The 54678-nt window shown below is 70.7% G+C and carries 59 protein-coding genes (2 of these 59 running past the window's edge); 32 read left to right on the top strand and 27 right to left on the bottom strand.

Annotated elements, in window-relative coordinates:
- Positions 1-399 carry the 3' end of a serine hydrolase domain-containing protein gene (locus AQJ84_RS18450; RefSeq protein WP_053192094.1) on the top strand. Its footprint begins 801 nt before the window's first position, so only the last 399 of its 1200 coding nucleotides appear in the window; its start codon lies beyond the left edge, outside the window; its stop codon occupies positions 397-399.
- Positions 400-407: 8 nt separating this feature from the next.
- On the opposite strand, the gene AQJ84_RS18455 is transcribed toward AQJ84_RS18450, so the two are convergent.
- From AQJ84_RS18455 to AQJ84_RS18500, 10 genes are all read right to left on the bottom strand, one after another.
- Complete coding sequence (locus AQJ84_RS18455) at positions 408-1136, bottom strand: hypothetical protein (RefSeq protein WP_030044508.1); 729 nt, start codon at positions 1134-1136, stop codon at positions 408-410.
- 85 nt (positions 1137-1221) lie between these two features.
- The gene (locus AQJ84_RS18460) at positions 1222-3288 is read right to left on the bottom strand and encodes a pectinesterase family protein (protein WP_030044507.1); all 2067 of its coding nucleotides are present in this window, start codon (positions 3286-3288) and stop codon (positions 1222-1224) included.
- Between the two features lie 161 nt (positions 3289-3449).
- Positions 3450-4313 carry a hypothetical protein gene (locus AQJ84_RS18465; protein ID WP_030044506.1) on the bottom strand — a complete coding sequence of 288 codons (864 nt, stop codon included), beginning with the start codon at positions 4311-4313 and terminating at the stop codon, positions 3450-3452.
- 158 nt (positions 4314-4471) lie between these two features.
- Entirely contained in the window at positions 4472-5404 is a 933-nt protein-coding gene (locus AQJ84_RS18470; RefSeq protein ID WP_030044505.1) for an aminoglycoside phosphotransferase family protein, read from the bottom strand.
- A gap of 18 nt (positions 5405-5422) precedes the next feature.
- Entirely contained in the window at positions 5423-6940 is a 1518-nt protein-coding gene (locus tag AQJ84_RS18475) for a sensor histidine kinase (RefSeq protein WP_051870230.1), read from the bottom strand.
- A complete protein-coding gene (locus AQJ84_RS18480; RefSeq protein ID WP_030044503.1) occupies positions 6937-7674 on the bottom strand; it encodes a response regulator transcription factor in 738 nt (245 codons plus the stop codon). The genes AQJ84_RS18475 and AQJ84_RS18480 overlap by 4 nt, the downstream gene beginning before the upstream one ends.
- Before the next feature lie 121 nt (positions 7675-7795).
- Positions 7796-7981 (bottom strand): hypothetical protein, encoded by a 186-nt coding sequence (locus AQJ84_RS18485; RefSeq protein ID WP_030044502.1) that lies wholly within the window; start codon positions 7979-7981, stop codon positions 7796-7798.
- 27 nt (positions 7982-8008) lie between these two features.
- Positions 8009-9175 carry a S1C family serine protease gene (locus AQJ84_RS18490; protein WP_030044501.1) on the bottom strand — a complete coding sequence of 389 codons (1167 nt, stop codon included), beginning with the start codon at positions 9173-9175 and terminating at the stop codon, positions 8009-8011.
- A gap of 143 nt (positions 9176-9318) precedes the next feature.
- Positions 9319-10341, bottom strand: a complete 1023-nt coding sequence (locus AQJ84_RS18495) for a LacI family DNA-binding transcriptional regulator (RefSeq protein ID WP_078632377.1) — start codon at positions 10339-10341, stop codon at positions 9319-9321.
- A gap of 84 nt (positions 10342-10425) precedes the next feature.
- The gene (locus AQJ84_RS18500; protein ID WP_030044499.1) at positions 10426-11205 is read right to left on the bottom strand and encodes a winged helix-turn-helix transcriptional regulator; all 780 of its coding nucleotides are present in this window, start codon (positions 11203-11205) and stop codon (positions 10426-10428) included.
- A 182-nt stretch (positions 11206-11387) separates the two neighbouring features.
- Here AQJ84_RS18500 and AQJ84_RS18505 point away from each other — a divergent pair, with 182 nt between their 5' ends.
- From AQJ84_RS18505 to AQJ84_RS18535, 8 genes are all read left to right on the top strand, one after another.
- Positions 11388-12281 (top strand): alpha/beta hydrolase, encoded by an 894-nt coding sequence (locus AQJ84_RS18505; RefSeq protein WP_030044498.1) that lies wholly within the window; start codon positions 11388-11390, stop codon positions 12279-12281.
- A 38-nt stretch (positions 12282-12319) separates the two neighbouring features.
- Positions 12320-12574, top strand: coding sequence for a MoaD/ThiS family protein (locus tag AQJ84_RS18510; RefSeq protein ID WP_030044497.1), 255 nt, complete (start codon positions 12320-12322; stop codon positions 12572-12574).
- Between the two features lie 2 nt (positions 12575-12576).
- Positions 12577-13803, top strand: a complete 1227-nt coding sequence (locus AQJ84_RS18515; protein ID WP_053192092.1) for a hypothetical protein — start codon at positions 12577-12579, stop codon at positions 13801-13803.
- Between the two features lie 141 nt (positions 13804-13944).
- A complete protein-coding gene (locus AQJ84_RS18520; protein WP_030044495.1) occupies positions 13945-14682 on the top strand; it encodes an LmeA family phospholipid-binding protein in 738 nt (245 codons plus the stop codon).
- Positions 14683-14904: 222 nt separating this feature from the next.
- Positions 14905-14985 carry a putative leader peptide gene (locus AQJ84_RS45105; protein ID WP_350310325.1) on the top strand — a complete coding sequence of 27 codons (81 nt, stop codon included), beginning with the start codon at positions 14905-14907 and terminating at the stop codon, positions 14983-14985.
- A 131-nt stretch (positions 14986-15116) separates the two neighbouring features.
- Positions 15117-15956 (top strand): sulfurtransferase, encoded by an 840-nt coding sequence (locus AQJ84_RS18525; protein ID WP_030044494.1) that lies wholly within the window; start codon positions 15117-15119, stop codon positions 15954-15956.
- A gap of 42 nt (positions 15957-15998) precedes the next feature.
- Positions 15999-16286 carry a DUF1416 domain-containing protein gene (locus AQJ84_RS18530; RefSeq protein WP_007382995.1) on the top strand — a complete coding sequence of 96 codons (288 nt, stop codon included), beginning with the start codon at positions 15999-16001 and terminating at the stop codon, positions 16284-16286.
- Between the two features lie 86 nt (positions 16287-16372).
- Positions 16373-16633: a DUF3099 domain-containing protein gene (locus AQJ84_RS18535; protein ID WP_030044493.1), complete on the top strand. Its 261-nt coding sequence runs from the start codon at positions 16373-16375 to the stop codon at positions 16631-16633.
- Positions 16634-16673: 40 nt separating this feature from the next.
- Here the strand turns inward: AQJ84_RS18535 and AQJ84_RS18540 are convergent, their stop codons facing one another.
- Positions 16674-17036, bottom strand: a complete 363-nt coding sequence (locus AQJ84_RS18540; protein ID WP_030044537.1) for a DsrE family protein — start codon at positions 17034-17036, stop codon at positions 16674-16676.
- Between the two features lie 188 nt (positions 17037-17224).
- Between AQJ84_RS18540 and AQJ84_RS18545 the strand changes: the two genes are divergently transcribed.
- From AQJ84_RS18545 to ygfZ, 6 genes are all read left to right on the top strand, one after another.
- The gene (locus AQJ84_RS18545) at positions 17225-17992 is read left to right on the top strand and encodes a hypothetical protein (RefSeq protein WP_198536346.1); all 768 of its coding nucleotides are present in this window, start codon (positions 17225-17227) and stop codon (positions 17990-17992) included.
- Complete coding sequence (locus AQJ84_RS18550; RefSeq protein WP_030044491.1) at positions 17989-18864, top strand: hypothetical protein; 876 nt, start codon at positions 17989-17991, stop codon at positions 18862-18864. Before AQJ84_RS18545 ends, AQJ84_RS18550 begins: the two co-directional genes overlap by 4 nt.
- Positions 18861-19784 (top strand): hypothetical protein, encoded by a 924-nt coding sequence (locus tag AQJ84_RS18555; RefSeq protein WP_053192090.1) that lies wholly within the window; start codon positions 18861-18863, stop codon positions 19782-19784. Before AQJ84_RS18550 ends, AQJ84_RS18555 begins: the two co-directional genes overlap by 4 nt.
- A gap of 245 nt (positions 19785-20029) precedes the next feature.
- Positions 20030-20605 carry an FABP family protein gene (locus AQJ84_RS18560; protein WP_030044488.1) on the top strand — a complete coding sequence of 192 codons (576 nt, stop codon included), beginning with the start codon at positions 20030-20032 and terminating at the stop codon, positions 20603-20605.
- Between the two features lie 44 nt (positions 20606-20649).
- Positions 20650-21087: a Fur family transcriptional regulator gene (locus tag AQJ84_RS18565; protein ID WP_030044487.1), complete on the top strand. Its 438-nt coding sequence runs from the start codon at positions 20650-20652 to the stop codon at positions 21085-21087.
- A 10-nt stretch (positions 21088-21097) separates the two neighbouring features.
- On the top strand, positions 21098-22063 hold the full coding sequence (gene ygfZ / locus AQJ84_RS18570) for a CAF17-like 4Fe-4S cluster assembly/insertion protein YgfZ (protein ID WP_030044486.1): 966 nt from the start codon (positions 21098-21100) through the stop codon (positions 22061-22063).
- 4 nt (positions 22064-22067) lie between these two features.
- Here the strand turns inward: ygfZ and dtd are convergent, their stop codons facing one another.
- Positions 22068-22493, bottom strand: coding sequence for a D-aminoacyl-tRNA deacylase (gene dtd, locus AQJ84_RS18575; protein ID WP_030044485.1), 426 nt, complete (start codon positions 22491-22493; stop codon positions 22068-22070).
- 157 nt (positions 22494-22650) lie between these two features.
- On the opposite strand from dtd, the gene AQJ84_RS18580 reads away from it, so the two are divergent.
- The 3 genes from AQJ84_RS18580 to AQJ84_RS18590 all read left to right on the top strand — a co-directional run bounded on the left by AQJ84_RS18580 (position 22651) and on the right by AQJ84_RS18590 (position 25632).
- Positions 22651-23244, top strand: coding sequence for an RsiG family protein (locus AQJ84_RS18580; protein WP_037804441.1), 594 nt, complete (start codon positions 22651-22653; stop codon positions 23242-23244).
- 71 nt (positions 23245-23315) lie between these two features.
- Positions 23316-24269 (top strand): asparaginase, encoded by a 954-nt coding sequence (locus tag AQJ84_RS18585; protein ID WP_053192088.1) that lies wholly within the window; start codon positions 23316-23318, stop codon positions 24267-24269.
- Between the two features lie 100 nt (positions 24270-24369).
- A complete protein-coding gene (locus AQJ84_RS18590) occupies positions 24370-25632 on the top strand; it encodes a GNAT family N-acetyltransferase (protein WP_030044481.1) in 1263 nt (420 codons plus the stop codon).
- 278 nt (positions 25633-25910) lie between these two features.
- Here AQJ84_RS18590 and AQJ84_RS18595 read toward each other — a convergent pair whose 3' ends face one another.
- Positions 25911-26096 carry a hypothetical protein gene (locus AQJ84_RS18595; RefSeq protein ID WP_030044480.1) on the bottom strand — a complete coding sequence of 62 codons (186 nt, stop codon included), beginning with the start codon at positions 26094-26096 and terminating at the stop codon, positions 25911-25913.
- Between the two features lie 188 nt (positions 26097-26284).
- Here AQJ84_RS18595 and AQJ84_RS18600 point away from each other — a divergent pair, with 188 nt between their 5' ends.
- On the top strand, positions 26285-27202 hold the full coding sequence (locus tag AQJ84_RS18600) for a winged helix-turn-helix domain-containing protein (protein WP_078632376.1): 918 nt from the start codon (positions 26285-26287) through the stop codon (positions 27200-27202).
- Between the two features lie 53 nt (positions 27203-27255).
- Here AQJ84_RS18600 and AQJ84_RS18605 read toward each other — a convergent pair whose 3' ends face one another.
- Positions 27256-27444 carry a hypothetical protein gene (locus AQJ84_RS18605; RefSeq protein WP_030044478.1) on the bottom strand — a complete coding sequence of 63 codons (189 nt, stop codon included), beginning with the start codon at positions 27442-27444 and terminating at the stop codon, positions 27256-27258.
- 211 nt (positions 27445-27655) lie between these two features.
- On the opposite strand from AQJ84_RS18605, the gene AQJ84_RS18610 reads away from it, so the two are divergent.
- From AQJ84_RS18610 to AQJ84_RS18640, 7 genes are all read left to right on the top strand, one after another.
- A complete protein-coding gene (locus AQJ84_RS18610; protein ID WP_053190344.1) occupies positions 27656-28531 on the top strand; it encodes a winged helix-turn-helix domain-containing protein in 876 nt (291 codons plus the stop codon).
- A 24-nt stretch (positions 28532-28555) separates the two neighbouring features.
- Positions 28556-29413, top strand: a complete 858-nt coding sequence (locus tag AQJ84_RS18615; protein ID WP_059198842.1) for a GntR family transcriptional regulator — start codon at positions 28556-28558, stop codon at positions 29411-29413.
- Entirely contained in the window at positions 29410-30156 is a 747-nt protein-coding gene (locus tag AQJ84_RS18620) for an HAD family hydrolase (protein ID WP_225877437.1), read from the top strand. The genes AQJ84_RS18615 and AQJ84_RS18620 overlap by 4 nt, the downstream gene beginning before the upstream one ends.
- Before the next feature lie 196 nt (positions 30157-30352).
- A complete protein-coding gene (locus AQJ84_RS18625; protein WP_225877436.1) occupies positions 30353-31678 on the top strand; it encodes a phosphotransferase family protein in 1326 nt (441 codons plus the stop codon).
- Positions 31679-31901: 223 nt separating this feature from the next.
- Entirely contained in the window at positions 31902-32519 is a 618-nt protein-coding gene (locus AQJ84_RS18630) for a TetR/AcrR family transcriptional regulator (RefSeq protein WP_030044473.1), read from the top strand.
- Positions 32520-32590: 71 nt separating this feature from the next.
- Positions 32591-34663, top strand: a complete 2073-nt coding sequence (locus tag AQJ84_RS18635) for a HelD family protein (protein WP_053190341.1) — start codon at positions 32591-32593, stop codon at positions 34661-34663.
- Between the two features lie 92 nt (positions 34664-34755).
- Positions 34756-35319 (top strand): HAD domain-containing protein, encoded by a 564-nt coding sequence (locus AQJ84_RS18640; RefSeq protein ID WP_053190345.1) that lies wholly within the window; start codon positions 34756-34758, stop codon positions 35317-35319.
- A 266-nt stretch (positions 35320-35585) separates the two neighbouring features.
- Here the strand turns inward: AQJ84_RS18640 and AQJ84_RS18645 are convergent, their stop codons facing one another.
- From AQJ84_RS18645 to AQJ84_RS43520, 7 genes are all read right to left on the bottom strand, one after another.
- Positions 35586-36371 carry an ABC transporter permease gene (locus AQJ84_RS18645; RefSeq protein WP_030044468.1) on the bottom strand — a complete coding sequence of 262 codons (786 nt, stop codon included), beginning with the start codon at positions 36369-36371 and terminating at the stop codon, positions 35586-35588.
- Positions 36368-37333 carry a daunorubicin resistance protein DrrA family ABC transporter ATP-binding protein gene (locus AQJ84_RS18650; protein WP_030044467.1) on the bottom strand — a complete coding sequence of 322 codons (966 nt, stop codon included), beginning with the start codon at positions 37331-37333 and terminating at the stop codon, positions 36368-36370. The genes AQJ84_RS18645 and AQJ84_RS18650 overlap by 4 nt, the downstream gene beginning before the upstream one ends.
- 40 nt (positions 37334-37373) lie before the next feature.
- Positions 37374-38048: a DUF4097 family beta strand repeat-containing protein gene (locus AQJ84_RS18655; protein WP_059198843.1), complete on the bottom strand. Its 675-nt coding sequence runs from the start codon at positions 38046-38048 to the stop codon at positions 37374-37376.
- 224 nt (positions 38049-38272) lie between these two features.
- Complete coding sequence (locus AQJ84_RS18660; protein WP_030043478.1) at positions 38273-39211, bottom strand: sigma-70 family RNA polymerase sigma factor; 939 nt, start codon at positions 39209-39211, stop codon at positions 38273-38275.
- A gap of 10 nt (positions 39212-39221) precedes the next feature.
- A complete protein-coding gene (locus tag AQJ84_RS18665; protein WP_030043479.1) occupies positions 39222-40412 on the bottom strand; it encodes an NAD(P)/FAD-dependent oxidoreductase in 1191 nt (396 codons plus the stop codon).
- A gap of 1010 nt (positions 40413-41422) precedes the next feature.
- Positions 41423-42289 (bottom strand): peptidoglycan-binding domain-containing protein, encoded by an 867-nt coding sequence (locus AQJ84_RS18670; RefSeq protein ID WP_128092346.1) that lies wholly within the window; start codon positions 42287-42289, stop codon positions 41423-41425.
- Positions 42290-43893: 1604 nt separating this feature from the next.
- On the bottom strand, positions 43894-44082 hold the full coding sequence (locus AQJ84_RS43520; RefSeq protein ID WP_169807747.1) for a hypothetical protein: 189 nt from the start codon (positions 44080-44082) through the stop codon (positions 43894-43896).
- Between the two features lie 339 nt (positions 44083-44421).
- Between AQJ84_RS43520 and AQJ84_RS18680 the strand changes: the two genes are divergently transcribed.
- The 3 genes from AQJ84_RS18680 (at position 44422) to AQJ84_RS18690 (ending at position 46233) form a co-directional block, all read left to right on the top strand.
- Entirely contained in the window at positions 44422-45018 is a 597-nt protein-coding gene (locus tag AQJ84_RS18680; RefSeq protein ID WP_030043482.1) for a helix-turn-helix domain-containing protein, read from the top strand.
- 76 nt (positions 45019-45094) lie between these two features.
- Positions 45095-45763, top strand: coding sequence for a hypothetical protein (locus AQJ84_RS18685; RefSeq protein ID WP_030043483.1), 669 nt, complete (start codon positions 45095-45097; stop codon positions 45761-45763).
- A 134-nt stretch (positions 45764-45897) separates the two neighbouring features.
- Positions 45898-46233: a DUF2516 family protein gene (locus AQJ84_RS18690; RefSeq protein ID WP_030043484.1), complete on the top strand. Its 336-nt coding sequence runs from the start codon at positions 45898-45900 to the stop codon at positions 46231-46233.
- A 20-nt stretch (positions 46234-46253) separates the two neighbouring features.
- On the opposite strand, the gene AQJ84_RS18695 is transcribed toward AQJ84_RS18690, so the two are convergent.
- The 3 genes from AQJ84_RS18695 to AQJ84_RS18705 all read right to left on the bottom strand — a co-directional run bounded on the left by AQJ84_RS18695 (position 46254) and on the right by AQJ84_RS18705 (position 50129).
- The gene (locus tag AQJ84_RS18695) at positions 46254-47750 is read right to left on the bottom strand and encodes a PP2C family protein-serine/threonine phosphatase (protein WP_037804006.1); all 1497 of its coding nucleotides are present in this window, start codon (positions 47748-47750) and stop codon (positions 46254-46256) included.
- Positions 47751-48030: 280 nt separating this feature from the next.
- A complete protein-coding gene (locus tag AQJ84_RS18700) occupies positions 48031-49110 on the bottom strand; it encodes a C40 family peptidase (RefSeq protein ID WP_030043486.1) in 1080 nt (359 codons plus the stop codon).
- Positions 49111-49316: 206 nt separating this feature from the next.
- Positions 49317-50129, bottom strand: a complete 813-nt coding sequence (locus AQJ84_RS18705) for a class I SAM-dependent methyltransferase (RefSeq protein WP_107082886.1) — start codon at positions 50127-50129, stop codon at positions 49317-49319.
- Between the two features lie 212 nt (positions 50130-50341).
- Between AQJ84_RS18705 and mshA the strand changes: the two genes are divergently transcribed.
- Complete coding sequence (gene mshA / locus AQJ84_RS18710) at positions 50342-51679, top strand: D-inositol-3-phosphate glycosyltransferase (RefSeq protein WP_053193869.1); 1338 nt, start codon at positions 50342-50344, stop codon at positions 51677-51679.
- Positions 51672-52172, top strand: a complete 501-nt coding sequence (locus AQJ84_RS18715; protein ID WP_053193872.1) for a type III secretion system chaperone family protein — start codon at positions 51672-51674, stop codon at positions 52170-52172. The genes mshA and AQJ84_RS18715 overlap by 8 nt, the downstream gene beginning before the upstream one ends.
- Positions 52173-52301: 129 nt before the next feature.
- Here AQJ84_RS18715 and AQJ84_RS18720 read toward each other — a convergent pair whose 3' ends face one another.
- Entirely contained in the window at positions 52302-52697 is a 396-nt protein-coding gene (locus AQJ84_RS18720) for a hypothetical protein (RefSeq protein WP_225877393.1), read from the bottom strand.
- A gap of 219 nt (positions 52698-52916) precedes the next feature.
- Complete coding sequence (locus AQJ84_RS18725; protein ID WP_030043492.1) at positions 52917-53723, bottom strand: helix-turn-helix transcriptional regulator; 807 nt, start codon at positions 53721-53723, stop codon at positions 52917-52919.
- Between the two features lie 49 nt (positions 53724-53772).
- Here AQJ84_RS18725 and AQJ84_RS18730 point away from each other — a divergent pair, with 49 nt between their 5' ends.
- Positions 53773-54198, top strand: a complete 426-nt coding sequence (locus tag AQJ84_RS18730; RefSeq protein WP_030043493.1) for a DUF2000 domain-containing protein — start codon at positions 53773-53775, stop codon at positions 54196-54198.
- A 2-nt stretch (positions 54199-54200) separates the two neighbouring features.
- On the opposite strand, the gene fxsT is transcribed toward AQJ84_RS18730, so the two are convergent.
- On the bottom strand, positions 54201-54678 hold the 3' end of the coding sequence (gene fxsT, locus AQJ84_RS18735; RefSeq protein WP_053193873.1) for an FxSxx-COOH system tetratricopeptide repeat protein. It continues 2042 nt past the right edge of the window; 478 of the gene's 2520 nt are visible here — the last part of the coding sequence; its start codon lies off the right edge, out of view; it ends in the stop codon at positions 54201-54203.

The following is a 54678-nucleotide window of genomic DNA, read 5'->3' on the forward strand; positions in this document are numbered from 1 at the left end:
GAGGACTCCACGGACTGGAACCCCAGCTGGGCCTGGACGGCCGGGGCCATGATTTCGAACCTGCACGACCTGCGCCGCTGGGCGAGGATCGTCGCCACCGGGACGCTGCTCAGCCCCGAGACCCAGCGGGAGCGGCTGAGGATGCTGCCGACGGGTTACCCCGGCACGGGCTACGGCCTCGGCATCTTCGAGAGCGGCGGCTGGATCGGACACAACGGCTCCATCCCCGGCTACGAGAGCGTGACCGTCTACCTGCCGTCGAAGAAGGCCACCCTGGTGATCCTGCTCAACACCGACGTCACCTACGAGGGTCAGGAGCCGTCCTCACTGGTCGCCCGCGCGGTCACCGAGATCGTGACCCCGGACAACGTCTACGACCGCCCGATCCCCCCGCAGTAGACCCCGGATCAGCTCTCCCGGAGGTGCCGTGGCACCTGGGACTCCCAGCGGAGGTTGAGGAGCGTGGCGAGGGCGGCGAAGGAGGCCAGCGGGACGCACAGGAGAAGAAGGAACGGGCGGGGTGTCCGGTCGGTGGCCAGCTGGACGACGAGTACCCCGAGCATGGCGAGGAAGACCAGCAGTGAGCCCACGTAGGCCCGCCACCAGGCCCTGCGCCGGCCGGCCCGCCGCCGGATCCGCGCCTCCACCTCGGGGCGCCGCTCCCAGTCTGTGCCCCGGTGCCGGGCGACGGCCGCACGCAGGTCCGCCACCTCGGCGCCGAGCGCCTCCAGCTGCAGGTCGTCGACGTGGGGAAGGAAGTGGCGGCGGCCCTCGGTGTCGTAGAGCCAGGCGAGCCGTTGGGGCTGCAGGAGACCGTGCCGGTGCGGGTTGTCCTCGACGCGGATGTCGTACACGTCGTGCCAGGCCCGGCGGCGCACGCCCACGGGCAGGCGGACGGTGACCCCCTCCGCCCCCGTGGACGTGCTGCCACGCCGCTGGTACAGCAGCCCCAGCACGACGAGCACCACCATGAGTACGGCCAGGGCGGGCTTGACCCACACCGGCAGACCGGAGGCCCGCGTCAGCTGGAACAGGCCGTTCAGCGAAATGATCCCGAGGAGCACGTACCAACTGCGCGGCACGGGCCTGCGCCGGCCGTACTCCCGCTCGATCCCGCCGCCGACGCCGTCAGCCATGACATCCTCCCGCAGTGCGCGGAACAGGCGCGCGACCGGGGAGATCGTACGGCCGGCCGCCCGATTCCCGGCAGGGGACCGGAGGTCAGGACGCCGACGGAGTCCAGTCGCCGAGCCAGTCCGCGACCTCCTGGCCGGCGGCCTGCGCGTCGGTCAGATGGGGCCGCTCGGTGCTCGCGGCCCCCGCTCCCGCGCCCTTGTTCATGTACTCGGCGAAGCGGTCGTTCTTCCAGGAGAAGCCGCTCATGTCGGTCCAGGGGGTGGTGCGGATCGCGGCGCTGAGGGTGGTGTTGCGGACCGTGGTCTGCGGGTCGAGGCTGGCGTCGCCGCCGGCGTGCCAGGGGCGGCCCAGGTAGAAGGTGCGGTCGGAGACGCTGCCGTTCACCGTGGAGTTGGCGATCAGGATGCCCTTGCGGTTCGCGGCCGTCGAGGGGGCCGTGACGTAGCCGGCCGAGGTGCCGTTCCAGCGCTTCTTGAGGGTGATGACCGACCCGTCGATGACGGCGGTGGCCCGGCCGAAGATGAAGTCGACGTTGCCGACGATGTAGGAATTCTTCATGTAGACCCGGCCGAGCCGGTCCTTGGCGGCCGTGTCCAGCAACAGCGTGTCCTGGTCGCCCTCGACGATGATCGAGTCCAGGAAGACCTTGTCGGAGGCGGTGCGCAGGGCGACGGCCTGGTGGCCGGAGATGGACTGGTTGGCGGCCTCGTCGAAGTTGTTGGAGATGGTCAGGTTGCGGGCCTGGAAGTCGTCGGCCTCGACGGCCACGGTGGCGCTGCCCCCGGTGCCGTAGGTGCCGGAGCCGTCCGGCTTCGGGGTCCCGGCCGCGTTGTTGTAGACGATCACCGTGTCCTTACGGCTGCCGCCGGTGCCCTGGATGGTGACGTGCGGCTTGTTGGAGGGGACCTTGACGAGTTCGCGGTACGTGCCCGGCTTGACCTGGATCACCACCCGCGCGGGGTTGTTCGCCGGTACGGCGTTCACCGCGGCCTGCACGGTCGAGTACTGGCCGCTGCCGTCCTTGGCCACGGTGAGCGTGGTCGCCGCCGCCGCCTTCGTGGTGGCCGTCGTACCGATCGAACCGCGCGGTCCCACACCCGACTTGAGCAGTGCGGGCACGTCCGCCGTCTTGTCGGGCGTGTAGGCGTAGTACGCCTTCGGGTCGAAGGCCGTGCCGCCGCTCTCGTTGCGCCCGGTCGTGGAGACGAACGTGTTGCCCTTCTGGACGATGCTCGCGGTGCTGTCCTTGATGACGGGGTTGTTCATGCCCTGGAAGTAGGAGTTCTCCAGGAGCATCCTGGTCGCGCCGCGCGAGTAGTTGCCGTACGAGGACTTGATGGTCGTCCCGGCGACGTCCTCCAGGAAGTTGTTGTAGAGGTGCGCGTGGGCCGCGTTGTCCGTGGAGGGGTTGCGCTGCTCGGTCTCGCGGATCCAGTTGTGGTGGATCGTGATGTCGGTGACGACGTTCTCGGTCCAGCCGATACCGAAGGCCTTGTTGTCGTTGCTCAGCTTGTTCCAGGAGACGGTCACGTAGGTGCTGTCCTTGCGGACGTCGATGAGCCCGTCGGCCATGTTCCGCAGGTCGTTGTGGTCGATCCAGACGTGGTGGGCACCGTCCATCTGCACGGCGTCGAAGTCGTGGTCCTTGTCGTTCCACACACCCTGGTACGCGTCCCGGATGGTCAGGTTCCGGATGATCACGTTGTGGACGCCGGAGCCGAGGAAGAAGCCGCCGCCGACGATGTGCCCCGATGTCCCGGACCCGACGATGGTCTTGTCGGACTTGACCTTGATCTCCTTGCCGACGGGGTCCATGTTGATGGTGGCGGCGACGACGATCACGTACGGCTCGGTGGCGGTCGCGTACTTCTCGAGATCCGCGAGCGTCTTCACGGTGACGGTCTTGCCGTCCCGTCCGCCGTAAGTGCCGTTCTGACCGAGGGCGTTGACGGAGGCGAAGCCGTCGGCGGTGGCGGTCGCCCAGGCGGGTGCGGCGGTGGCGGCGGAGGCCGTTCGCTGGGCGTCCTCGCCGAAGACGCCGAAGTCCGTGCCGTAGGCGAGAGTTCCGGCGGCGGTCAGCGCCAGGGGGACGCCGACCGCCAGCGCGGACTTCCTCCTGCGGTGGCGGGGCTTGCTGCGGGTTTCACTCACGATGGCTTCCGATCGGGTCAAGTGACGGGGGGCGAGTCACTTGCTCGTCGGAGCTGGTGGGGAAAAGGTTGCCGCGCGGTCCGGATCAGTGGGGCCTGGCCCCGGTCCGGATCAGTGGGCGTGGCCCCGGTCCGGATCAGGGGGGCCTGTCCCGGTCCGGATCAGGCGCAGGTCTTCGGGTCCAGCTTCTGCTCCCACTTGTCCTCACGGCCGTCGGGCTGTCCGTTGGGCAGGAGCTTGTCGGCGGTGCCGTCGATGTAGTAGCCGTAGGAGTAGACCGTCTTCCAGTCGGCGTCCCGGCCGCGCCAGGTGCTCACGGTGGCCTTGTCGCCGTTCCCCCTGTCCCAGCTGTAGTCCTCCACCTGGAAGACCGGGTTGACGCGCACCACACGCTGGTACGGCGTCCAGGTCACGGCGACCTGGGCGCACGGCGGGATCGTCTTCTCGCTGCGGCGCTCGAAGGACGAGGTCTTCTCCCAGCCCCACTCGTAGCCGAAGCTGCCGCCCGCGGTGCCCGAGAAGATGCTCTTGGCGACGGAGAGGCTGATCGAGGCGCCGACGCTCTTCTTGGCGAACGTCTTGGTGCTGTAGCTGCTGACGAACGTCTCCTTGTCGTCCTTCGAACCCCGGTTGCCGATCCAGGGGGAGACACGGACCGGCTCGCCCTTGGTGGACCAGGTCGAGGCCTGCGCGTAACCGCACCAGCCGCGGAAGACCTCCCACGGTCCGACGGGTATCCACAGCGGGGCCACGTCCCGCAGGTACTCGTCGTGGGTCTTGAACTCGCCGGTCTGGACGTTGTAGGCGCCGTAGACGCCGGTCAGGCTGGTCTCCTGGCCGCAGAGCCGCTCGATCATCAGGTCGGTGTCCCCGGGGTCCGTGCCCCGGATGTTCATCGCGCCGCCCGGGCCGTTGCCGGCGGCCTGCGCGGAGCCCGTGCCGGCCAGCAGACCGGTCAGGGCGAGGACGGTGGAGGCGGTGATCAGAGCGCTTTTCTTCAGCGTCGATTTGCGAATGAGTCGCATGGGGCTCACTCCAGATTGCTGTGCACGGGCACCAATAGGTACCTGTCTGACAGCCAGGAAGGTCTCAGAGTACTGACGGGTAGGGGCGAGGATGCGGTGAGGATGACAGGACATCGACAGCAAGCGGGGGCGTCTGTCGTTCTTTGTCCGTTTCCGCTTTACGTAAGCAACTGAGCCAATTCGTCGGCGAAGCGGACGAGCCAGTCCCGTTGCCGGCCTCCCCGGGCGACCCGGAACCCGTGCCGCCGGCCGTGGAACGCGGCCTGGACGGCGTGGAACTGGGCCCACCGCCGGACCCGTTCACGATCCACCTCCGCCGCCTCGGCGAAGACGTCCAGGGCGCGGTGCGCCGCCTTGGGCAGGTCGTCGGCCTCCAGCAGGGCGAGGGCACGGGACTTGAGCAGGGTGCCGCCGTCGTAGGCCGGGTCTCCGACGTATCCCTTGGGATCGACGGCCAGCCACGGCTCGCGGTCGGCGCGCAGGATGTTCCGGGCGTGCAGGTCGCCGTGGATGACGGTCTGCGGCTGGACGCGGCCCAGCTCGCGGATCGTCGCGAGGGCGGCGTCCAGCGTGCGGGCGGGCATGTCGTGGGTCAACTCCCGTGCGTCGGCGCGCAGGTCCCGCTCCCACGCGTCGGCCCGGTCCCGCAGCCGGGGCAGTGCGGGCGGGGCGGGCACGGCCAGGCGGCGGTTGAGCCGGCCGGCGACGGTGACGATCACGTCCTCGTTCCCGGTCTCGGCCTCCGCCAGGGTTTGCGGGTGGGCCCGCTCCAGGAGCATGGCGAACCGTTCGTCGTCCCGCTCGTACAGCAGGACGGCACCCCGCCCGCCCCACGCGGCGAACGCGTCAGGCTCGTGGACGTTGCCGGGATGCGGGAACGACACCTTCAGCACGGCGGCGGTCCCGGACGCGAGCCGCCGCACGGGCACGATCAGACCGACGCCCCCGTGCCCGGTCTCCCCGTCCGGCACGCACTGCCAGCGCTCCAGCAACTCCGCGACACGATCCGGCAGTTCGGCGATCCAGGCCGCTCCCGCCGATCCCTCGCGCTCGACGGTGGTGCGTACGAACGTCTCCGGTACCGCGATCATCCGGGCACCCTACGCGAGTCACTCGGCGGCGGGGAGCGCCGAACGCGGAGGGCCTGCCGGCGGCTTGGGGGCTTCCGGGGCTTCCGGGGCTTCCGGCGGAGGCGTCGGCGCCCCCGGCAGTCGTACGGTCGCCACCGTGCCGCCGCCCTCCGCGCGGGCCAGCGAGACCTCGCCGCCGGCCTGCTGGACGGTCCGGGCGACGATCGACAGGCCGAGACCCGAACCGGGCAGGGCGCGGGCGCTGGGGGAGCGCCAGAAACGGTCGAAGACGTGCGGGAGATCCTCGGCGGGGATGCCGGGACCGTGGTCGCGGACGGTCAGCACACCCTGGGCGAGCCGCACCTCGACGGAGCCGCCCTCGGGGCTGAACTTCACCGCGTTGTCGAGGATGTTGACCACCGCGCGCTCCAGCGCCGCCGGTTCCGCCCGCACGTACCAGGGCTGGACGTCGGCGGTGATGGTCAGCTCCGGGCCGCGCAGCCGTGCCCTGCGCAGGGCCGACTCGACGGTGTCCTCCAGCGCGACCACCTGGACCCGCTCACCCCGCTGCCCCTCCGAACGGGACAGCTCCTGGAGGTCGCCGATGAGGGCGGCCAGTTCCGTCATCTGTGCCTTGACCGAGGCGAGCAGGGCCCTGCGGTCCGCCTCCGGGATCGGGCGCCCGGTCTCCTCGCTGCGGGTCAGGAGCTCGATGTTGGTACGGAGGGAGGTGAGGGGGGTGCGCAGCTCGTGCCCGGCGTCGGCGATGAGCTGCTGCTGGAGTTCGCGGGAGCTGGCGAGGGAGGAGGTCATGGAGTTGAACGAGCGGGAGAGCCGGGCGACTTCGTCCTCGCTCGCGTCCTCGACGGGGATGCGGATGCTCAGGTCCTCGGTCCGGGCCACGTGCTCGACGGCCTCGGTGAGCTTGTCGACGGGGCGCAGACCGGTGCGGGCCACCATGAGACCGGCGGCCCCGGCACCGATGACGCCGATGCCGGAGACGAGGAGCAGGATGAGGGCGAGTTCGTTGAGGGTGGACTGGGTGCTCTTGAGCGGTACGGCGATGAGGAGGGCGCTGTCCTTGACGACGTACGTGCCGTCGCCGCCGTCGACCACGAGAGCGGTGGTCAGGATGCGCACGGCGTTGCCGTCGCTGTCGACCCCGTTGCGGAACTCTCCCTCCCCGAGCTGAGGCTTCTTGGCCACCTTCGTGTCGCTGTCGGTGACCTTCACCAGTGCTTGGGAGGTGCCGTAGAGGCAGGCCTTGCCGTTCGACTGGACCAGCTGGGAGTAGCCCTTGAAGCGCGGGCCGAAGGGGAAGGCCTCGGACGGCGTCTGGGCGCAGTTGTTGAGGGCGGCGGCCACCTGCCCCGCCGGCTGCGGGCGGGAGGCGCCCGACTCCAGGTCGGCGTTCAGCTCGCCGTACAGCTTCCCCTGCACGATGAACCAGCAGGTGACCGACACCGCCGCCACCGCGAACGCCACCGCCGCAGCGACCAGCATCGACAGTCGCGCCCGGATCGGCAGGGAGCGGAACCGGCGTGCCACCCTGTTCACTCCGCGCCGCCCTGCCTCAGTACGTACCCCACACCACGGACCGTGTGGACGAGCCGGGGCTCGCCGCCCGCCTCGGTCTTGCGGCGCAGGTACATGACGTAGACGTCGAGGGAGTTGGAGGAGGGCTCGAAGTCGAAGCCCCAGACCGCCTTGAGGATCTGCTCACGCGTGAGGACCTGGCGCGGGTGGGCGATGAACATCTCCAGCAGCGTGAACTCGGTACGGGTCAGCTCCACCGGCCGCCCGGCCCGGGTGACCTCCCGTGTCGCGAGGTCCATGCGCAGGTCGGCGAAGGTGAGGGCGTCGTCCGCCTCGACCGCGCCCGCCGAGGCCGCCGCCGCGTAGGAGCTGCGCCGCAGCAGCGCGCGGACCCGGGCGAACAGCTCGTCGAGTTCGAAGGGCTTGACCAGGTAGTCGTCCGCGCCCGCGTCCAGACCGGTCACCCGGTCGCCGACCGTGTCCCGGGCCGTCAGCATCAGGATCGGCGTGGTGTCGCCCGCCCCCCGGATGCGGCGCGCGGCGGTGAGGCCGTCCATGCGCGGCATCTGGATGTCCAGGACCAGCAGGTCGGGCTGGTACGCGGTCGCCTTCTCCAGGGCGTCCGCGCCGTCGACCGCGACCTCCGTGTCGTATCCCTCGAAGGCGAGGCTGCGCTGGAGGGCTTCGCGCACCGCCGGCTCGTCGTCGACGATCAGGATGCGGTGGGTGTCACGGTCGCCGTCGGCGGGGCTCATGGGCTTCGGATTCCTCGGGTGCGGTGGGACGACAAGGGGGCTGGGGGTGCTGAACGCTTTCAGCCTCGCATGTTTCCCGGCTGGCGCTGAAGGAGGAGCCGGTGAACAGCTCCGTGGGCGATCAGGCGCGTGCGCGGCGGCGGCGGCTGCGGGCGGCACCGGCGCGGCGGCCCGCGCCGTGCGCGACGGCGGCCACCTCGGGCGCCCGCGCGGTCACCGGCGCGTGCAGCTCGTACGCCACCTCGAGGGCCAGGACGAAGCCGGCCGGGTCGGTGTCGGCGGCGGTGTGCGAGACCTGCTTGATCATGACGTACTCCCTCTTGGTCGGGAAGGCTCAGTTGTCGGAGCCGCCGGCCCGCAGTGTGGCCAGGTCGGACTTGACGGTGTTGATCGGGATGGAGAAGCCGAGGCCCGCGCTGCCGGCCGTCGACGAGTCCGAACTGGCGGAGTACATCGCGGAGTTGATGCCGATGATGTTGCCGTTCATGTCGATCAGCGCGCCGCCGGAGTTGCCCGGGTTGAGGGACGCGTCCGTCTGGATCGCCTTGTACGTCGTCGTCGACGAACCCGTGTCGCCGTTGAACTGCTGGCCGCCGAACTCGAACGGCCACTGTCCGCCGCCGCCCTGGCTCTGGCTCTGGCCCTCGTCCGTGGCCACGGTCACGTCGCGGTTCAGGGCGGAGACGATGCCGCTGGTCACGGTGCCGGTCAGACCCTCGGGGGAGCCGATCGCCACGACCTCGTCGCCGACCTGCACGCCGTCGGAGTTGCCGAGGGTGGCCACGGTCAGGCCGGAGGCGTTCTCCAGCTTGATGAGCGCGAGGTCCTTCTTGCTGTCGGTGCCGACGACCTTCGCGGTGTAGGTCTTGCCGTCGCTGGTGCTCACCTTGATCGAGGAGGCGCCGGAGACGACGTGGTTGTTGGTGATGATCTCGCCGTCGCCGGTGATGATCACGCCGGAGCCGGTGGACTCACCGGCGTTGGAGGTGGCGTTGATCTCGACGATGCTCGGGCTGACCGCCTTGGCGACCCCGGCGACCGTGCCCTTGGCGGAGGACGGCACCACGCTGGTGCTGGTGCTGCTGGAGGCGACGGTGTCGCTGCCGGTCAGCTCCTGGATGCCGTAGGCGGTGCCGCCGCCTATGGCCGCGGCGACGATCGCCACGGCGGCCAGCAGGGCGAGCGGGCCGCGGGTGCGCTTCTTCGGGGCGGGCGCGGGGGGCGCGACCGCGGTCATGACCGCCGTACCGCCACCGCCACCGCCGCCGTCACCGCCGTAGGCCGGCTGGGTCTGCGGGGCCGCCTGGGCCTGCGGGGCCGGCTGGCCGGGCAGACCGGCCTGGCCCGGCCACACGGTGGTGCCCGGCTCGGGGGTGACCGGCTGCGTGGGCCGGTAGGCCGGCGGGGGCGGCCACTCGGGGTTCACGGGCGAGGAGCCGTGCTGCTGGTCGCCCTGGTACGGGTTCTCGTACTCGCCGCTGCGGCGGAAGCTCTCGGTCATGGAAAGCAGCTTGTCCGTCGACCATGAGAGTCGGCTGAGTGCTCCCTGAGAAGCCCGGCAGAACCTCGTTCGCCCGATATAAAGAAGCTTCTCGCAGCTCGGCGAGGTCTCTCAGAGAGCTTTCACAAAGGCCCTCGTGACGCTCACGCGCAGCCGCAGGACCGCCGTGCCACCAGCCGGGACTCGAAGACCTTCAGCCGTTCCCGCCGGGATCCCGCCACCCGGAGACCGTCGTCCAGGACCAGGTCCACGGCGGCGCGCGCCATCGCGGAACGGTCCGAGGCGACCGTGGTCAGCGGCGGGTCGGCCAGTGCCGCTTCCTTGATGTCGTCGAAGCCGGCCACCGCCAGCTCGCCGGGGACGTCGATGCGCAGCTCGCGCGCCGCGCGCAGCACACCGATGGCCTGGTCGTCGGTGGAGCAGAAGATCGCGGGCGGGCGGTGGGGTCCGGAGAGGAGGTCGAGGCCTATCCGGTAGGCGTCGTAGCGGTTGTACGGCGCTTCGAAGAGCCGGCCCTCCGTGGGGACGCCGGCCTCCTCCATCGCGCGCCGCCAGCCCTCGACGTGGTCGGAGACCGGGTCGCCGACCGAGGGGGTCTCGGCGGTGCCGCCCATACAGGCGACGTACGCGTAGCCGTGCTCCAGCAGGTGGGACACGGCGAGGTGGGCGCCGCCCAGGTCGTCCGTGACGACGGCGACGTCGTCGATGGCCTCGGGCCGCTCGTGCAGGAGGACCACACGGGCGTCCCAGGCCTCGATCTCCGCGGCGGCGTTGTCGTTCAGCGCGTGGCTGACGAGGATGAGCCCGGACACCCGCATGCCGAGGAAGGCACGCAGGTAGTGGACCTCGCGCTCGCCGATGTAGTCGGAGTTGCCGACCAGCACCATCTTTCCGCGCTCGGACGCGGCCTGTTCGACCGCGTGCGCCATCTCCCCGAAGAAGGGCTGGCGCGCGTCCGGCACGATCAGACCTATGAGGTCCGTGCGCCGGGACGCCATCGCCTGCGCGACCCGGTCGGGCCGGTAGCTCAGTTCCTTGATCGCGGCGAGGACACGCTCGCGCGTGGCCGGGGCAACCGGCCGGGGTCCGTTGTTGATGACATAGCTGACGACGGCAGTGGACGTCCCTGCCAGCCGCGCCACGTCATCCCTGGTTACCTTGGCCACGCGCGGAGTCTACGCGGATGGACCAGCTCTGGGCAGGGCGTCAAGCGGCTCTCTGTGCGGAGCGATGCCCGCCCCGAGCGCCCCCTAAGCCTCAGCGGGGATCTCCGCACCGTCCAGGGCGGCCGCCTCGTCCGCATCCTCCGGCTTTGACTGGGCCGCCTTGGCCTTCGCCTCGTCCGAGGTGCGGTCGCCCTTCTCCGGCGTAACGAATCGATAACCGACGTTTCGGACGGTCCCGATCAGCGACTCGTGCTCCGGTCCGAGCTTGGCGCGCAGCCGTCGTACGTGCACGTCGACCGTGCGGGTGCCGCCGAAGTAGTCGTAGCCCCAGACCTCCTGCAGCAGCTGGGCGCGTGTGAAGACACGGCCCGGGTGCTGGGCGAGGTACTTCAGGAGCTCGAACTCCTTGAAGGTGAGGTCGAGGACGCGGCCCTTGAGCTTGGCGGAGTACGTCGCCTCGTCGACCGACAGGTCGCCGTTGCGGATCTCCATGGGGGAGTCGTCGTTGACGATCTGCTGCCGGCCCATGGCCAGGCGAAGCCGGGCCTCGACCTCCGCCGGACCGGCAGTGTCGAGCAGCACGTCGTCGATTCCCCAGTCGGCGGTGACGGCCGCGAGGCCGCCCTCGGTCACCACGAGGATGAGCGGACAGCCCGGCCCGGTCGAGCGCAGCAGCTGGCACAGGCTGCGGACCTGCGGAAGGTCGCGGCGCCCGTCGATGAGGATGACGTCGGCACCGGGGGTGTCGACGAGAGCGGGGCCTTCGGCGGGGGCCACGCGTACGTTGTGCAGGAGCAGGCCGAGAGCGGGGAGCACCTCCGTCGACGGCTGGAGGGCATTGGTCAGGAGCAGCAGAGAACTCATACGTCTGGTTCCTCCTCGGTCCCTGCGAGGACGTTCGCAGCACTTCGGTACATCACCCTGCTCTGCGATTCCGGTCCGCCCCGTACACCTGCGGTTTCCCGCTTTGTATACAACGCTTACGAAAGCACAAAAGGACCCGGGGGCTACGCTGCCCGAGTCCTCTGCCCAGCAGAATAGCCCACATGAGCACCGGTGCGGCAGGTCATGTGGCGCGTTCCACCGTTCGTCCGAACTCCGAGACGAGCAGACGCACACCTTTGCGGACGTTTCTGCGCACGGCCGACGGGGTTTCCGTTGATTCCGTATACAACCCGGGAACGGTCGTATACGACTCCTCGAATCCATCGTTCCGTGACCTGGTGTTCGTGATCGCGCACGGATTCACCGGCGACGTGGACCGCCCGCACATCCGGCGGATCGCGGCGGCGTTCGCCCGGTACGGGGCCGTGGTCACCTTCTCCTTCCGCGGTCACGGCGCCTCCGGCGGGCACTCCACGGTCGGCGACAAGGAGGTGCTCGATCTCGCGGCGGCGGTGCAGTGGGCCCGTTCGTTCGGGCACGCGCGCGTGGTCACCGTCGGCTTCTCCATGGGCGGCTCGGTGGTCCTGCGGCACGCGGCGCTGTACGGCTCCGCCGAGGGGCGTGAGGGGAAGCGTGAGGGGAAGCGTGAGGGGCGCACCGGAGCGGGAACGGACGCGGTGGTCTCGGTGAGCGCTCCCGCCCGCTGGTACTACCGGGGCACCGCCCCCATGCGCAGGCTGCACTGGCTGGTGACGCGCCCCGAGGGCCGTCTGGTGGGCCGCTACGGGCTCCGCACCCGGATCCACCACCGGGAGTGGGACCCGGTGCCGCTGTCCCCGGTGGAGGCGGTGGCGCGGATCGCGCCCACCCCGCTGCTGATCGTGCACGGCGACCGGGACGGCTACTTCCCCCTCGACCACCCCCGCATGCTGGCCGGCGCCGCCGGTGACCACGGCGAACTCTGGCTGGAGCCCGGCATGGGGCACGCCGAGCACGCGGCCACCGACGAGCTGCTGGCCCGGATCGGGGACTGGGCGGTTTCCCGGGCGGGCTAGCCTGAGCGGTGTCCACCGCCGATCGATTGAGGAAGCAGATGCCAAAGGTCACGGTGCGCTACTGGGCCGCCGCGAAGGCCGCGGCCGGGATCGCCGAGGAGCCGTTCGACGCGGCCACGCTCGCCGAGGCGCTCGACGCCGTGCGCGGGCGACACCCCGGCGAACTCGTGCGGGTCCTGCAGCGATGCTCGTTCCTCGTCGACGGTGACCCCGTGGGGACCCGCGGACATGAGACGGTACGGCTGGCCGACGGCGGCACGGTCGAGGTGCTGCCGCCGTTCGCAGGAGGATGACGATGAGCAACCAGCCGTACGAAGGCGCCCCGTACCAGGGGTACGAGGGGTACGACCCGTACCAGCAGCAGGCACCGCAGCAGCAGTCGCAGCAGCAGTCGTGGCCCGGGCAGCAGGCCCACGAGGATCCGCAGGCCGCCCAGCAGTACACGCAGCAGTGGCAGGGGCAGACCTGGGAGACGCAGCTGCAGCAGCCGGTGTCGGCCGCCGAGACGGCCTATCTGCCGCAGCAGACGGCCGGGCAGCAGGCCGCGTACCTCGCTTACGGGGAGCAGCCGCAGCAGCATCAGCAGCCGCAGCAACCACCGCAGCCTCAGCCGCATGCGCCCCAGGCTCCTCAGGCCCAGGCTCCTCAGGCCCAGGCTCCTCAGGCCCAGCCTCCGCACGCCCACGCCCCGCAGCCGCACGCGTCCGCCCCCGAGGCGGCCGACGCCGCCACCTACGGTCCCGCCACCGTCGCCGGCAACGCCCGCATCACCGACGCCCAGCGGGCCCGCCTCGAGGGGCGTTCCCCGATCATCGAGCCGGGTATGCAGCCCGCGGCGCTCACCGCGCTGCTCGGTCTGCTCCTGTCCGGCACGGCGGCCGTCGGCACGTACGCCCTCCTGGTCCCGCTCGTCGTCCTCCAGGCCGTCACCGCGGCCGGCTGGTTCCGGCTCAACGGCATGTGGCCCGCCCGGCAGGGCATCGCGCTGGCGTTCCTCGGGGCGCTGGCCGCGGACGTCGTACTGCTCGTGGCCGGCCGGGAGAACGGTCCCGCCGCGATCCTCGGCACCCTGGGCGTCTGGGTCCTCCTCTCCCTCGTCCTCCAACTCCGTTCGCACGCCGAGCCGGACGAGCGGATGTACGGCCTGATGGCGACGGTCGCCTCGGCGGCCCTGGCGATCGTGGCGGCCGGTCACCTCGCCGCCGACCCGGACGCGGTCTCGGTCGGCGCCGCCGCGGTGGCGGTCGCCGTACTGGCCCGCGCGTTGCCCCTGCCCACCCCGGCCTCCGTGGTCGTCGCGCTGCTCGCCGCGGCGGGCGCGGGCATCGCGGTCGGCGGGATGACGGGTCTGGGCGCCGAGGGCGCGCTGCTCGGCGCGGGTGCGGCGGGCTGCGCGCTGATCGGCCACCGGGTGGCGAGCTACGACTACCCGTCGAGGTTCGTGCACTTCACGGCGGGGGTGGCCCTGCCGCTGTCGGCGGCCGCGCCGGCGGTGTACGTGCTGGGACGCGCGCTGGGCTGAGGCGTCGCGGGGCCGCGTGCCTGTCCTGTCACAGGTGATCGACAATTTGCCGAGCCCTGACCGACTCAGGGTTACCCTCACGCTCGGGCCAACCGGCCCGTCGACCGACCGTCAACTGACCGCCGTCGTGGGGGACACCGCATGCGCGCACTGCGAATACTTCTCATCCTCGTCGTGATCCTGGGCGGCCTGTTCGTGCTCGCCGACCGCCTCGCGGTCAACTTCGCCGAGGACGAGGCCGCGGGCAAGCTGCAGACCAACGAGGGCCTGGCCGCCGCCCCCGACGTCTCCATCAAGGGCTTCCCCTTCCTCACCCAGGTCGTCGGCGGCTCGCTCGACGACGTCGAGGTCGGCATCAAGGACTACGAGGCCGCGGCCGGGACCGACGGCAAGAAGATCCGCATCGACGACCTCAAGGCGAGCATGAAGGGCGTCGAGTTCTCCGGCGACTACAGCTCCGCCGTCGCGAACAGCGCCACCGGCACCGCGTCCATCACCTACGCCGAGCTGCTGAAGACGGCCAAGTCCGAGCCGACGCAGGTGGCCGCGGGCGTCACCGCCGAGGTCGTCGGCCTCTCCGACGGCGGCAACGGCAAGATCAAGGTCGAGGTCGAGGCGACGGTGCTCGGCACCAAGCTGCCCGAGCCGGTCTACGTGCTCAGCACGGTCACCGCCGAGGGCGACACCGTGAAGGTGCACGCCGACACCCTGCCCTCCTTCGGCGGGGTCGACCTCGTCGAGAACCGGGCCCGGACGGTCACCGACTTCGAGCAGAAGATCGACGGGCTGCCCGGCGGCATCAAGCTCGACCAGGTGCGGCCCGCGAAGAACGGTGTGGAGATCACGGTGAAGGGTTCGAACGTCCGGCTGGCCGGGTAGGACGACGGACGGCCTGCTCACCGCGGCGGACCGCGGCAGTCCGGGACTGTCCGAAAGACGAGACGCCGTCGTCCGTACCGCAGTTGTGACGACGGATACACCCGCCCGGGAACCGTGCCCCCACGGCCCGGGCGGACTTGTGTTCTCACATCGCGGACGATCGCGTCTCAAAATACGACACGGCGGTGACACGCCCCGCTGTCCGTCCCTACGATCGAGGTCATGAAGCGACAGGCGGATCTCACGAAGCGGCGGGCAGTAGACCTGTGCCGCGTCGCCGCCATGCTCTGTCGCACCTTCTGAGCGGAAGCCCCGACTTCCGCATCCCCGCCGCCCTGCCCTGGGCATCCGTGCGCGTACGCCGACACCGGCGCCTGCACGCGCACGCATCTCACCTGCACGCCCCGCCGTAACTGCCCCGGAGGAGAAAGAGCATGAGCCGCAGCGACGTCCTGGTCGACGCCGACTGGGTCGAGGCCAACCTCGACAGCCCGAGCATCGCCATCGTCGAGGTGGACGAGGACACGTCCGCCTACGAGAAGAACCACATCCGTAACGCGATCCGGATCGACTGGACCGACGACCTCCAGGACCCGGTCCGTCGTGACTTCGTCGACCAGGAGGGCTTCGAGAAGCTCCTGTCGGCGAAGGGCATCGCCAACGACACGCTGGTGATCCTCTACGGCGGCAACAACAACTGGTTCGCGTCGTACGCCTACTGGTACTTCAAGCTGTACGGCCACGAGAACGTCAAGCTTCTCGACGGCGGCCGCAAGAAGTGGGAGCTGGACGCCCGCGAGCTGGTCGAGGAGGTCCCGGAGCGGGCCGCCACCGACTACAAGGCCAAGCCGCAGAACAAGTCGATCCGCGCCTTCCGTGACGACGTCGTCGCCGCGATCGGCTCGCAGAACCTCGTCGACGTCCGTTCCCCCGACGAGTTCTCCGGCAAGCTGCTCGCCCCGGCCCACCTGCCGCAGGAGCAGTCGCAGCGTCCGGGCCACGTCCCGAGCGCCCGCAACATCCCGTGGTCGAAGAACGCCAACGACGACGGCACCTTCAAGTCGGACGAGGAGCTCAAGGAGCTCTACGCCGAGGAGCAGGTCGACCTCGCCAAGGACACCATCGCCTACTGCCGCATCGGTGAGCGTTCCGCGCTGACCTGGTTCGTCCTGCACGAGCTGCTCGGTGTCGAGAACGTCAAGAACTACGACGGCTCGTGGACCGAGTACGGCTCCCTCGTCGGCGTGCCGATCGAGCTCGGCGCCAACAAGTAACCCTCCCCGACCGACCTCTCAAGACCTCTTCAGGAGTACGACATGTGTGGAGCGAAGGCCGGCGGCCCCGACGCCTCGACGATCAAGCCCGGTGAGACCACCATCCAGGGTCAGGTGACCCGCGACGGCGAGCCGGTGGTCGGATACGTCCGCCTGCTCGACTCGACGGGCGAGTTCACCGCGGAGGTCCCCACCTCCGCCACCGGACAGTTCCGCTTCTACGCGGCCGAGGGCACCTGGACCGTCCGCGCCCTCGTCCCCGGCGGCACCGCCGACCGCACGGTCGTCGCCCAGCAGGGTGGCCTCGCGGAGGTCGCGATCGCCGTCTGACGACGGACAGGCACCGAAGGGCCGCACCTCCCGGGTTGGACACCTGGGGTGCGGCCCTTCGGCCTGTCCCGGCCTACGCTGGAGGCATGTACGCGCGGCGTCGGCACATCTACTTCGCCATGATGGGGACCTGCATCGGCCTCTTCGTCCTGGCCTGGTCGGTCGTGCGGCTCTGGTCGGTTCCGGTGGCCGTCGGCATGTGCGTGGTCGCCATGGTCATCCCCCCGTTCGCCGCGGTGATCGCCAACCGTCGCGGCCCCGACGACCGCTGGTGGGACGACCCGTCGGGCGACCCCAAGTCCGACGACTGGTGGGACGAACTGGACGGCAAGAGGCGGCGGCCGTAGACACCGAGGCCGGTGCGGGCCACGCACCGGCCGGGTCGTCTCAGTAGACGAGCGCCTGGGTCTCGTCGCCCAGGGCCTCCTGGACGAACACCTGGGCTCCCGCGATGCGGACGCCCTTGATGACGTCCTTCTCCGTGATGTCCCGGCGGGCCGCGCACTGGGTGCACAGGGTGACGCGGCCGGCGCTCAGGACGGAGTCGAGGAGGTCGGGGAGCGGGGCGGCATGGGGGAGGTCGAACTCGGCCGCCCGCCCCGGCAGCGCGAACCACGCGGACTCGCCGGTCAGCCACAGGGAGACGTCGACACCGCTGGCCACGGCCACCGCCGCCACCGTGAACGCCTGTGAGCACCGCTCGGGGGAATCCGCCCCCGCCGTCACCTTGATCACGAGCTTCTTCGCCATGACCGAATCGTAATCAACGGACCTACAACTCCGTGCCCTGACCAGGAGTCTCCTGTGAGCGCGCATACGGAATGCGCTTTCACGTTCTGTGGGGGGACGTCTTGGAAGTACCCGAAGGATCAGCCGACGCCCCAGTCGCCCCGGCAAGTCCTGTGAGTCCTGTGAGCCCGGTAAGTCCCGTGGCTCCCGTGGCTCCCGTGGCTCCGGTGGCTCCGGTGGGCGTCGACGCGGCTCCCGTGGGGTCCCGGACGCCCCGTCGCCGTGGCCGCACCGCCCTGCTCGTCGCCGGTGCCGCCGTTCTCGGGCTGGTGGCCGGTACCTGTGCCGGCTACCTCGTGCAGGTCGACCGCGAGCCGACGACACTGCCCTCGCTGTCCCAGCAGACCCTGCCGCAGGCGAAGGGCGAGGGGCCCGAGCCGCTGTCCGCCGCCCAGGACCGCCGCGTCAGGACCGACGGCGACCTGCGCAAGCTGCTGCTGAAGAAGCCGCGCGGCGCGAAGGACGCCGACTGGCTGGGCGGAAACGACGGCTGGCTGGACCTCGCCGCCTACGCCGACATGTACGAGGCGCCGGACGAGGTCTTCGGCAACCTCGTCGGCGACGAGTTCCGCCGCGGGGCGGTCACCGGCTGGGAGTCCGGTACCACCACCCTGGAGATCAGGCTGATCCAGTACCGCCAGGAAGAGGCCCCCGCGGCCGCCGACTCGGTGGACAACAGCCAGTACTGGGCCGACGACGAGGACGCCACCGAGAGCTGGACCGTCCCCGGCACCGGGAACGGCATGGCGTACGTCCACAACGAGCCCGAGCGCGAGGCCGGCTACCTGCCGCTGTACAGCGCGGAGGCCCACGCCTGGCGCGGCGACGTCGCCATGGAGATCTGGATCTACGACACCAAGCCGATCCCCAAGAAGAAGATCATGGACCTCGCCGAGCGGCAGATGGAGCGGCTGTGACCGAGAACCAGAACGAACCGGTCGGCCAGAGCGGCCAGGTCGGGCCGGTCGAGTTCGTCCAGCCCTCGGCGCCGCCCGCCGCGTTCGACGCCTACGGCGTCCCCGTCCCGCCGCCCGCCAGGAAGCCCTTCAGGCGCGGCCGGATCGCCGCCGTGGCCGGGTCCCTCGTGCTGGCCGGTGCCGTCGTCGCCGGGGTCGGCTACACCGTGGTGACCGTGAACGACGCCGACCGTGACGCCGGCGCGGCCGTGTGGAAGTTCCCGAAGACCACCGCCGAGGACGACAAGAGGGTCACCGCCAAGGGGCTCGCGGGCGTGCTCGTGCCGTACGGCACCGACGGCTGGACCCGTGGCCCCGACCTCGGCGAGTTCGGCTCCGACGCCCAGCTCAGCGGCGCCCAGGCGACCGCGCTGCGCAAGGAGTCGCTGGCCGACCTGCCCCGCACCCAGCGCAAGCGGCTGGAGAAGCAGATCGACCGGCAGCGCATCACCGGCATGGCGATGCGCAGCTACCTCAGCGGCGATGCCGACGCCCTCAGCGAGAACGAGGGCACCTACACCGTGAGCATCGTGCTGGCGCAGATGGAGAGCCGGGCGGCCGTACGGGACGCGGCCACGTACCAGAGCGAGTTCCTCGACGCCCTGGAGGTGTTCCGCGAGGGCCCCGAGATCAAGGGCCACAAGAACGCCAAGTGCTTCCTGCCGCCCGAGGACGAGGACACGGACCTGGACAGCATGTTCTGCTCCGCCTACCAGGGCGACGTCCTGGTCACCGCCACCGCGGACGGGGTCAAGCCCATCGACACCAAGGGGGTCGCGATGCTGCTGAGCGAGCAGCTCGACCGCATAGCCGAACCGGGGGAGTCGGTATGACCGAGCAGCCACAGACCACGGCCCCGACGCCGGCGACCGCGGCCTCGACGCCGGCGCCCGCGCCTCCGCCGCCCGCCGCGCCGCCCCAGCCGGCGCCCGCCGCGCCGCCCCAGCCGTACGCCTACGGTCCGCCCGTCCCGGCGCCCCCCGCCGCCCCCAGGGACCGTCGGGTCCTTCGCGCGCTCGGGCGCTGGACCGCGGCTGTCGTGGTCTTCGCGGTGGTCGGGGCGTCCGTGGCGTACGGCGTCACCCGGATGGAGCGGACGGACCTGCCGGGCCTCGCGACGGAGTCGGACGGCCGGTGGGACTACCCGCGGCTGACGAAGCCGCCGCTGCCGTCGGGCAGCCCGGAGCCCTTCGCCGAGGCGAACAAGGCCGGCGCGCACCACGCCGACCTGCGAGCCCTCGTCCTGCCGGCCCCCGCCGGAGCCACCGAGGACAAGGCGCTGCGCGGCCAGGACGGCTGGCTGGCGACGAAGGACTTCCTGGCGGCGTACGAGAAGGACGAGCGCGAGGAGTTCGGGCAGGAGCTCGTCGACAACGGCCTGCGGCACATCGCGGCCCGCGGCTGGACCACCGAGGACGGCACGCGGACGCGGATCTACCTGCTGCACTTCGGTACCGCGGCCGTCGTGGACGAGGTCTTCTCCACGGACATCGCCCCCTATGACAGCCCCGGCCGGGTGCTGCGCGGGGCCGGCGCCTCCGTCTTCGACGAGGACTTCCCGGAGGCCGCCCGGATCGACGACGTGCAGCGCTCGGTCTACGCGGAGGCGAAGCCGTACGGCGCCGAGCAGGTCCGGCAGGCGTACCTGGCCGCCGGTGACGTGCTCGCCGTGATCGTCCAGTCCCGCGCGGGCACGGCGAAGGCCGTGCCGTTCCGGCAGACGGTGACCCTGCAGAGCCAGCTGCTGGGGTGACGTCCGCGAGGGGCGGCGTACCTCACGAAGAGAGCCGGGACCCGGCCGCGTAAGCTGGGGCCCGGCTCTTGTGTACTGCCAGTGTGTACCGCAACCCCACGATCGTCCGAGGAGCACTCCGTGCTTGAGGTTTTCTTCGAAGCCCTGCTGGTCCTGGTCTGCGTCGGCGTGCTCGCCTTCGCCGGGCTGACCGTGAAGAAGCTGTACCAGGGCCAGCGCTGACCCACGTCTAGGAACTGCTGCTCATGATCGAGATCCCGTCCGACCTCCACAAGGACCTCGTCCCGCTCGTCTTCCTGCTCGGTAACTGGGCGGGCGCGGGCGTGCACGACTTCCCCGGCTCCGAGAAGTGCAACTTCGGGCAGGAGGTCTCCTTCACCCACGACGGCCGGGACTTCCTGGAGTACCACTCCCACACCTGGGTGCTGGACGGCGACGGCAACAAGGTCCGGCCGCTGGAGTCCGAGTCCGGCTACTGGAGGATCGACGCCGACCGCAAGGTCGAGGTCACCATGGTCCGCAACGACGGCGTCGTCGAGATCTGGTACGGCGAGCTGGCGGCCAAGACGCCCCAGATCGACCTGGTCACGGACGCCGTCGCGCGCACCGCCTCCTCCGGCCCCTACTCCGGCGGCAAGCGCCTGTACGGCTACGTCAACAGCGACCTCATGTGGGTCGGCGAGAAGCAGACCCCCGAGGTCGAGCTGCGCCCCTACATGTCGGCCCAGCTCAAGAAGGTCGTCACCCCCGAGGACGTCGAACGCTGGGCGAAGGCCCTCCCGGACGACATGCCGGACGACGGCATCGCGTTCTTCAAGTGAGGCGGCCGCCCCCTGTCGGCTGACGTGGTTCTAGACTCGTTGGTGTGGTGAGCACCGACTGGAAGAGCGACCTCAGGCAGCGCGGCTACCGGCTGACGCCTCAGCGGCAGCTTGTCCTCGAAGCTGTCGACACCCTCGAGCACGCGACCCCCGACGACATCCTCGCCGAAGTGCGGAAGACGGCGTCGGGGGTCAACATCTCCACCGTGTACCGGACCCTGGAGCTCCTGGAGGAGCTCGGGCTGGTCAGCCACGCCCACCTCGGGCACGGCGCGCCCACCTATCACCTGGCCGACCGGCACCACCACATCCACCTCGTCTGCCGTGACTGCACGAACGTGATCGAGGCGGACGTCTCGGTGGCCGCCGAGTTCACCGCGAAGCTCCGCAAGGAGTTCGGCTTCGACACGGACATGAAGCACTTCGCGATCTTCGGCCGGTGCAAGGACTGTTCCCTGAAGAGTTCAACTACCGAGTCGTAGGCTTAGGCATATGAAAAGCCCTCTGCTGTCCCTGTCCGGCGCCGTCCCCGCCGAAGGCGTGGACGAAGGCGTCGCCGCCCACTACGGCGACCTGTTCCGCGAACAGCGCGCCCTCGCCGACGGCACCGGTTTCGTCGACCTCTCGCACCGCGGGGTGGTCACCGTCACCGGCGAGGACCGGCTGAGCTGGCTGCACCTGCTGCTCACCCAGCACGTCAGCGACCTCCCCGCGGGGCAGGCCACCGAGGCTCTGATCCTCTCCGCGCACGGCCACATCGAGCACGCCCTGTACCTGGTGGACGACGGGGAGACGGTCTGGGCGCACGTCGAGCCGGGCACCCAGGACGCGCTGGTCGCGTACCTGGAGTCGATGAAGTTCTTCAACCGGGTCGAAGTCGCCGACCGGACGGCCGAGTTCGCGGTCGTGCACCTGCCCGCCGGTTCGATCGCCGAGGTGCCCGAGGGCGTCGCGATCCGTGAGACGCCGTACGGCCGTGATCTCTTCCTCCCGCGCGCCGACCTGGAGTCGTACGCCGGGAAGACGGGCCCCGCGGCCGGGATCCTCGCCTACGAGGCGCTGCGCGTCGAGCGCCACCGGCCCCGTCTCGGCTTCGAGACCGACCACCGCACGATCCCCCACGAGCTGGGCTGGATCGGCAGCGCGGTGCACCTGCAGAAGGGCTGCTACCGCGGGCAGGAGACGGTGGCCCGGGTGCAGAACCTCGGCAAGCCGCCGCGGCGGCTGGTCTTCCTCCACCTGGACGGCAGCGAGGTCCACCTGCCCCCGGCCGGCACGGACATCCGCCTCGCCGACGAGGGCCCCGACGGCCGCAAGATCGGCTTCATCACGACGTCGGTACGCCACCACGAGCTGGGCCCGGTCGCCCTCGCGCTGGTCAAGCGCAACGTGGCGGTGGACGCGCGACTGATCGCCGACACGACGGCCGCGGCCCAGGAAGTCGTCGTCGAGCCGTGACGCCCTAGATCTCGACCAGCACGGTGAACGGGCCGTCGTTCGTCAGCGACACCCGCATCTTCGCGCCGAACCGGCCCGTCTCCACCGTCGCGCCCAGCGAGCGCAGTTGGGCGACCACCTCGTCGACGAGCGGCTCGGCGACGTCGCCGGGGGCGGCCGCGTTCCAGGTGGGGCGGCGGCCCTTGCGGGCGTCGCCGTAGAGGGTGAACTGGCTGATGACGAGGAGCGGGGCGTCGATGTCGCTGCACGACCTCTCGTCGTCCAGCATCCGGATCGACCAGAGTTTGCGGGCGAGTTGGGCCGCCTTCTCCTTGGTGTCCTCGTGCGTCACGCCGACCAGGACGCACAGCCCCTCGCCGCTGATCTCGCCGACCGTCTCGCCGTCCACGACGACGCTCGCGCCGTCCACCCTCTGCACCACTGCACGCATACGACCATCATGCCGGGCGGCCGGACGTGCTCCGCACGGGCCTTCTTTTTTGCTCTTAACCGGCCATCTGGGGCCGATCGGGGGCACTCGGTCACATAGCGGCCACTGAGGGTGGCACGATGCTCCCACTAGCGGGTCGAGGGGACGGTAGAGGCACATGAGCACACCGAGTACCGAGGGGCGGCTGGGAACACAGCGGCCTCCCGTGCAGCGCACGGGCAGCCCGCCGCTGCCCGCTGACCCGTCCGAGCACGACCTGGCCGTGCTCAGCCTGCCCGAGCTCCGCGTCCTGCGCCGGGACGCGCAGCAGGACGAGGCCGACCTCAGCTACGTCCGGCGGCTGCTCCAGGGGCGTATCGACATCCTGCGGGCGGAACTCGCCCGGCGTTCTCCCACGGGGTCGGCCGCCGTCCCGGCCGTGGGGGAGGGCTCCGTGGTCGCGCGGCTCCCGGAGATCCTCACCGACGCCCCGGCCCGGCACCGCTCCTCCGCCCGCCATGTGACGCTGGGCACTCCGCACAGCGAGGAGTACCGGCTGCTGGCCGCCGAGATGCTCGCCGAGGTCGAGCTGTCGGACCTTCAGGCGCGCACCGACCTGGAGCTGAACACCGCGATGAGCCGGCTGGTGCGGTACGAGCAGCAGGTGTCCCGGCGCCGGCAGCGGCTGCAGCGCACGGCCGACGACAGCAGCGCGGAGATCGCCCGCAGGTACCGTGAAGGGGAAGCACAAGTCGACGACCTGCTCACCTGAGGCGGCGGCCGTACCGGCGATCCCGGGGCCCGCCGTCGGGCGGGTCCCCCCTCACCGGAAGGCCACCGCCGATGTCCGTCTCCTCGATACCGCCCGTCCTCGCCGAGGTCGTCCGCTCCGGGTTCGTCGAAGGGCGGCACCGGGGCAGTCTGGTCGTACTGGACGCGGACGGCGCGGTGGAGCTGGCGCTCGGCGACGTGACGTCCCCGGTCTTCCCGCGCTCCTCCAACAAGCCGATGCAGGCGGCGGGCGTCCTGCGGGCGGGCCTCGACCTGGCGGGCGAGCGGCTGGCACTGGCCGCGGCCAGCCACTCAGGGGAGTCCTTCCACCGTGACCTGGTCCAGAAGATGCTGGACGAGTACGGCCTGGACGCCTCCCGACTCCAGTGCCCGCCCGACCTTCCGCTGGACGCCGAGGAGCGCGAGACGTACCTCGCCGCGGGCGCCGTACGCGACCGGGTGACCATGAACTGCTCCGGCAAGCACACGGTGATGCTGGCGGTGTCCGCGCTGCGGGAGTGGCCGCTGGACTCCTACCTGGACCCCGGGCACCCCCTGCAGCGGATCATCCACGAGGTGGTCGAGGAGGCGGCGGGCGAGCCGGTCGCCGCCGTCGGTACGGACGGCTGCGGGGCGCCGCTGATGGCGATCGGCCTCACCGGCCTGGCCCGCGCCTACCGCACCTTCGTCCTGGCCGCCCCCGGCTCCGCCGAACGCCGGGTCGCCGACGCCATGCGCGCCCACCCCGAGTACGTCGCCGGCTCCCGCCGCCCCGACACCTGGCTGATGCGCGAGGTCCCCGGCGCCCTGTCCAAGATGGGCGCGGAGGCGGTCCAGGCTCTCGCCCTGCCGGACGGACGTTCCCTCGCCTTCAAGGTGGAGGACGGCGGGGGCCGGGCCCTGGGGCCGGTGCTCGCGCGGGCGCTGGAGCTGATGGGAGTGGACGCGCCGGTCGTGGGGCGGATCGGGCGGGCACCACTGGAGGGCGGGGGGCGGGTCGTGGGGGAGATCCGGGCGGCCTTCTGAGGGGCGGGCCAGGGCGAGCGGGCGGCGGAGGCGGGGATTTCCACGGCGGGGGCGGGGAATTCCCCGCGACACTGAGTCGCCGCCCGCCTACCGTGACCCCATGACCGACCCGAGCCGCCCCGACATCGACGTCCGCCCGATCACCGAGGCCGAGTTCCCCGACTGGATCCGCGCGGTGAACGCCGGCTTCCTGCGTGAGCCCGTCGTCACCGAGTCCGAACTGGAGGCGCGCCGCGTCCAGTTCGCGCTGGGCGGCCGTTACCTCGGCGCCTTCGACAACGGCCGCTGCGTGGCGACCTTCAAGTCCTTCGCCCAGGAGGTCACCGCCGTCGGCGGCGCGGCCGTCCCCGCCAACGCCGTCACCGGGGTCACCGTCACGTCCACCCACCGCCGCCGCGGCCTGCTCCGCCGCATGATGACGCGGGACCTCACGGCCGCGAGGGAACGCGGTGACGTCGTCGCCACCCTGATCGCCGCCGAGTACCAGATCTACGGCCGCTACGGCTTCGGCCCCGCCACCTGGATGACCGAGTGGACGGTCGACGTGCCGCGCACCGGCCTGGACCACCGCCGTTCCGGCGCCCCGGACGACGGCGGCCGTATCGACCTCGTGGACGGCGAGGAGGTCCGCAAGCTCGGACCCGAGCTCCATGAGCGGGTCCGCCGGGCCCAGCCCGGCGCGGTCAGCCGCGACGAGCTGTGGTGGCGTATCAACACCGGTGTGCTGCTCTTCGAGAAGTCGTGGACCGAGCCCTTCCACGCGGTGTACCGCTCGCCGGGCGGCCAGGTCGAGGGCATGGTCGCGTACACGGCCGACGACGACTGGCGGGGCAAGCAGCCGCACGACACGGTGTCCGTGAAGTGGCTGCTGGCGGAGACCCCGGCCGCGGAGCGTGCCCTGTGGCGCTATCTCTGCTCGGTCGACTGGGTCACACAGGTCAAGAGCGGCTGGCGGGCCCCCGACGACCTGCTCCCGTTCCTCCTGCCCAACCCCCGGGCCGCGACGGCCACCACGCAGGGCGACTGGCTGTGGGTGCGGATCCTGGACGTCGTACGGGCGCTCGAGGCGCGGACGTACGCGGGTGAGGGCTCGCTCGTGCTGGAGGTGGCCGACCGGGACGGGTTGGCCGGCGGGCGGTACCTGCTGGAGGCCTCGGCGCGGGGCGGGTCCTGTGCGCCGACGCGGCGGACCGCCGACCTCACGCTGGACGTCGCCGACCTGGCCACCCTGTGGCTGGGCGACGAGTCCGCGGTGCGGCTGGCGGCGCTGGGGCGGGTGCGGGAAGAACGAGCGGGCGCCGCCCGGTCGGCCGACGCCCTGCTGCGTACGTCCAGGCGGCCTTGGTGCCCGGACATGTTCTGAGACCTCCTTGCTGACGACGACAGTGCGGGTGGGTGGTGCTTGGTGCTTGGTGCTTGGTGCTTGGTGCTTGGTGTTGCCGGTGGTGCCTGCTGCCTGCTCTGTATCCGTGGTGAGCTGTTGAGTTGTGGCTGTGCGGTATCCGTAGCGAGCTCTTCAGTTGTGGCTGTGCGGTATCCGTAGCGAACTGTTGAGTTGTGGCTGTGCCGGGTGTTGCCGGTGTTCAGTTGTGGCTGTGCGAACCGACCAGGCTCCCGGCTCCCCTCCGGAAGGGAGCCCGGTCAGCCGGACTGGGCGAGCAGCATCACGAGGATGACCGCACCGATGCCACCGATCGCGACGTTCTTGGCCTTGATGCCGACGGTCAGGGCGACGAAGGCGACGATGCCCATCGCGCCCCACTTCCACTGGACGAGTGCTTCGAAGCCGACGGCGAGGGCGGCGATGACGAGGGCGATGAGTGGCATGGCGGTCCCCCTTGGGACGGTCCCTTTCGGGACGGTGGCCCCTGTCGGTCGCCTTGATGGCCAACCTTGCGGAAGCTTGACCATGTTGCTCAAGTTGGCGACCAACTTCACTGTACTTCTCTCCACTTGGAAGCGACTCATAACCACCTTCCCTTGAACTGCCCAAAGATGGCGGGAAGTTGTAGTGTTTGGTTGTGGACCCGAAACACCCGGCCGTCAATGGGCGGAAGAGGTCACAACGGCCACACACGACACATCACGAGGTGGCCGACGAGCTGCGTGCCCGGATCCGGTCCGGGGCACTGCGGCCGGGCCAGCGCATGCCCACGCAGGCCAGGCTGGCCGACGAGTTCGGGGTCGAGCGGGGGGTCGTACGGCAGGCGCTGCACATCCTGCAGTCAGAGCGCCTGCTGACCAACGTTTCCAAGGGAAGTCCGGCGACCGTGGCTCCCGACCTGGGGCTCGGCCCTGCGTCGACCGGTCCCGGGGCGCCGCCGCAGCCCACCACCGTGGCGCTCGCCCCGCGTATCGCGACCGCCTTCGCGGCCCCGCACGTCGAGATCGACGCCCTGTGCCTGACCGCGGTCTCCCTCACGCTCGCCATCGGCGAACCGCTGCGCCAGATCCACGCCGGACAGCTGAAACCGGCCAAGATCGACGTCCGTGTGCTGCTGCCGAGCCGGGACATCGACCTCGCCTTCCCGGTCCCGGTGCGGGGGCACGGCGAGGGCGCCCCGGTCCATGAACGCTGGCTGGCCCAGCGCAACGCCCAGGGTCAGGTGCTGAAGCACAACCTGCTGACCCTGCGTGCCACCCACGGCATCGACGTGCACGTGTCCTTCCGCGCCCTGCCCTTCACCCCGCCGGTGAAGCTGTACCTCCTCAACGGCTCGGAGGCGCTCTTCGCGTACTACACGCTGACGCGCCGCGCGGCGGAGTTCGACCACGAGCGGCTGGAGATGTACGACGCCGTGGGCACCCGGTCGATGCTGTTCGCCTTCGCCCAGGGCGGCGACCTGCGCGACACCACCTTCGTGGAGCAGTCCCACCTGTGGTTCAACGCACTGTGGGAGACGATCAGTTCGGAGCTGCTGCTCACGAGCTGACGTCTCCCACGGGAGTGGACGGGCACCGGTTTCCCTGCGAGGACACCGGTCGGTCACAGGGCGGGCCTCGCGACCAGCAGTGCGAGGATGACCGCCCCGGTGGAGCTCACGGCCGGGCTCTTGGCCTTGATGCCTATGGTGATCAGCAGCAGGCCGATGAAGCCGGCGGCGCCGTACTTCCACTGGATGGTCTGCTCGACGCCGACGACGAACACGGCTGCGATGAGGGCGAGGACGGGCACGGTGGGTTCCCCCTTCGGGCTTCCGGGCGGGCTTCCGGGCGGGACGGGCGGTGGGGGGTCGCGGATCGGTCGTGGGCCGGACAATCAGGAGGCAAAACTTCCGCCAACTCAACCAAGTTGGCAACCAACTCTGGTTATGTTGTCCCCACTTGGCAGCTATCCATAAACAACTTCCAAACAACTCCCCATAGATGGATCCGAGTTGTAGCGTTTGGTCGTGACCCAGGAGAACGTGGCAGTGAACGGCAGCAGAAAGCTCTCCGCCCAGGAGATCGCCGACGCTCTGCGTGAACGCATCCGCGCCGGGGAGCTCAAGGCGGGGGACCGGCTGCCCACCCAGGCCGAACTCGCCGAGCAGTTCGACGTGGAACGCGGCACCGTGCGCCAGGCACTGCGCGTCCTCCAGGAAGACGGGTTGCTCAGCAACGTCAGCAAGGGGAGCCCGCCGCGGATCGCCGAACCGGCCCACGCCACGGACGAACCCCAGCCCGCGATGGTGGCACTGGCGCCCCGGCTGGCCGAGGCCTTCTCCGCGCCCCAGGTGCGGATCGACGCGGTGTGCCTGACGGCGGAGACGCTGATGATGGGGCTCAGCGAACCCCTCCGGCTCGTCCACCAGGGCCGCGTACGCCCCGAGTCGATCGAGGTCCGCATCCTGCTGCCCTCCCGGGAGATCGACCTCGCCTTCCCCGTCCAGGTCGACGGCGGTGACGACAACCTGGTCCACCAACGCTGGCTGGAGCAGCGCAACGCCCAGGGTCAGGTCCTGCGGCACAACCTCCGCTCGCTGCGCTCCTCGCACGGCATCGACGTCTCCGTCACGTTCCGCGCCCTGCCCCTGACCCCGCCGGTGAAGCTGTACCTCCTGAACGGCGTGGAGGCGCTCATGGCGTACTACATGGTCACGCGCCGCGAAGAGTCCTCGGACAGCGGGACGATCGACATGTACGACGTCAAGGCCAGCGAGTCGCTCCTCTTCTCCTTCGAGAAGGGGAGCAGCCCGCGGGACAGCGAGTTCGTCGAGGAGTCCCAGAAATGGTTCGAGGCACTTTGGGAAACAATCACCACGGACCTGACCCTCACCTGATTGGTGTCCCGGGAGAACGTGGCAGTGAACGGCAGCAGAAAACCCTCGTACCAGGACATCGCCGACGTCCTGCGTGAACGCATCCGCGCCGGGGAGCTCAAGGCGGGAGACCGGCTGCCCACCCAGGCCGAACTCGCCGACGAGTTCGACGTGGAACGCGGCACCGTGCGCCAGGCACTGCGCGTCCTCCAGGAGGACGGACTGCTCACCAACGTGAGCAAGGGCAGCCCGCCCACGGTGGCCGTCCCGAAGGCGGAGCCGCGGCAGCCGCAGGCCGCCCGGGTGGTGCTGGCCTCCTATCTGGAGGAGGCGTTCCAGTCCACCCGGGTGCGGATCGACACCGTCGGCTTCACGGCCGAGACCCTGCTGTGGGCGCTGGTGGAGATGCGCACGCTCGTGGCCGCCGGGGGGACGCGGGCCGGTTCGGTGGAGGTGCGGTGTCTGCTGCCGGGCCTCGACGCCGACCTGTCCTATCCGGTGCCGGTGGACCGGCCGGACCTCACGGAGAAGATCCAGGCGGAGCTGAAGGGGCAGATCAGGACCCAGAAGACCAACATGGAGAGCCACCTCGGCAAGCTGCGGCGGGACCACGGTATCGACGCGACCGTGGAGTTCCGCTGGCTGCCGTTCGTCCCTCCCGTGAAGCACTACGTACTGAACGGCGCGCTGGTCCTGCAGGGCTACTACACGGTCGGCAGGTACCCCTACGAGCTGCCCGACGGCACCGAGATCGAGGTCGAGGACGTGCGGGGGCTCGACTCCCCGTTGTTCGAGTTCAGGGACGACAGAGGAGGTCAGGAGGCCGAGTTCGTGCGGGGGACGAAGAATTGGTTCGATGCCCTCTGGGAATCGAAGGCTCCTCGAACGACACTCAGCACGTGACTGCTGAGACTGGACGGACCGATCTGGTGACGCGAGAGGCCAAGGAGCTTCGGGAGCTGGTGGCGCGCACGCGGCACGTCCTCTTCGACTTCGACGGGCCGATCTGCCGTCTGTTCGCGGGGTATCCGGCCAAGGACATAGCCCGAGCCCAGGTGGAGTGGCTGGACAGCAGCGGGCGCGGCGCGGTCCTCACCGAGGAGGAACGTTTCAGTCCGGACCCGCACGGCACGCTGAGCGCGCTCGCCGAACGCCACCCCGGCACCGATCTGGTGGCAGAGCTCGAGGAACGCCTCACCTGGCACGAGCTGCGGGCGGCCAAGAAGGCGAGACCGACGCCGTACGCGGACCCGCTGATCCGGACCTGGGTGGCCGTCGGGGCGCGGCTGGCCATCGTCACCAACAACTCGGCGCGCACGGTCACCGCGTACCTGCGGGACAGGGGTGTCTTCTCCTGCTTCCACCCCCATGTCTACGGCCGTACGCAGGACCTGAGCGTGCTCAAGCCGCACCCGAAGACCCTGATCCTCGCCCTGACGGCGATGGGAGCGGCGCCCGAGGCCTCGCTGATGATCGGTGACACACCGTCCGACCACCTCGCCGCCCGTGCCGCCGGCGTCGACTTCCTCGGCTACGCGCGTAACGAGGCCTCGGAGCTGCGCATGCTGGAGGCGGGGGTGCCCAGGGAGAGCATCATCGGCTCGCTGGAGCCCTTGCTGCACGCCGTGCGGCTGGCGCGTTCCTGAGTCTCCGTCCGCTCAGGCCGACGTCACGGCGAGGGCGGGCGCGCGCAACCACCCGGCGCGCGCAACCACCCTGAAAGCGTGCCGCATGCGGCACGGACGGGCGTCGGCCGGTCACCTTCCGCAAGTTCAGCAGGAAGGGCGTCCACATAATGGCTAAACGTGAGACGCGTCACCACGGTCGCGCTATATTCCGCGAGTGCGACCCCTCCTGCCCCACCGGGCTCATGAAGCACTGGTGCGCTTCTTCGCCAAGCGCCGGCGCCGGGCCCGCGGCGAGGTGGTGGTCGGCCACCACAACCAGAACCACATCGTGCCGCTGGGCCAGCCGCTCGCGTATCTGCTGGGCATGGAGTCCGGGCGGGTGCGCGCCAAGTTCCGGGTGCCCTACGAGACCGTCGAGGTCGTGCCCCGGGTGTGGCGGGAGTCCGACGTGCTGCGGGTGGTGAGCGAGCGGCTGAGCGATGTCCCGCGCTGTCTGGCGGACTTCGGAGAATGGTCACTGCACGCGTACGTCCCGGGAACCTCGCTGGCCGAGCGGAATCCGGACGGCCCGGTCGGAGAGGACCGGATGACGGTGCTGGCCGGGTTCTTCGCCGCGCTGGCGGGCGTACCCCGGGACGCCCTTCCCGAACGACCGGCCGACTGGCCTGACAGCGACAACCAGGCGTTCCTGCACCGGCTGGCCCGGTTCGCGGACGAGGAGGTCAACCAGCGCAACCGGCCCCGCTTCGGAGGGCTCTTCAAGGGGGTGGGGATCCCCGACGACGCCGTGGAGCGCTTCCTGGCGTCGGCGCCGCGGCTCGTCGCCCGCCCCTTCGCCCTGCTGCACACGGACCTCCACCGGGCCAACATCGTGGTGACGCACGCACCGGACGGCGAGCGGCTGTCCGTACTCGACTGGGAACTCAGCCTGTACGGCGACCCGTTGCACGACCTGGCGACGCACGTCGTCCGCATGGGCTACGACGAGGCGGAGCAGAAGCTCATGACCGAGCTGTGGGCCGAGGCGATGCGGCGGGAGGGACACGCCTCCCTGACCGCGGGCCTGGAGTCCGATCTCCCCGCCTACGTGCGGTTCGAGCATGTCCAGTCGGTGTTCCCCGACGTGATGCGAGCGGCCCTCGCGCTGCCGGAGGAGCCCTCGTCGGAGGACCTCCGCCAGGCCGCCGGCCGGGTGCGCCGGGCGCTGGACCGGATGTGGGCGGCGCTGGAGCCGGGCCGCGAACCCGAGGGCGAGCCCGTCGAGGAAACCGTGGTCGTCCAGGCCCTGCGCCGCTGGCACGCGGAGGACAGCGCGCGGCGGCTCGCCGACCGGAGCGGAGACGGCGGCGGCTGGTGCCCGGACGCGGACCGGCCGAAAGGGATCGCCGGGACACCGCGTCGAGGGCGCGACCGGAGGTCGGACCGGGGCCCTGCTCCGACGTGGGCGGCGGACCTCGGCCGGGGGTCGGAGGCGGTCCGCGAGGGATGGTCGCGGGTGGGCGAGCCCCTGGTGGAGGGCTTGGAGCGGAACGCCTGTTGACGTCCACGGTCCGAGGGGAGTCCGGCCGTCACCGGAGGGGGCCGGGGGCGTTCGCTTCGACTTCGACGGACCTGTGGGCCGGCCTCTTTCCCGACGGCTCCGAGAAGCCTGTCGCCGGACGGGCGGTCCCCGGTGCCTCCCGGCCCTGACGGTGGGACCTGCCGCGCGTCCTCGGTTCCGAGGTGGCCCTGACGCGCCGGCGCCGCGGCTACGCTTCCCAGCCATGAGCACCGGGAACGCGGCGGGCCTGCGCGAGCGCAAGAGGCAGCGGATGTACCAGGTTCTGTCGGACGTGGCGATCGGGCTGTTCCTGGAGAAGGGGTTCGACGCGGTGTCGGTCGCCGAGGTGGCCCCCGCGGCGGAGGTCTCGAAGCCGACGCTCTTCCGGTACTTCCCAGCGAAGGAGGACCTCGTCCTGTATCGGATCGCCGATCACGAGGAGGAGGCCGCGCGGGTGGTGGAGGGGGCGGAGGTGGCGCCCCTGGTGGCGCTGCGGCGGCACTTCCTCGACGGGCTGGAGCGGGGCGACCCGGTCACCGGGCTCAGCGACCATCCGCAGGTGCTCGCCTTCCACGCCCTGCTCTACGGGACGCCCTCGCTGGCGGCGCGGGTGTACGCCTACCAGGAACGGTCGGAGGCCGCGCTGGCGCGGGCGCTCGGCGGTGGACTGGAGGCGCGGCTGGCCGCGGGGCAGATCGTGGCCGTACGGCGGATCCTCGCGCTGGAGAACTGGCGGCGGATCGCGGAGGGGGAGCGGGTGGCGGACGTGCGCCCGGACGCGGTGGCCGCGGCGGAGCGGGCGTTCGGGGTGCTGGAGGCCGGGCTGCCGCAGCTGGCGTGAGGGCCGCCGTTCCAGCATGAGTCTCGGTAAAAAATTTAACTCGGTTACGTTATTCCGGTACGCTCGCTGGAATGACGTCACCCGACCCTTCCCTCCGTGACTCCCTCCGTCTCGAACGCGCCCACCACGACCGCTGCCGTACCGCCCTCGCCGCCATGGTCGACGGGGCCGTCGAACACGTCGTCACCGGCGAGGACGTCTCCGCCTCCGGCGCCGACGCCGAAGTGCTCGGGTACCGGCTGCGCAGCCGGGCCGAGGAGATGCGGGAGCTGCCCGAAGGACCCCTGTTCTTCGGGCGGCTGGACTTCGAGGGCGGTGAGCACGAAGGCCAGAGCTATCGCATCGGGCGGCTGCGGATCAGCGAGCACCCCGCCGCCCCGCCCCTCGTCGTCGACTGGCGCGCCCCCGTCTCCCGGGTCTTCTACCAGGCGAGCGCCGGTGATCCGCAGGGTGTCGCCGTGCGGCGGCGGTTCGGCTGGGCGCCGGGCAGCAGGGGCGAATCCACCGACCTGACCGGACTGGAGGACGAGCACCTCGGCCGGGGCGAGTCGCAGGTCAGCGAGATCGTCGCCCGCGAGATCGAACGGCCCCGCGTCGGCCCGATGCGGGACATCGCCGCGACCATCCAGCCCGAGCAGGACGATCTCGTACGAGGTGACCTGGCCGAGTCGGTGTGCGTGCAGGGCGCCCCGGGGACCGGGAAGACGGCCGTCGGACTGCACCGGGCCGCCTACCTGCTCTACACCCACCCGCAGCGCATCCGGCGCGGAGGCCTGCTGATCCTCGGGCCCAACCGGACCTTCCTGTCGTACATCGCGGCGGTCCTGCCGGCCCTCGGCGAGACGGGCGTACGGCAGTCGACGCTCCTGGAGGAGATCGCCCGGCATCCGGTCGGCGGCGTCGACGACGAGCGGACGGCCGTCGTCAAGCACGACGAACGGATGGCCGAGGTGCTGCGGCGGGCGCTGTACGCGCGCGTGCCGGCGGAGGCGACGACGGAGGCGGCGGGGGAGACACGGACGCGGCCGAAGACGCCGGCGAGTGGAGGGCTCACCCTGGCCGACGGGTCGTACCGGTGGCGGGTGCCGGCGCGCGAACTCGCGCGGATCGTGGCGGACGTCCGGGCCGAGGAGCCGCCGTACGGTGTCGGGCGGGAGCGGGTGCGCAGCCGGGTGGTGCGGAGTGTGCAACTCCAGGCGGAACGGCGGGCGGGGCCGCAGCCGAACGCCTGGGTGCAGCGGGTCTCACGGTCGCGGGTGGTCCGGGAGTACCTCGACGCCGTATGGCCGCGGGTGCGGCCGGAGGAGGTGGTGGCCGAACTCCTCAGCGACCGCGCGGTGCTGGCGGCGGCCGCCGAGGGCCTGCTGGACGCCGACGAACAGAAGGCGCTGCTGTGGGCGAGGTCGCCGCGGTCGTGGAAGTCGGCGCGCTGGTCGGCCGCCGACCTCGTCCTGCTCGACGAAGTCGCCGGGCTCGTGGAGCATCCTCAGGCGTACGGCCATCTCGTCGTCGACGAGGCGCAGGACCTCTCCCCGATGGAGTGCCGGGCGATCGCCCGCCGTGCTCCCTTCGGCTCCCTCACGGTCCTCGGCGACCTCGCCCAGGGGACCACGCCCTGGGCGGCCAGGACCTGGGACACGACCCTGCGCCACCTGGGCAGACCGGACGCGGTCGTGGTCGCGCTGACGACGGGCTTCCGGGTGCCGAAGGCCGTCGTGGCGCTCGCCAACCGGCTGCTGGCCCGCCTGGACGTGGACGTGCCGGCGGGGCGGTCGTCGCGCGGGGACGGGGAGCTGCGGATCAGGGAGGCGACCGACGTGCTCGACGCGGTCGTGGACGCCGTGCGGGACGCGTCGGCGCGCGAGGGGTCCGTCGGAGTCGTCGCGGCCGACGCGGACGTGGACCGGGTGCGGCGGGCGCTCGACGCGGCCGGGATCGAGACGGCGGGCCCGGACGCGCCGGCGGCCCGGGTGAGCGTCGTCCCCGCGACCCTCGTCAAGGGCCTCGAGTACGACCATGTCGTCGCCGTCGAGCCGGCCGCGATCGCGGCGGCGGAGGAACGCGGACTGCACCGGCTGTACGTGGTGCTCACGCGGGCGGTGTCCCGGCTGGAGGTGGTGCACGCGCGGCCGCTGCCGTTCTGAGGGCGAAAGGCCGGGCGGACGACGGAGTCCCCCGGTAGCGTCCTCGCCGTGATCACCGCCAGACCTTCGTCACGATGGGCGCGGGTGTCCTGATGCTGCTCTTCCTCGACGTCGACGGGACGCTGATTCCCTTCGGAGCGCCGCCGTACCCGGTGTACGAGGCTCCCGACCGGGTGCCCCCGGAGGAGGCCGCCGCGCATCCGCTGCTCAGCCGCGCCGACCCCGCGCTCGGTCCGCGGCTGGTGGCGCTGGGGTGCGAACTGCTGTGGGCCACGACGTGGATGGAGGACGCCAACCTCTGCCTCTCGCCCTGGCTCGGGCTGCCTCGGCTGCCGGTGGTGGACTGGCCGGAGGAGGAGGACCGGCCGGAGGAGGAAGCCGGTGTGGGGCCGCGCCGGGACCGGTACGCCGGTCCGAACGCCGGCTCGCCCGCCGCACCGCACTGGAAGACCCGGCACCTCCTCGACCGGGCGGCGGGCCGGCCCTTCGTCTGGCTGGACGACGAGATCACCGAAGCCGACCGGGTGTGGGTGGCCGCCCGGCACACCGCCCCGGCCCTCCTCCACCGGGTGGACCACCGGTACGGGCTCACCGACGCGGACTTCGCGGCCGTGTCCGCGTGGCTTCGGGTCAGCGGCGGCCCAGCAGCTCCGTGATCCGCGTGAGCCGTCCTCGCCGTGGGCCGTGGCCGAGTCCGGCCACCCGGCGGGCCTGGCGACCCTTGACGACCACCAGCCTCGGTCGCGCGCCCGGCGCTGCCAAGTACCCACTGAAGAAGGTGGGTACGGCTGACGTCCCGCCGGTGCTGGGAGGGCGGCAGGCCCCCGCACACGAACGGGGCGGCGTACGGCCGACGCGGTGTCGGAGTACGCCGCCCTGGGGCGGGACGAGGTGCGGGAGGCGGCCCGCGGTGTCATGACCGCTACTTCGGGTCGCTGTTGAACTTCGCGGCCGACCAGCGGTAGCCGAGGACGGCGAGGCCCAGGGACCAGGCGACGCTGATCCACCCGTTGTTGCCGATCTCGGTGCCGAGGAGCAGCCCGCGCAGGGTCTCGATGGCGGGCGTGAAGGGCTGGTACTCGGCGATCGGCTGGAACCAGCCCGGCATCGCGTCGACCGGAACGAAGGCGCTGGACAGCAGCGGCAGCAGGATCATCGGCATCGCGTTGTTGCTGGCGGCCTCGGCGTTGGGGCTGATCAGGCCCATGCCGACGGCGATCCAGGTGAGCGCCAGGGCGAAGAGCACGAGCAGTCCGAACGCCGCCAGCCACTCCAGGACGGTGGCGTCCGTGGAGCGGAAGCCGATGGCGACGGCGACGGCGCCGACGAGGACCACGCTGATGATGGCCTGCAGCACACTGCCGACGACGTGCCCGATGATCACGGAGCCGCGGTGGATGGCCATGGTGCGGAAGCGGGCGATGATGCCCTCGGTCATGTCGCCGGACACGGACACGGCGGTGCCGACGACGGTGGAACCGATGGTCATGAGCAGGATGCCGGGGACGATGTAGGCGATGTACGCCGAGCGGTCCGCGCCGCCGATCCCGGCGCTCATCGCGTCGCCGAAGATGTAGACGAAGAGCAGCAGCAGCATGATCGGTGTGAGCAGCAGGTTCAGGGTGAGGGAGGGGTAGCGGCGCGCGTGCAGGAGGTTGCGGCGCAGCATCGTGGAGGAGTCGCGCACGGCGAGGGAGAGGGAGCTCATCGGACGTTCTCCTTGGGCTGGTTGGGCTGGTGGGGGATGTCGGCGCCGCCGGTGAGGGCGAAGAACACGTCGTCGAGGTCGGGGGTGTGGACGGTCAGTTCGTCGGCCTCGATGTTGGCCACGGACAGCCAGTCGAGGATGGAGCGCAGTTCGCGCTGGCTGCCGTCGCTGGGGATCTGCAGCGCGAGTGCCTCGTCGTCGCGGGCGACCTCGCGCAGCGTGGACGCGGCGGACTGGTAGGCGGCCGGGTCGGTGAAGCGCAGCCGGACGTGTCCGCCGGGGATGAGTCGCTTGAGCTCGTCGGCGCTGCCTTCGGCGGCGATTTTGCCGTCGCTCAGGACCGCGATGCGGTCGGCGAGTTCGTCGGCCTCTTCCAGGTACTGGGTAGTGAGGAAGACGCTGACGCCGCCGGAGACCAACTGGCGGATGATGCCCCACATGTTGTGCCGGCTGCGCGGGTCGAGGCCGGTGGTGGGTTCGTCGAGGAAGATGATCCGCGGGTCGCCGACCAGGGTCATGGCGATGTCGAGGCGGCGCTTCATGCCGCCGGAGTAGGTGGAGGCGGGCTTCTTCGCGGCCTCGGTCAGGTCGAAGCGCTCCAGGAGTTCGGCGGCGACCCGGCGTCCCTCGGCACGGGGGAGGTGGTGCAGGTCGGCCATGAGGAGCATGTTCTCCTCGCCGGTGATCAGGCCGTCGACGGCGGAGAACTGCCCGGTGACACCGATCGCGGCGCGCACGGCCTGCGGGTCGGTGGCGAGGTCGTGGCCGCCGACGCGGATCTCACCGGCGTCGGCGGTGATGAGGGTGGAGAGGATCTTGACGGCGGTGGTCTTGCCGGCTCCGTTCGGCCCGAGCAGGGAGAAGACCGTGCCTTCGGGGACGCTCAGGTCGATCCCGTCGAGGACGACCTTGTCGCCGTAGGACTTGCGCAGCCCGTTCGCCGCGATGGCCAAGCTGGTCATGAGGGGTGCTCCTTCTTCAGGCTGCGGACGGGGATGTCGCTCAGAGGCTGCGGGCGGTGATGTCGCCGTAGGAGGTGGAGGCGTGGATGTTCAGGGCGGCGTCGGCGCCGTCGGCGTTCTTCAGCGCGTTGTTGATGCGGCCGTAGGTGGTGCCGGCGTCGAGGGTGGCGGAGACGCCGCGGGCGGCGCCGACGGACACCTCGCCGGACTCGGTGCGCAGGACGACCGTGCCGCGGGTGGCTTCGGTGATGCGGATGTCGCCCTTCTGGACGGTGATCTCGCCGGGGCCGCCCAGACGGCCGACGGTGATGTCGCCGGCGAGGAGGTTCAGGCGGGCGGCGGCGGCCTCGTCGACCTTGACCGAGCCCTGGGCGCCTTCGAAGGTGAGGTCGCCGAGGCGTCCGACGCCGCGGAACTCGCCGGCGGCGGTCTTGGCCTCGACGCGGGAGCCGGCCGGCAGCTGGACGGTCACCTCGACGGACCCGGACGAGGAACCGAGGATCCGGTTCTTGGCCGGCGTGGCCTCGATCCGCAGGACACCGTCGACGTACTCGACCGAGACCTGCTCGGCGGCCTTCACGTCGCGGTTCTTGGCGGCGTCGGCGGGCCGGATCTCGACGGTGGTGTCGGCCCGGTCGGCGGCGATGAACCGGATGTGTCCCGCGGGGATGTCCAGGACGGCAAGGACCGGGGCGGGGGTGTCGAACTTCTGCATGATGCTCTCCTTGGCTGCGCTGTTTCTGATGATGGAAACGCTACGTTGCATTCATAGGTCTGGCAACAAGCTCGTTGCGCAAGAAAGGCATCAGTGCAGGTGAGAGCATGGAATTCATTGCAATGGTTCTGAACATAACGCAACACCCCCATCCCGTTGCGTTGCAATGGAATGGGGGTGAACGCTACTGGGGGCTCAGGTCACCGGATGTGCGGCGGCTCTGGTCACCAGGCGGGGATGACCGGCGCGTCGGGTTCGTGCCGCCGCCAGGCCTCGTTGAGGCGCGTGAGCCGGTCCGCGGCGCCGATACCGCGCAGGGACGCGACCTTGCCGTCGCTGACTTCGAACGCCACGGCGCCCACGACCCGGCCGTCGATCACGGCGAGGACGGCCGGGGAGCCGTTGACCACCGCGATGTGCATCGCGGGCGAGCCGCCCGCCAGCCGCCGCTTCGCCGCCGTGGGCTTGAAGCCGGCGCGCACGAAGGACGCGACCCGCTCGCGGGTGTCGTGCCGCAACAGCCGCTTGCTCAGCCCGGCGCCGTCCGAGACCGCCGTCACGTCGTCGGTGAGCAGCGCCACCAGCCGTTCGGTGCGCCCCGACGTGGCGGCGGCGAGGAACTCCTCGACGACCCGGCGTGCGGACGCGGGGTCGGCCACGCCGCCGCGACGGCGCTCGGCGGCGACCCGGATCCGGGCCCGGTGGGCGTGCTGCTGGCTCGCGGACTCGGTGATGTCGAGGATCCCGGCGATCTCGGCGTGGCCGTAGGAGAAGGCCTCACGCAGGACGTAGACGGCCCGCTCGACCGGCGACAGGCGCTCCAGGAGGGTCAGTACGGCCAGGGACACCGATTCGCGCTGCTCGAAGGTGTCGGCCGGGCCGAGCATCGGGTCGCCCTCGAGGAGCGGTTCGGGCAACCAGGCACCGGCCGCTCGCTCGTGGCGCACCTGCGCGGAGCGGAGCCGGTCGAGGCAGAGGTTGGTGACGACCTTGGTCAGCCACGCCTCCGGTACCTCGACCCGTTCACGGTCCGTGGCCTGCCAGCGCAGGAACGTGTCCTGTACGGCGTCCTCAGCGTCGGCGGCCGAGCCGAGCAGACGGTATGCGAGCGAGGCCAGCCGGCCCCGGCTGGCCTCGAACCGATCGATGGCTGCACTGTCCATGCGGAACAACCTATGCGGCGGCCCTCACGCCGGCCCGGTCGAGCGCTGTGGTCAGGCGGCGCTTGCGCTTCGGCATGCCGAAGGTGGGGTGGGCGATGCCCCACCCCGCCCCCTTGAGCACGCCCGCCTTGAGCCGCGCGGCGGTCCGGCCGCCCAGGTACCAGGACTTCGCCCGGACGTCCCCGTCCACCATCTGGAAGATCGCGTCCCGCCGCCCGAGGCTGATGTGGTTGCCGTGGTACTTCAGCCCCGTGGCCGGGACCTCACTGCCCGTCAGACGCGCGATGATCGCGGCGGTCGCCTGCATGTTGGTGAAGCCGGCCGAGGCGCAGGACATCGGCAGCGGCCGGCCGTTCTCGCCGATCGCGTAGGCGCTGTCACCGGCGGCGTAGACGTCGGGGTGCGAGACCGAGCGCATGGTGCGGTCGACGACGATCTGGCCGGTCTCGGCGACCTCCAGGCCGCTGGCGGCCGCGATGGGGTGCACGGCGAACCCGGCCGACCACACGGTCACGTCGGCCGGGATGGAGGTGCCGTCGGCGGCGATCGCCCGGGTCGGCTCGACGGCCTCGATGCCGGTGTGCTCGTGAACGGTGACGCCGAGCCGGTCGAAGGCGCGGCGGAGGTGACGGCGGGCCTTCGGGGAGAGCCAGGCGCCCAGTTCGCCGCGGGCGGCCAGCGCGATGGAGAGGTCGGGCCGGGACTCGGCGAACTCGGTGGCGGTCTCGATGCCGGTCAGCCCCTCACCGACGACCAGCACGGTGCCGCCCTCGCCCAGGCCGGCCAGGCGCTCGCGCAGACGCAGCGCCGAGGACCGGCCGGTCACGTCGAAGGCGTACTCGGCCGCGCCGGGGACGCCGTGGTGGGCCACGGAGCTGCCGAGTGCGTAGAGAAGCGTGTCGTACGCGAGCTCGTCGTCGCCGTCCTCGCCGGTCACGGCGACGGTCCCGCGCTCGGGGTCGACGCCGGTGACGCGCGCCAGGCGCAGCCGCACCCCGGTGCCCGCGAACACGTCGGCGAGCCTGCGGGACGCGAGGTCCTGGCCGATCGCGAGCTGGTGGAGGCGCATCCGCTCGACGAAGTCGGGTACGGCGTTGACGACGGTGATCTCGGTGTCGGCGGGGGAGAGGCGGCGGGCCAGGTTGCCGGCGGCGAAGGCCCCGGCGTATCCGGCGCCGAGTACGACGATGCGGTGCTTCATGGCGTGCTCCTGTCTCGTTCGCGTGCTCCCTGAACGGGACGGCGCCTCGATTGCTGACAGGAGAAGAGTGTGACGTGAGTCACTTGCGAACTGCCGGTCGGTGGCGGTGTGTGACTGAGCACGATAGTTGTCGTCATTTCGCGTGCCGACCTGGCCTTTCTTGAGGCCCTGAGCGCGACATCTGTCGTCGGATTCGCATCGTTCCTGACGTGCTCAGCGCTCTTTGCAGCCAAGTTGTCGCCGACTTCGAAGATCGCCTCCGTGCCAGGAGGCAAATAGCTTCCCTTGGGGCATGAGCAAAACCGAGGGCGTATCTGGGTCGGCTGGCAATAAGGCTCCGTTTCCGTACGAGCTCGGTTCCCTGTGGTCCCCCCCGGTGTACATGGATGGAGTGCTGGTGCCCGTCTCGCTGGAAGCGGGGCGGGATGCCCTGGACCTGTCCGACGGCTGGGCGAACCGGTGGACCGCGACGTGGAGGTACGCCGGGGACGAGGTGACGGGCCCGGTACGCCATCTGGCACAGGTCCCCGCATCGGGCCGTGGCCCGATGCGGGGTTTCACCTGGCGGCGGGGTCAGAGGCATCGGCCTGGCCTGGGACCGTTGCTGGCGACCGGGCGGCTGCACGCATTCGAGAGCCTCGAAGAGGATCAGTTGCTGGTGGCAATGGACGGGAATCGATGTTGCCGACCGTGGCGCCGACCCGGAGGGCGACGCGGTACTGGGTCCCGACCGGCAATCGGCGCGAGGTGACCGGTACAAACAGAGTGGGTCATTCACCGCGAACCCCGGGACCGGCGGGTGGTGTACTTCCAGGACCCCGACACACACGAGTGGCACGCCCTACGCTGGACGGACCTGCCGCCAGAGGGCGAGATCCCGGCCTTCGGGGATACCCGGGTTGAAGAACTTCTCAACCGGAACCGGCGTCCACCCGAGACGACACTCGGGCCCTCAGCCCGCCCAGCCTCGGCCACCGACTCCGCCAGCGGCCCCTCAAGAAAGATCGAGGCTAGCAGCCATTCCGCTGGAGGCAATCAACGACGTCTGCCTGGGCCGCGACGATCTGCTCCAGAAGACGGGCGAGTTGGAACTGCAGCTGTTTCATCGCGTTGGGGTCGTTGTCGTTGGCGGGCATGCTGTCCAGCAGTTCGTTGATCTTCTGCTGCAGGTCCTTGACCTTGTTAATCTCGTTCGCGCATAGCTCCGCACATCGTGTGCTGCCAATAACACCCTCGATGGCGTCGACTATGTCTTGAACGGCATCACGGATCTTCTGCGACAACAATCGCATGCGATCCTTGAGACCTTTCAGCGTCTCTTTGGCTGCTCGCTGCCAGATCGGGTTGGAGGTGATGACGATGAGCAACGCCAGTATGAAGATGAGAACAATGATCAAGGGAACCACTTGCACCGCCCCGAGCAGGGTCAAGCGGATGGGGTCGACCGGGGCGATGAGGTTCGGAACCGGGTTGGCAAAGCGACTGGCGCCGGCAACGCGTTCAGTGGGAGCAAGCGCGGCGAAGTCGCTGCGAATATCATCGAAATCGGCAGCCAGGTCGCCCGGCGTCCCGGGAGGCGTCGGCGCAGTCGGAATGGGGAAGCCTTGCTCCTGCACGATCGTCGCATAGAGACTGCTGCTGACTTCATCGAGCCGGGTGAAGCTTGGCCCTGACGGGTCGATCCTGCCATCGACCAGTAGGCCAGGATTCTGCTGTTGGAATTTCGAGATTGCCGCGATGGTCTTGGGACCGACCAGCCCGTCAACGTCAAGCGGAACGTGGCCTGCTGCGATCTGCAGATCGCTCAGCAGACGCTGCACCGCCATGACGTCGTCTGGACCGTTGATACCGCCCTGTCCGACAGATCCGTTGATCACAGTGACCTCCCGAGTATGGGGCGCGAAGCAATTTCACGATCGGCTGCGAAAGACCAGCGGCTGCGAGAGAGTTGTCGTTTGCAGCAGGGACGGAATTGATGGCCGCCCTGAACCGACCCGGTGATCTTGGAGACTCGAATCATTGTGTTCTCTCTGGGACATAGTGCTGGTCGTAGTTAATGGCCTCGTATTCTGCGGTCGGGTCGATGGCCACGGCCAATGACATAAGACCCGATACGCTTCTTCACCTGGAGAGTGCTTCTTTCCGTGCAGCCAACAGGACCCTCGACAAGTCCTATCGTTGCAGTTCAGGAGCACTCTCCGCTTATTTGATCAAACCTCGGACACCCCACCATGTGAAAGCGCGAGGCTAACCAAGAGTTGGCTCGCTGTACGGAAAGTTGAAGGGTGGATCGGTCTCCGCTTGCAGGGCGTGCGCAAGTTGACAGCCGCCCGTCGAGGTGCAGTGATCTACTTCAGGGTCACGCCAAGTAAAAGTGATCGCAACTTTTGTCATCACACCGCTACTTGGGCGGCTCTCCCCAAGTCTCAGGATGCAGCGCACACATATTGAAGCCGTCATGGAAGGGCGACTGAAGCTGTGGCCTAGCGGGCCAGCTTCTCGTTCGTCACGGATGTGGAAGAATGCGCCTATACAACTCGCATTGGAGGAATTATGGCCAGCGAGGACTTCGCGGCGGTCTGGTGACTGGGTGACGGCACTCAGTGGGTGCACTGAGATATGTCCGAGAACGAGTTCAAGCAGAAGGACTCCGAGTACTTCCCGCAAGGGTTCCGCATCACCTCACTCATAATCGACGAAGGCCGTTTCGCGGCCGTCTGGCATCCGGTCAGGCCGGTCCGGCCGCGTTTGGCTGGCTCGATCAGTGCTGGACGCTGGCCGGATCGCCGAGATTATGGGCCGCCGCTTCGGCGTCGACCACACCCGGGCCGGGCTGGACCTGCTGCCACGTTCGAAGATCCAGCCGGGCAGGGCGATGCGGTTGCCGCGGCCGCTGCGCCGGGTCGCGACTGCGCCGACCTGGAGGATCTGCTGGCGAGGCGGCGTCGATAGGCGGGCCCCGATATGGCGCTATCCCGCCGTGGCGACGGGATCGGCATCCTGCTCGCCGAAGCTGGGCGTCGCCCAAGTCAGTTGGCGGCGCCCCGGCGAAGGCGACGCCGAGGGACGATGTCCCCAGAGATACCGAGGTGCGCGGTGGCCTGGTCAAGCTCCTCGGCCAGCAACTGCTCGCCGAGGATGGAGTCAAGGATTCGGCCGGCCTGGATCAGGCAGACGGCCGTCCAAATGACGTCGTTCAGGCCACTCTCCCTGGGCTTGTTGCGCAGTTCCCAGCCGTCGGCCCGTGTGCGATGGAGATACAGCTGCGCTGTCTCTCGTGTGGTGTGGGAGTAGGAACTGAGGTGCCTGTAGGGCAGATAGCCTTCCTGCTCCCCGAACCCGCCATCAGGTCGGCGGATCTCGTTCGTCAGCCGGACGACCTCAGGGGCCGGGTGGGCGGTGCGTTCGTCGACAGCGGCACGGACCTTTGCCTCGACCTCATCTCCCTCGACATCCCACCCAGCTCGCTTCGCGTTAGTGATCAGCTTGAGGAGCTGGTCGTCGCTGTAGGCGTCAGATCGACGGCCTGCACCGCGGCGTCGCCGCCGTCGACGAGCCAGGCCATCGCCACCGCGTGCGTCATCAGGTTCCGCATCACCGGTGCGACGACGAACCCGCTACCGTTCTTGGCCGCCTCCGCCACCACGCGGGCGGAGTCCGAAATGAGCATCCACAAGCTCCACGCGACTGGTGCCACTACCTCGTGTTCGCGGAGGAAGCCGATGCCGCCCACTCCGGAGGCCACCTGTCGCGGGCGGCCAGCAACTGGTCGATGACGTCGAGAGCGCGCCGGTCCGTGGCCTCGACATGCGCAAATCGGGCATAGCGCCAATCTGTGACGCCGCAGCCCGGAAACCGCCCCACAATTTCCGACTGGACCCGGATGGCGACAGTTGTCGTGCAAATGCCACACCTATCGTGCTCAGGCTCACGGTGCCGTGCAGTGGCATGGCGCACTTTTGCAAGCGGGTGCTTGCAATAGTTAGCGGGGGTGAGGCAAGGTGGGGGCATGGCAACGCTCAACGTCGGCAATCTCGGTGAGTACATGCGCGAACAGCGGCGCAACGCGCAGCTGTCGCTCAGGCAGCTCGCCGATGCCGCCGGGGTGTCCAATCCGTACCTGAGCCAGATCGAGCGCGGGCTGCGCAAGCCGAGCGCGGAGGTGTTGCAGCAGGTCGCCAAGGCGCTGCGGATCTCCGCCGAAACGCTGTACGTGCGGGCCGGGATCCTCGACGCCGAGCGGGACCGGGACGAGGTGGAGACACGTGCCGTCATCCTCGCCGATCCCACGCTGAACGAGCGGCAGAAGCAGGTGCTGCTCCAGATCTACGAGTCGTTCCGGAAAGAGAACGGGTTCGAGATCGCCGTGACGGTGACGGGTGAAGGGCCGGAGACGGGCGAGGCCGCCGAGCAGAGCGGCGGCAGCACTCTCATACCGGAAACCCGCACGGACGACGGGCGCGAGTCCGCCGACGGAGCCAGCCGTACGACGGGCGAGCACAAGCCCGCCACCAGCCGTACCCGCACGACCGGCGCGCGGAAGCCCGCGCGTCGCACCCGTAAGACCGGCGGCAACGACGCCGACCCGCAGCAGACGGCCAGTTGAGCCGGACCAGGGCACCGGCCGCCTGACTGCGGACCACAAACCCTCAGCCGAAAGCGAATCCGGGAGGACCATCACCATGGCCATCACCGACGACCTGCGCAAGACCCTCAGCGACCCCACTCCGCTCTACTTCGCCGCCGGCACCGCCGACCTGGCTCTTCAGCAGGCCAAGAAGGTGCCGGGTCTGGTGGAGCAGCTGCGTGCCGAGGCGCCCGCGCGGATCGAGGCCGTGCGCAACACCGACCCGAAGGCCGTGCAGGAGAAGGCCCAGGCGCGTGCCAAGGAGGCGAGCGCCAGGGCCAAGGAGGCCCAGGAGAGCATCCAGGCCAAGGTCGGCGAGTTCATCGGCACCCTGGACGGCGACCTGAAGAAGCTCAGCAGCACCTTCGACGCGGACCTGAAGAAGTTCGGCGAGAGCGCCCAGGACTTCGCCCTCCGCGGCGTCGGCGTCGCCGCCGAGTACGCCGTCAAGGCCCGCGAGACCTACGAGAAGGTCGCCGAGCACGGTGAGCAGACCGTGCGGACCTGGCGCGGCGAGGCCGCCGAGGAGATCGAGGAGCTGGCGATCGCCGTCGAGCCGAACGCCGCGCCCGCCGCCAAGCCGGCGTCGCAGCCGGTCGAGGTCAAGGCCGAGCCGAAGCCCGCCGAGGCCAAGGCCGAGCCCGCCGCGGCGAAGAAGGCTCCCGTGAAGAAGGCCCCGGTCCGCAAGCCGGCCGCCAAGAAGACCACGCCGCCCGCGAAGTAGTCGGCGGCGGCAGACACTCCGGACGGGCCGGGCACTCTCGGAGTGCCCGGCCCGTTCAGCGGGTAGCGGGCTTGCGGGAACGGGTACGGTGACCGCGTAGGGACGAGCCGAGTCTGGTGGTGGACGTAGTGCTGATGCAGGGGTTCGCAGGCTTCATGTGGCTGCTGAGCATGGCCCTGATCGTGTTCAGCGGTTTCGCGTTGATCGACGCCGCCACACGCCGTGAGGACGGCTATCGGGCCGCCGACAAGAAGACCAAGCCGTTCTGGCTGATCATCCTGGGCATCGCCTTCGTGGTGAACCTGCTCTTCCCGATCCTGTCGTTCCTTCCGATCATCGGCCTCATCGCGACCATCGTGTACATGGTCGACGTACGGCCCGCGCTCCGCAGCCTCCCGGGCGGTGGCCGCAGCCGCCGAGGCGGTTCCAGCAGCGACGGACCCTACGGGCCGTACAACGGCGGACGCTGACCGACCGGGCCGGGGGCGGTTCAGCCCATCCGGTCCAGCAGCACGACCGCCACGTCGTCCGTCAGCTCGCCCCCGTTGAGGTCGCGGACCTCGTTGACCGCCGCCCGCAGCAGCTGTTCGCCGCGCAGGCCCTCGGCGAGCTGGCGGCGGACCATGTTCACCATGCCGTCCTGGCCGAGCCGCTCACCGCTGTCGCCGACGCGGCCCTCGATCAGGCCGTCGGTGTAGAGCATCAGGCTCCACTCGGCACCCAGTTCCACCTGCATACGAGGCCAGCGGGCGCCCGGCAGCAGACCGAGCGCGGGGCCGTTGTTGTCGTACGGCAGGAGCTTGGCGGGCCGGCCGGGGCGGGCGATCAGCGGCGAAGGGTGTCCGGCGAGGCACAGGCCCGCGCGCCGGCCGTCGGGCGCGATGTCGACCGTGCACAGGGTCGCGAAGATCTCGTCGTCGGAGCGCTCGTGCTCCAGCACCTGCTGCAGCGTGCCGAGCAGCTCGTCACCGCACAGGCCCGCCAGCGTCAGCGCCCGCCAGGCGATGCGCAGCTCCACGCCGAGCGCCGCCTCGTCCGGGCCGTGGCCGCAGACGTCGCCGATCATGGCGTGGACCGTGCCGTCCGGGGTGCGGACGGTGTCGTAGAAGTCGCCGCCGAGCAGGGCCCGCGAGCGGCCGGGGCGGTAGCGGGCGGCGAAGCGCAGCGAGGAGCCCTCCAGCAGGGGAGTCGGCAGCAGGCCGCGTTCCAGGCGGCGGTTCTCCTGTGCGCGCAGCCGGCCCTCGGCGAGCCGTCGCTCGGCCGTGTCCGAACGCTTGCGCTCCACCGCGTAGCGGAGCGCCCGGCTCAGCAGCCGGCTGTCCAGTTCGTCGCGGAAGAGGTAGTCCTGGGCACCCACCCGCACCGCCTCGGCGCCGCGCTCGGCGTCGCCGGACGCGGTGAGGGCGAGGACGGCGTGCCGGGGCGCGAGCTCCAGTACGTGTTTGAGCACGGCGAGCTCGTCGTCGGCGGCGGGCCCGCTCGGGGCGGGCAGCGCGAGGTCGAGCAGGATGCAGTGGACGTCGTCGGTGAGAAGCCGCTCGGCCTCGGTGAGGTTGCGGGCCGTACGGACGCGGATGGGCCGGCCGGCGGAGTCCAGCAGCTCGGGCACGACGGTTGAGCCGCCCGGGTCGTCCTCGATCACCAGGAGGGTGAGCGTGGGGCTCGGGGCGGCGGCGGGCGTGCCGACGGCGCCGGGCGTGCCGACGGGCAGGCCGGTCCTCGCGGCGGCGTCGGTGACACCGGCCGTGGCCGAGGAGCCTGCTGTGGCCGTGGCGGCCGCGGTGCCGAGCGGGCCGGCCGCGGCGCTGTTCACGGTGTTCGTCTGGGCGGCGGTGGTGCGGCCGGTGTCCCCGGCCAAGGTGTTCCCGGTCGGGTCCGCCCTGCGCGGGGCCTCTTCCTTGGAGGGGCCTGCGCCTGAGGACGCGGCCGGCGCCTGACCACTCTCCACGGCCGGGATCGCTCTCTGCCGCGGTACGGGTACGGGCATCGTCTGGGTTCCTTCCCTCCCCCCGAGGGCATGGCAGGGCGAGGGGCCCTCGACCTACCGACGGGGACCATAGCGGTTGTCGGCACCGCAACGGAATGGCGTGAGCCACGCCGGACGGCCGCTCGCCTCTGTCATATGCCGCGTTCCCTACCGCAGTTGGACAGGTCGGGGGTGGTACCGGGATGACGAACGTCACGTCCCGAGGGCGTTTGGCGGGGCGTTGAGCGTGGGCCAGGTCACGTGGCCCGCGTCACGGGCGGGGTGGAAACCGGGACAACCCTCACGCGTCCGGCCGCACCACCCCGAGTATCGGCATGGATCCCGCCCCCGCGAGCGTCACCGTCCGCCCCGGCCGCGGGGCGTGGATGATCGCGCCGTCGCCCACGTACAGCGCGACATGGCTCGCGTCGTCGAAGTAGATGATCAGGTCGCCGGGTCGCATGTCCTCGACGCCGACCCGGGTGAGCTGCTGCCACTGCTGCTGCGAGGTGCGCGGGATGGAGCTGCCGGCGCTCGCCCACGCCTGTGAGGTCAGGCCCGAGCAGTCGTACGTGTTCGGGCCCTCGGCGCCCCATTCGTACGGCTTGCCCAGCTGCGCGGTCGCGTACTCCACCGCCTTCCTGCCCTGCGCGGTCGCCTTGTCGCCGATCTCGTCGAGGACCCCGGAGTCGAGCCAGGCGGTCTGCGCCTTGAGCGCGGCCTGCTTCTCCAGCTCGGCGAGGCGCTTCTTCTCGTCCTCCTCCAGCTGGGACTCGAGCTCCTCGGCCGCCGCGATCCGCTTCTCGATCTTCTTCTTGGCCGCCGCCTTGGCCTTGCGGCCCGACTCCAGCTTCTTCCACTGGGCCGAGGCGTCCTTGGCGTACTGCTCCAAGTCCTGCTGGGTCTGGGTCATTTCCGCGATCAGGCCCTTGGTGGCGCGCTGGCCCTGGAGCACCCGGCCCGCGCCGTCGAGGAACTCCTGCGGGTCGTCGCTCAGCACGAGGTGGGCCTCGTCCGGCAGGCCGCCGCTGCGGTACTGGGCCCGGGCCGCGGCGCCCGCGCGCTCCTTCAGCTCGGCCAGCCGCTCCTTGCTCCGGACGATCGTCCTGGCCAGTTCGACGAGTTGGGCGGACTGGCTCTGCGCCTTCTCCTCGGCCGCGTTGTAGGCGTCCGTGGCGACGGCCGCCTCGCGGTAGAGCTTGTCGAGCTTCTCGCGCACGGCCTCGAGGTCCTGGTTGGCGAGGGGCGTCGAGACCGCGCTCGGTGTCGGTGTCGGCGTAGGTGCCGGGCTCGCGAACGCCGTGCCCGGTGCCGCCAGCACGGTGACCGCGCAGACCACCGTCACGGCCACCGCGATCAGGCCACGCTTGCCCGTCCCCATACCCCAGCCCCCCACCTGATTAACCGTCAGTAACTTACGGACGTCTGGGGGATCGTGCCACGTAGCGGCGCAAAACGACAGAGGTCGTCGCATGCGACGACAGACTCAGTACTTCCCCCTCTTCCCACCCCGTCATGACGATGTCCCCGCCTGTGTGACGAACGACTCACGGAGATCGTTCCCGTGGACGGTGCGAGTAGGGCCGCTCAGCTCCGCGGCGCCAAGGCTCCCCACGTCACCGTCACTTCGCCCTGCCGCCACCGCGCCGGTCCGTCCGTCACCGGCCAGTCGGCGGTGAGGTCCCGCACCGCCCGGATCCAGCGCTGGCGTGCGCCGTACGACGCGTAGGGCGCGGCGGCCGCCCAGGCGCGGTCGAAGTCGCGCAGGAAGGCGTGTACGGGCTCGCCCGGCACATTGCGGTGGATCAGCGCCTTCGGCAGCCGCTCGGCGAGGTCGGAGGGCCGCTCGAGCGAGCCCAGCCGGGTCGCGAAGGTGACCGTGCGCGGGCCCTCGGGGCCGAGCGCGACCCACACGTGCCGGCGTCCGATCTCGTCGCAGGTCCCCTCGACCAGCAGTCCGCCGCGGGAGGTGCCGGTCGCCGGAGCGAGGCGGGAGCACAGCCGCCGCCACACGTCGGCCACCTCGGCCTCGTCGTACTGCCGCAGGACGTTGGCCGCGCGGACGAGATGCGGCCGCCCGGAGAGCGGGATCTCGAAGCCGCCGTGCCGGAAGACCAGCCCGTCGCGCTCGTACGGCCGGGCCGCCGCGACCCGCGCCGGTTCGATCTCGACGCCCACCACGCGCGCGCGTGGCGCGGCGGTGCGCAGGCGGTGGAGCAGCTCCACGGCCGTCCAGGGGGCGGCGCCGTACCCGAGGTCGACGGCGACGGGGTCCGCCGCCCGGCGCAGCTCGGCGCCGTGTGTCGCCGCGATCCAGCGGTCCATGCGCCGCAGACGGTTCGGGTTGGTCGTCCCGCGCGTCACCGTGCCCACGGGGCGGGTGGCGGCACGCGGAGTCATACGTACGAGGGTATGCGGGCACGGGGAACCGTAAGCACCACGCACCACCCGCCCCCGGCCCACGCAGTTCGTCATCGAACGGTTGAGCGAGAGCCGGTAATGATTCGGCAAATCCCGGCGGGACGGAAATGGAGCGGCCCCTTCCGGCGTTGCACTGCCGTGGAGGGCGCCCCACACCCTCGGTCCGGCATGCCCGCTGCGAGGAGGAACGCGTGAGCCAGTACGTCAGCAGGCTCGGGCGGCGCTCGTCGGCCGCTCCCCATCGGCTGAGGCTGCACCGCAGGCCCCGCCGGGTCGCCATGCTCTCCGTGCACACCTCACCGCTGCACCAGCCGGGCACCGGCGACGCGGGCGGCATGAACGTGTACATCGTGGAGCTCGCCCAGCGCCTCGCCGCGATCAACATCGAGGTGGAGATCTTCACGCGGTCCACGACGGCCGCCGTCCCCCCGACCGTCGAACTCGCGCCGGGCGTCCTCGTCCGGCACATCGACGCCGGCCCCTACGAGGGCCTCGCCAAGGAGGAGCTCCCCGCCCAGCTGTGCGCCTTCACGCACGGCGTGATGCAGGCCTGGGCGGGCCACCGTCCCGGCTACTACGACCTGGTGCACTCCCACTACTGGCTCTCCGGCCACGTCGGCTGGCTCGCCGCCCAGCGCTGGGGCGCCCCCCTGGTGCACGCCATGCACACCATGGCCAAGGTCAAGAACGCCAACCTGGCCGACGGCGACACCCCCGAGCCGGCCGCCCGCGTCATCGGCGAGACCCAGATCGTCGCCGCCGCCGACCGCCTGATCGCGAACACGGCCGAGGAGGCCGAGGAGCTCGTACGGCACTACGCCGCCGACCGGGACAACGTCGCCGTGGTCCACCCGGGCGTCAACCTCGAGCGCTTCCGCCCCGCCGACGGCCGTGCCGCCGCCCGTGCCCGCCTCGGTCTCCCGCAGGACGCCCTGATTCCCCTCTTCGCGGGCCGTATCCAGCCCCTCAAGGCTCCGGACGTGCTCCTGCGCGCGGTGGCCGTGCTGCTGGACGAGCGCCCCGACCTGCGCTCCCGCCTCCTCGTGCCCGTCGTCGGCGGCCTCAGCGGCAGTGGCCTCGCCAAGCCGGAGGGCCTGCAGAAGCTCGCCGCGCGTCTCGGTATCGCCGACGTCGTACGGTTCCACCCGCCCGTCGGGCAGGAGCAGCTCGCCGACTGGTTCCGGGCCGCTTCCGTGCTCGTGATGCCGTCCTACAGCGAGTCCTTCGGGCTGGTCGCCATAGAGGCCCAGGCGGCCGGCACACCGGTGCTCGCGGCCGCCGTCGGCGGGCTGCCGGTGGCCGTGGACGACGGACGGACCGGCGTCCTCGTACGAGGGCACGATCCCGCCGACTACGCGCGCGTGCTGGGCGGTTTCGCCGACGATCCACAGCTGGCCGCCCGGATGGGCGCGGCCGCCGCCCGGCACGCCCAGTCCTTCGGCTGGGACACCGCGGCCGCGGCGACGGCGGACGTCTACACGGCCGCCGCCCAGGCCTACCGGCGTCGCGTACGCTCCCACCATGGCTGACGTGGAGAAGGCGGCACAGGTCATCGAGGGGGTCCTCGAGGATGCCGAACTCGAGTGGGAGACCCCCGCCCCCGGCAACTACGTCGTGAAGCTCCCCGGCACCCGCAAGCTGTCGACGACGGTCTCCCTCCTGGTGGGCCGCCACTCCCTCTCCCTGAACGCCTTCGTCATCCGCCACCCCGACGAGAACGAGTCCGGCGTCCACCGCTGGCTCCTCGAACGCAACCTGAAGCTGTACGGCGTGAGCTACGCCGTCGACTCCCTCGGCGACGTCTATGTCACCGGCAAGCTCCCCCTGGCCGCCGTCACGGCCGACGAGATCGACCGGATCCTGGGCCAGGTGCTGGAGGCCGCCGACGGCAGCTTCAACACCCTCCTGGAACTGGGCTTCGCCTCCGCCATCCGCAAGGAGTACGAGTGGCGGGTGTCCCGGGGCGAGCCGACCCACAACCTCGACGCGTTCGCCCACCTGACGCGCCGGACCGCGGACTGATCCCGGGGCCGGGCTGCGGACTGATCCCGGGGCCGGGTTGCGGACTGATCCCGGGCCGGGCTGCGAACTGACCCTGGGGCGGGGCGCCGGGCGGTGCCCCGGTAGACCTGGCTCGGGCCGGGCCTCAGGCTACGACTCGGGCTCGGACTCGGACTTGTCGAGCTCGTCGGCGAACGCCCGCAGCGCGTCGGCCAGTTCCTTCTTGGTGGGCAGCTCGTCGACCTTCCGGTCGAGCTCCGCGATCCGCCGGTTCAGCTCCTCCAGGTCGGTCGGGGCCGCGGTCGGGGTGGCCGGGGGCTCGGAGATCGGCGGGTCGCCCGGACCCGTCGGGCCGGTGGGGCTCGGGGCGGGGTCGCCGCCACCGGTCGAGCCACCGGTCGAGCCACCGCTGCCGGAGCCCCCGGAACCCCCGTCGGGCGGTTCGGCCGTCGGTTCGTCGGCCGGCGTGGTCGACGTCGAGATCGGGCTCGGCGCGGGGCCGTCGTCCGAGCTCGCGGCGAGGGCCGCGCCGACGCTGAGAGCCACCAGGGTCGCGGCTCCGGCGACGGCGGTCGATATGCGTCTGGCCCTTAACGCGCGCGGGCCGGACGCGGCACCAAGTTCTCCACTCTCCGGTGTGTCCTGCGGATCCTGCATTCCCTGTGACGCTTGTGGATTTTCCATGGAGGCGACGCTAACCGGCGACGACCACAGGACGGACGGCTTCCGCCGATCTCTCGAACGGACGTCCGCACCCGGTCGGCGTCAGATGACACCGGCCCCGCTGGCGCGGTAGCGCCCCGGCGGCACCCCCACCAACTTCCTGAAGTGCCGGGTGAGATGAGCCTGGTCGTGGAAGCCGGTGGCCGCGGCGACGTCGGCCGGCCCGTGTCCCGCGAGCAGCAGGCGGCGGGCCCGGTCGACGCGGCGGGCGTTCAGATACTGGTGCGGGGCGATGCCGTAGGCACCACTGAACGCCCGTACGAGATGGGCGGGATGAGCCTGGACGAGCCGGGCGGCCTCGCCGAGCGCGAGCCCCTCGACGACCCGTTCGTCGAGCAGCTCGCGCAGCCGCCGGGCGACGACCGGATCGCGGCGCGGCACCGGCGCGGCGGCGCTCGGCCGCAGTCGCGTCCGCAGCCGTTCGCCGACCAGCGTCAGCCTGCTCTCCGCCTCCAGCTCGTCCCCGGGCCGGGCGAGCGCGGCGTGCACCTGCCCGACCCGCCGCCGCAGTACGGGATCCCGCAGATCCGGCCCGTCGACGGCGGCACCGATGAGGTTGTCGGGGAGATGCGTGCCGTCCAGGTAGAGCACCCGCTTGCGGAAGCCCTCAGCGGTCGCCGGCGAGCCGTTGTGCGGCACGTGCGGCGGCAACAGGGACACCGTGTCGTGCGGGGTCCCGTGCTCGTGCCGGTCGAGGTCGTACCGCACGGCACCGTCGTCCACGATGAGCAGCGTCCATGCCTCGTGGACGTGCATGGGATAGGCGTACTCCGTGAAATGGGCGTGGAAGACCTCCACGACGCCCGGCACGGTCGGGCGCCAGGCGGAGACGTCACGCCGAGCGGCCATGCAAAGAACGTACAAGACGGTGCCGTGGGGCGGTCGGCAGTCTCATGGCATGAACGCCGAACCGATCCGCTTCGACACCAAGATCGCCGTCCTGCTGCGGGAGGACCTGGAACCCTGGCAGCGCCTGAACGTCACCGCCTTCCTGGTCAGCGGCCTGGGCACGCAGCTCCCGGAGGTGATCGGCGAGCCGTACGAGGACGCCGACGGCGTGCCCTACCTGCCGATGTTCCGCCAGCCGGTGATGGTCTTCGAGGCGTCGAAGGAGACGTTGGAGGCGGCCCACGCGCGCGTGCTGTCGCGTGCGCTGCCGCGGGCGCTGTTCACGTCCGACCTCTTCGCGACGGGGAACGACCGCGACAACCGGGCGGCCGTACGGGCCGTGACGACGGGGGAGCTGGATCTGGTGGGGCTCGCGGTGTACGGGCCGCGGAACGCGGTGGACAAGGTGGTGAAGGGGGCGCGGATGCATCCGTGAGGTCAGCGGGTGTTCTTCTTCTGAGGCCCCTTCCGTTTGAGGGACGCACGCAGCCGATGTGCGTCGCGGGTCTTGCCCTGCGGCTCCAAGGCGTCGGCCAGATCGCGGGTGACGAGGATGTACAGGGCGTGCTCGGTTCCGAGGGATTCCCGGACGTGAACCCTGGTGAGCCGCAGGAGTTTCTCCGCCTCGGCGTGCTGGCCGGTGTCGATAAGTGTCTTGGCGAGGCTCTGGGCGCTGTGGAGCGTTGTCGTGTGCCTGTCGCCGAGCAGTTGTCGGCGTAGTTCGAGAACCTCCGTCAGCCTGTCCAGGGCTTCGGCGTATCTGCCGAGCCGAGCGAGGACCATGCCCATGAAACTCGTGGCGTCGAGAGCGTCGGGGTGGTCCTCCTGCAACGCGCGCCGGTACCGCGCCGAGACGTCCGTCAGCACCTGGTGAGCCTCGTCGAGGCGGCCGAGTCGATACAGGCTGTACCCGGTG

The organism is Streptomyces resistomycificus (genome assembly GCF_001514265.1).
Lineage (GTDB): Bacteria > Actinomycetota > Actinomycetes > Streptomycetales > Streptomycetaceae > Streptomyces > Streptomyces resistomycificus.

Bases quoted from the DNA above. Each gene is read 5' to 3' on its own strand.
- AQJ84_RS18590 (WP_030044481.1), top strand. From the start codon at position 24,370: ATGACCGACCCGAGCCGCCCCGACATCGACGTCCGCCCGATCACCGAG.
- AQJ84_RS18470 (WP_030044505.1), bottom strand. From the start codon at position 5,404: ATGATCGCGGTACCGGAGACGTTCGTACGCACCACCGTCGAGCGCGAG.
- AQJ84_RS18690 (WP_030043484.1), top strand. From the start codon at position 45,898: ATGCAGGGGTTCGCAGGCTTCATGTGGCTGCTGAGCATGGCCCTGATC.
- AQJ84_RS18530 (WP_007382995.1), top strand. From the start codon at position 15,999: ATGTGTGGAGCGAAGGCCGGCGGCCCCGACGCCTCGACGATCAAGCCC.
- AQJ84_RS18725 (WP_030043492.1), bottom strand. From the start codon at position 53,723: ATGGCCGCTCGGCGTGACGTCTCCGCCTGGCGCCCGACCGTGCCGGGC.
- AQJ84_RS18685 (WP_030043483.1), top strand. From the start codon at position 45,095: ATGGCCATCACCGACGACCTGCGCAAGACCCTCAGCGACCCCACTCCG.
- AQJ84_RS18525 (WP_030044494.1), top strand. From the start codon at position 15,117: ATGAGCCGCAGCGACGTCCTGGTCGACGCCGACTGGGTCGAGGCCAAC.
- AQJ84_RS18505 (WP_030044498.1), top strand. From the start codon at position 11,388: ATGAGCACCGGTGCGGCAGGTCATGTGGCGCGTTCCACCGTTCGTCCG.
- AQJ84_RS18535 (WP_030044493.1), top strand. From the start codon at position 16,373: ATGTACGCGCGGCGTCGGCACATCTACTTCGCCATGATGGGGACCTGC.
- AQJ84_RS18490 (WP_030044501.1), bottom strand. From the start codon at position 9,175: ATGACCGAGAGCTTCCGCCGCAGCGGCGAGTACGAGAACCCGTACCAG.
- AQJ84_RS18705 (WP_107082886.1), bottom strand. From the start codon at position 50,129: ATGACTCCGCGTGCCGCCACCCGCCCCGTGGGCACGGTGACGCGCGGG.
- AQJ84_RS18715 (WP_053193872.1), top strand. From the start codon at position 51,672: ATGGCTGACGTGGAGAAGGCGGCACAGGTCATCGAGGGGGTCCTCGAG.
- AQJ84_RS18700 (WP_030043486.1), bottom strand. From the start codon at position 49,110: ATGGGGACGGGCAAGCGTGGCCTGATCGCGGTGGCCGTGACGGTGGTC.
- AQJ84_RS18595 (WP_030044480.1), bottom strand. From the start codon at position 26,096: ATGCCACTCATCGCCCTCGTCATCGCCGCCCTCGCCGTCGGCTTCGAA.
- AQJ84_RS18540 (WP_030044537.1), bottom strand. From the start codon at position 17,036: ATGGCGAAGAAGCTCGTGATCAAGGTGACGGCGGGGGCGGATTCCCCC.
- AQJ84_RS18630 (WP_030044473.1), top strand. From the start codon at position 31,902: ATGAGCACCGGGAACGCGGCGGGCCTGCGCGAGCGCAAGAGGCAGCGG.
- AQJ84_RS43520 (WP_169807747.1), bottom strand. From the start codon at position 44,082: ATGCTCATTTCGGACTCCGCCCGCGTGGTGGCGGAGGCGGCCAAGAAC.
- AQJ84_RS18485 (WP_030044502.1), bottom strand. From the start codon at position 7,981: ATGATCAAGCAGGTCTCGCACACCGCCGCCGACACCGACCCGGCCGGC.
- AQJ84_RS18515 (WP_053192092.1), top strand. From the start codon at position 12,577: ATGAGCAACCAGCCGTACGAAGGCGCCCCGTACCAGGGGTACGAGGGG.
- AQJ84_RS18480 (WP_030044503.1), bottom strand. From the start codon at position 7,674: ATGAGCCCCGCCGACGGCGACCGTGACACCCACCGCATCCTGATCGTC.
- AQJ84_RS18650 (WP_030044467.1), bottom strand. From the start codon at position 37,333: ATGACCAGCTTGGCCATCGCGGCGAACGGGCTGCGCAAGTCCTACGGC.
- AQJ84_RS18640 (WP_053190345.1), top strand. From the start codon at position 34,756: ATGCTGCTCTTCCTCGACGTCGACGGGACGCTGATTCCCTTCGGAGCG.
- AQJ84_RS18645 (WP_030044468.1), bottom strand. From the start codon at position 36,371: ATGAGCTCCCTCTCCCTCGCCGTGCGCGACTCCTCCACGATGCTGCGC.
- AQJ84_RS18655 (WP_059198843.1), bottom strand. From the start codon at position 38,048: ATGCAGAAGTTCGACACCCCCGCCCCGGTCCTTGCCGTCCTGGACATC.
- AQJ84_RS18635 (WP_053190341.1), top strand. From the start codon at position 32,591: ATGACGTCACCCGACCCTTCCCTCCGTGACTCCCTCCGTCTCGAACGC.
- AQJ84_RS18555 (WP_053192090.1), top strand. From the start codon at position 18,861: ATGACCGAGCAGCCACAGACCACGGCCCCGACGCCGGCGACCGCGGCC.
- AQJ84_RS18585 (WP_053192088.1), top strand. From the start codon at position 23,316: ATGTCCGTCTCCTCGATACCGCCCGTCCTCGCCGAGGTCGTCCGCTCC.
- ygfZ (WP_030044486.1), top strand. From the start codon at position 21,098: ATGAAAAGCCCTCTGCTGTCCCTGTCCGGCGCCGTCCCCGCCGAAGGC.
- AQJ84_RS18730 (WP_030043493.1), top strand. From the start codon at position 53,773: ATGAACGCCGAACCGATCCGCTTCGACACCAAGATCGCCGTCCTGCTG.
- AQJ84_RS18520 (WP_030044495.1), top strand. From the start codon at position 13,945: ATGCGCGCACTGCGAATACTTCTCATCCTCGTCGTGATCCTGGGCGGC.
- dtd (WP_030044485.1), bottom strand. From the start codon at position 22,493: ATGCGTGCAGTGGTGCAGAGGGTGGACGGCGCGAGCGTCGTCGTGGAC.
- AQJ84_RS18455 (WP_030044508.1), bottom strand. From the start codon at position 1,136: ATGGCTGACGGCGTCGGCGGCGGGATCGAGCGGGAGTACGGCCGGCGC.
- AQJ84_RS18580 (WP_037804441.1), top strand. From the start codon at position 22,651: ATGAGCACACCGAGTACCGAGGGGCGGCTGGGAACACAGCGGCCTCCC.
- AQJ84_RS45105 (WP_350310325.1), top strand. From the start codon at position 14,905: ATGAAGCGACAGGCGGATCTCACGAAGCGGCGGGCAGTAGACCTGTGC.
- AQJ84_RS18510 (WP_030044497.1), top strand. From the start codon at position 12,320: ATGCCAAAGGTCACGGTGCGCTACTGGGCCGCCGCGAAGGCCGCGGCC.
- AQJ84_RS18695 (WP_037804006.1), bottom strand. From the start codon at position 47,750: ATGCCCGTACCCGTACCGCGGCAGAGAGCGATCCCGGCCGTGGAGAGT.
- AQJ84_RS18660 (WP_030043478.1), bottom strand. From the start codon at position 39,211: ATGGACAGTGCAGCCATCGATCGGTTCGAGGCCAGCCGGGGCCGGCTG.
- AQJ84_RS18560 (WP_030044488.1), top strand. From the start codon at position 20,030: ATGATCGAGATCCCGTCCGACCTCCACAAGGACCTCGTCCCGCTCGTC.
- AQJ84_RS18465 (WP_030044506.1), bottom strand. From the start codon at position 4,313: ATGCGACTCATTCGCAAATCGACGCTGAAGAAAAGCGCTCTGATCACC.
- AQJ84_RS18680 (WP_030043482.1), top strand. From the start codon at position 44,422: ATGGCAACGCTCAACGTCGGCAATCTCGGTGAGTACATGCGCGAACAG.
- AQJ84_RS18665 (WP_030043479.1), bottom strand. From the start codon at position 40,412: ATGAAGCACCGCATCGTCGTACTCGGCGCCGGATACGCCGGGGCCTTC.
- AQJ84_RS18500 (WP_030044499.1), bottom strand. From the start codon at position 11,205: ATGAGTTCTCTGCTGCTCCTGACCAATGCCCTCCAGCCGTCGACGGAG.